This window comes from Tritonibacter horizontis (assembly GCF_001518015.1).
GTDB lineage: Bacteria > Pseudomonadota > Alphaproteobacteria > Rhodobacterales > Rhodobacteraceae > Epibacterium > Epibacterium horizontis.
The window spans coordinates 1-56908 of record NZ_LPUY01000100.1 but is presented as its reverse complement, the minus strand read 5'-3'; the positions used below and the strand labels follow the sequence as shown (position 1 = coordinate 56908).

The 56908-nt window shown below is 62.3% G+C and carries 52 protein-coding genes and 1 tRNA gene (1 of these 53 cut by a window edge); 36 read left to right on the top strand and 17 right to left on the bottom strand.

Annotation, left to right across the window (positions count from 1 at the left end; translation table 11 throughout):
- The 8 genes from TRIHO_RS19305 to TRIHO_RS19270 form a co-directional block, all read left to right on the top strand.
- Window positions 1-1049, top strand: the 3' portion of a protein-coding gene (locus TRIHO_RS19305; protein ID WP_068247718.1) for an ABC transporter substrate-binding protein. The gene continues 328 nt to the left of window position 1, outside the view; only the last 1049 of its 1377 coding nucleotides appear in the window; the start codon falls outside the window, past its left edge; its stop codon occupies window positions 1047-1049.
- A 91-nt stretch (window positions 1050-1140) separates the two neighbouring features.
- Window positions 1141-2022, top strand: a complete 882-nt coding sequence (locus TRIHO_RS19300) for an ABC transporter permease (RefSeq protein WP_082705216.1) — start codon at window positions 1141-1143, stop codon at window positions 2020-2022.
- The gene (locus TRIHO_RS19295; RefSeq protein ID WP_131811228.1) at window positions 2022-2687 is read left to right on the top strand and encodes a hypothetical protein; all 666 of its coding nucleotides are present in this window, start codon (window positions 2022-2024) and stop codon (window positions 2685-2687) included. Before TRIHO_RS19300 ends, TRIHO_RS19295 begins: the two co-directional genes overlap by 1 nt.
- On the top strand, window positions 2680-3522 hold the full coding sequence (locus TRIHO_RS19290) for an ABC transporter ATP-binding protein (RefSeq protein ID WP_082705215.1): 843 nt from the start codon (window positions 2680-2682) through the stop codon (window positions 3520-3522). The genes TRIHO_RS19295 and TRIHO_RS19290 overlap by 8 nt, the downstream gene beginning before the upstream one ends.
- Window positions 3519-4115 carry an SCO family protein gene (locus tag TRIHO_RS19285; protein ID WP_068247631.1) on the top strand — a complete coding sequence of 199 codons (597 nt, stop codon included), beginning with the start codon at window positions 3519-3521 and terminating at the stop codon, window positions 4113-4115. Before TRIHO_RS19290 ends, TRIHO_RS19285 begins: the two co-directional genes overlap by 4 nt.
- Complete coding sequence (locus tag TRIHO_RS19280) at window positions 4112-4543, top strand: copper chaperone PCu(A)C (protein WP_068247627.1); 432 nt, start codon at window positions 4112-4114, stop codon at window positions 4541-4543. Before TRIHO_RS19285 ends, TRIHO_RS19280 begins: the two co-directional genes overlap by 4 nt.
- Window positions 4540-5136 carry a c-type cytochrome gene (locus TRIHO_RS19275; RefSeq protein WP_131811227.1) on the top strand — a complete coding sequence of 199 codons (597 nt, stop codon included), beginning with the start codon at window positions 4540-4542 and terminating at the stop codon, window positions 5134-5136. Before TRIHO_RS19280 ends, TRIHO_RS19275 begins: the two co-directional genes overlap by 4 nt.
- The gene (locus TRIHO_RS19270) at window positions 5133-5858 is read left to right on the top strand and encodes a Crp/Fnr family transcriptional regulator (RefSeq protein WP_068247620.1); all 726 of its coding nucleotides are present in this window, start codon (window positions 5133-5135) and stop codon (window positions 5856-5858) included. The genes TRIHO_RS19275 and TRIHO_RS19270 overlap by 4 nt, the downstream gene beginning before the upstream one ends.
- A gap of 113 nt (window positions 5859-5971) precedes the next feature.
- Here TRIHO_RS19270 and TRIHO_RS19265 read toward each other — a convergent pair whose 3' ends face one another.
- Window positions 5972-8356 (bottom strand): right-handed parallel beta-helix repeat-containing protein, encoded by a 2385-nt coding sequence (locus TRIHO_RS19265; protein WP_068247617.1) that lies wholly within the window; start codon window positions 8354-8356, stop codon window positions 5972-5974.
- A 227-nt stretch (window positions 8357-8583) separates the two neighbouring features.
- Window positions 8584-9345: an SDR family NAD(P)-dependent oxidoreductase gene (locus TRIHO_RS19255; protein WP_068247611.1), complete on the bottom strand. Its 762-nt coding sequence runs from the start codon at window positions 9343-9345 to the stop codon at window positions 8584-8586.
- A gap of 386 nt (window positions 9346-9731) precedes the next feature.
- On the opposite strand from TRIHO_RS19255, the gene TRIHO_RS19250 reads away from it, so the two are divergent.
- The 6 genes from TRIHO_RS19250 (at window position 9732) to TRIHO_RS19225 (ending at window position 16492) form a co-directional block, all read left to right on the top strand.
- Window positions 9732-10757, top strand: coding sequence for a TRAP transporter substrate-binding protein (locus TRIHO_RS19250; RefSeq protein WP_068247608.1), 1026 nt, complete (start codon window positions 9732-9734; stop codon window positions 10755-10757).
- Between the two features lie 81 nt (window positions 10758-10838).
- On the top strand, window positions 10839-11420 hold the full coding sequence (locus tag TRIHO_RS19245; RefSeq protein WP_068247605.1) for a TRAP transporter small permease subunit: 582 nt from the start codon (window positions 10839-10841) through the stop codon (window positions 11418-11420).
- On the top strand, window positions 11417-12733 hold the full coding sequence (locus TRIHO_RS19240) for a TRAP transporter large permease (protein WP_207498750.1): 1317 nt from the start codon (window positions 11417-11419) through the stop codon (window positions 12731-12733). The genes TRIHO_RS19245 and TRIHO_RS19240 overlap by 4 nt, the downstream gene beginning before the upstream one ends.
- A 39-nt stretch (window positions 12734-12772) precedes the next feature.
- Window positions 12773-13492, top strand: a complete 720-nt coding sequence (locus TRIHO_RS19235) for a FadR/GntR family transcriptional regulator (RefSeq protein ID WP_068247601.1) — start codon at window positions 12773-12775, stop codon at window positions 13490-13492.
- A gap of 76 nt (window positions 13493-13568) precedes the next feature.
- On the top strand, window positions 13569-14726 hold the full coding sequence (locus TRIHO_RS19230) for a fumarylacetoacetate hydrolase family protein (protein WP_232367838.1): 1158 nt from the start codon (window positions 13569-13571) through the stop codon (window positions 14724-14726).
- The gene (locus tag TRIHO_RS19225) at window positions 14723-16492 is read left to right on the top strand and encodes an IlvD/Edd family dehydratase (RefSeq protein ID WP_068247598.1); all 1770 of its coding nucleotides are present in this window, start codon (window positions 14723-14725) and stop codon (window positions 16490-16492) included. Before TRIHO_RS19230 ends, TRIHO_RS19225 begins: the two co-directional genes overlap by 4 nt.
- A 250-nt stretch (window positions 16493-16742) precedes the next feature.
- On the opposite strand, the gene TRIHO_RS19220 is transcribed toward TRIHO_RS19225, so the two are convergent.
- From TRIHO_RS19220 to TRIHO_RS19210, 3 genes are all read right to left on the bottom strand, one after another.
- Window positions 16743-16826: transfer RNA gene (locus TRIHO_RS19220), tRNA-Leu, on the bottom strand.
- A gap of 93 nt (window positions 16827-16919) precedes the next feature.
- A complete protein-coding gene (locus TRIHO_RS19215) occupies window positions 16920-17429 on the bottom strand; it encodes a tetratricopeptide repeat protein (protein WP_068247703.1) in 510 nt (169 codons plus the stop codon).
- A gap of 167 nt (window positions 17430-17596) precedes the next feature.
- Window positions 17597-18073, bottom strand: a complete 477-nt coding sequence (locus TRIHO_RS19210; protein WP_068247595.1) for an Lrp/AsnC family transcriptional regulator — start codon at window positions 18071-18073, stop codon at window positions 17597-17599.
- A 113-nt stretch (window positions 18074-18186) separates the two neighbouring features.
- Here TRIHO_RS19210 and putA point away from each other — a divergent pair, with 113 nt between their 5' ends.
- The 3 genes from putA to TRIHO_RS19195 all read left to right on the top strand — a co-directional run bounded on the left by putA (window position 18187) and on the right by TRIHO_RS19195 (window position 22863).
- Window positions 18187-21594: a bifunctional proline dehydrogenase/L-glutamate gamma-semialdehyde dehydrogenase PutA gene (gene putA, locus TRIHO_RS19205; protein WP_068247592.1), complete on the top strand. Its 3408-nt coding sequence runs from the start codon at window positions 18187-18189 to the stop codon at window positions 21592-21594.
- 92 nt (window positions 21595-21686) lie between these two features.
- Window positions 21687-22451 (top strand): rhomboid family intramembrane serine protease, encoded by a 765-nt coding sequence (locus TRIHO_RS19200; protein WP_068247589.1) that lies wholly within the window; start codon window positions 21687-21689, stop codon window positions 22449-22451.
- A 10-nt stretch (window positions 22452-22461) separates the two neighbouring features.
- Complete coding sequence (locus TRIHO_RS19195; protein ID WP_068247586.1) at window positions 22462-22863, top strand: GFA family protein; 402 nt, start codon at window positions 22462-22464, stop codon at window positions 22861-22863.
- A 96-nt stretch (window positions 22864-22959) separates the two neighbouring features.
- Here the strand turns inward: TRIHO_RS19195 and TRIHO_RS19190 are convergent, their stop codons facing one another.
- A complete protein-coding gene (locus TRIHO_RS19190) occupies window positions 22960-23745 on the bottom strand; it encodes an inositol monophosphatase family protein (protein ID WP_068247583.1) in 786 nt (261 codons plus the stop codon).
- Between the two features lie 234 nt (window positions 23746-23979).
- Between TRIHO_RS19190 and TRIHO_RS19185 the strand changes: the two genes are divergently transcribed.
- The gene (locus tag TRIHO_RS19185; RefSeq protein ID WP_068247580.1) at window positions 23980-25005 is read left to right on the top strand and encodes an NADP-dependent oxidoreductase; all 1026 of its coding nucleotides are present in this window, start codon (window positions 23980-23982) and stop codon (window positions 25003-25005) included.
- 66 nt (window positions 25006-25071) lie between these two features.
- Here the strand turns inward: TRIHO_RS19185 and TRIHO_RS19180 are convergent, their stop codons facing one another.
- Complete coding sequence (locus tag TRIHO_RS19180; protein ID WP_068247577.1) at window positions 25072-25977, bottom strand: LysR family transcriptional regulator; 906 nt, start codon at window positions 25975-25977, stop codon at window positions 25072-25074.
- Between the two features lie 166 nt (window positions 25978-26143).
- Between TRIHO_RS19180 and metF the strand changes: the two genes are divergently transcribed.
- Window positions 26144-27013 (top strand): methylenetetrahydrofolate reductase [NAD(P)H], encoded by an 870-nt coding sequence (gene metF / locus TRIHO_RS19175; RefSeq protein WP_068247700.1) that lies wholly within the window; start codon window positions 26144-26146, stop codon window positions 27011-27013.
- A gap of 62 nt (window positions 27014-27075) precedes the next feature.
- Window positions 27076-27558: a PaaI family thioesterase gene (locus TRIHO_RS19170; protein ID WP_068247574.1), complete on the top strand. Its 483-nt coding sequence runs from the start codon at window positions 27076-27078 to the stop codon at window positions 27556-27558.
- A gap of 18 nt (window positions 27559-27576) precedes the next feature.
- On the opposite strand, the gene TRIHO_RS19165 is transcribed toward TRIHO_RS19170, so the two are convergent.
- The 3 genes from TRIHO_RS19165 to TRIHO_RS19155 all read right to left on the bottom strand — a co-directional run bounded on the left by TRIHO_RS19165 (window position 27577) and on the right by TRIHO_RS19155 (window position 32066).
- The gene (locus TRIHO_RS19165; protein ID WP_068247571.1) at window positions 27577-28533 is read right to left on the bottom strand and encodes a homocysteine S-methyltransferase family protein; all 957 of its coding nucleotides are present in this window, start codon (window positions 28531-28533) and stop codon (window positions 27577-27579) included.
- A 160-nt stretch (window positions 28534-28693) separates the two neighbouring features.
- A complete protein-coding gene (locus TRIHO_RS19160; protein ID WP_068247697.1) occupies window positions 28694-29779 on the bottom strand; it encodes a DUF2235 domain-containing protein in 1086 nt (361 codons plus the stop codon).
- Window positions 29757-32066, bottom strand: coding sequence for a xanthine dehydrogenase family protein molybdopterin-binding subunit (locus TRIHO_RS19155; RefSeq protein ID WP_068247568.1), 2310 nt, complete (start codon window positions 32064-32066; stop codon window positions 29757-29759). The genes TRIHO_RS19160 and TRIHO_RS19155 overlap by 23 nt, the downstream gene beginning before the upstream one ends.
- 481 nt (window positions 32067-32547) lie before the next feature.
- Here TRIHO_RS19155 and TRIHO_RS19150 point away from each other — a divergent pair, with 481 nt between their 5' ends.
- From TRIHO_RS19150 to TRIHO_RS19090, 13 genes are all read left to right on the top strand, one after another.
- A complete protein-coding gene (locus TRIHO_RS19150) occupies window positions 32548-35613 on the top strand; it encodes a valine--tRNA ligase (protein WP_068247566.1) in 3066 nt (1021 codons plus the stop codon).
- A gap of 215 nt (window positions 35614-35828) precedes the next feature.
- Window positions 35829-36122 carry a DUF1330 domain-containing protein gene (locus TRIHO_RS19145; RefSeq protein WP_068247563.1) on the top strand — a complete coding sequence of 98 codons (294 nt, stop codon included), beginning with the start codon at window positions 35829-35831 and terminating at the stop codon, window positions 36120-36122.
- Between the two features lie 22 nt (window positions 36123-36144).
- On the top strand, window positions 36145-36615 hold the full coding sequence (locus tag TRIHO_RS19140; RefSeq protein ID WP_068247561.1) for a tellurite resistance TerB family protein: 471 nt from the start codon (window positions 36145-36147) through the stop codon (window positions 36613-36615).
- Window positions 36615-37055, top strand: coding sequence for a tellurite resistance TerB family protein (locus TRIHO_RS19135; RefSeq protein ID WP_068247559.1), 441 nt, complete (start codon window positions 36615-36617; stop codon window positions 37053-37055). The genes TRIHO_RS19140 and TRIHO_RS19135 overlap by 1 nt, the downstream gene beginning before the upstream one ends.
- Window positions 37052-37840, top strand: a complete 789-nt coding sequence (locus tag TRIHO_RS19130) for a phosphate/phosphite/phosphonate ABC transporter substrate-binding protein (protein ID WP_068247556.1) — start codon at window positions 37052-37054, stop codon at window positions 37838-37840. The genes TRIHO_RS19135 and TRIHO_RS19130 overlap by 4 nt, the downstream gene beginning before the upstream one ends.
- A 165-nt stretch (window positions 37841-38005) precedes the next feature.
- Window positions 38006-38785 (top strand): ABC transporter ATP-binding protein, encoded by a 780-nt coding sequence (locus tag TRIHO_RS19125; RefSeq protein WP_068247554.1) that lies wholly within the window; start codon window positions 38006-38008, stop codon window positions 38783-38785.
- A gap of 47 nt (window positions 38786-38832) precedes the next feature.
- Window positions 38833-39543 (top strand): transporter substrate-binding domain-containing protein, encoded by a 711-nt coding sequence (locus tag TRIHO_RS19120; protein WP_068247552.1) that lies wholly within the window; start codon window positions 38833-38835, stop codon window positions 39541-39543.
- A 163-nt stretch (window positions 39544-39706) separates the two neighbouring features.
- Window positions 39707-40612: an ABC transporter permease gene (locus TRIHO_RS19115; protein ID WP_068247694.1), complete on the top strand. Its 906-nt coding sequence runs from the start codon at window positions 39707-39709 to the stop codon at window positions 40610-40612.
- Complete coding sequence (locus tag TRIHO_RS19110) at window positions 40609-41415, top strand: ABC transporter permease (RefSeq protein ID WP_068247549.1); 807 nt, start codon at window positions 40609-40611, stop codon at window positions 41413-41415. The genes TRIHO_RS19115 and TRIHO_RS19110 overlap by 4 nt, the downstream gene beginning before the upstream one ends.
- Window positions 41416-41720: 305 nt before the next feature.
- Entirely contained in the window at window positions 41721-43040 is a 1320-nt protein-coding gene (locus TRIHO_RS19105; protein WP_068247544.1) for a glutamine synthetase family protein, read from the top strand.
- A gap of 55 nt (window positions 43041-43095) precedes the next feature.
- A complete protein-coding gene (locus TRIHO_RS19100) occupies window positions 43096-43776 on the top strand; it encodes a type 1 glutamine amidotransferase (RefSeq protein WP_068247542.1) in 681 nt (226 codons plus the stop codon).
- Window positions 43776-45143, top strand: a complete 1368-nt coding sequence (locus TRIHO_RS19095; RefSeq protein WP_068247539.1) for a glutamine synthetase family protein — start codon at window positions 43776-43778, stop codon at window positions 45141-45143. The genes TRIHO_RS19100 and TRIHO_RS19095 overlap by 1 nt, the downstream gene beginning before the upstream one ends.
- 147 nt (window positions 45144-45290) lie before the next feature.
- The gene (locus TRIHO_RS19090) at window positions 45291-46604 is read left to right on the top strand and encodes an NAD(P)/FAD-dependent oxidoreductase (RefSeq protein ID WP_068247536.1); all 1314 of its coding nucleotides are present in this window, start codon (window positions 45291-45293) and stop codon (window positions 46602-46604) included.
- Between the two features lie 112 nt (window positions 46605-46716).
- On the opposite strand, the gene TRIHO_RS19085 is transcribed toward TRIHO_RS19090, so the two are convergent.
- Window positions 46717-47496 (bottom strand): isocitrate lyase/PEP mutase family protein, encoded by a 780-nt coding sequence (locus tag TRIHO_RS19085; RefSeq protein ID WP_068247530.1) that lies wholly within the window; start codon window positions 47494-47496, stop codon window positions 46717-46719.
- 218 nt (window positions 47497-47714) lie between these two features.
- Between TRIHO_RS19085 and TRIHO_RS19080 the strand changes: the two genes are divergently transcribed.
- Window positions 47715-48938 carry a DegT/DnrJ/EryC1/StrS family aminotransferase gene (locus TRIHO_RS19080; RefSeq protein WP_068247529.1) on the top strand — a complete coding sequence of 408 codons (1224 nt, stop codon included), beginning with the start codon at window positions 47715-47717 and terminating at the stop codon, window positions 48936-48938.
- Between the two features lie 151 nt (window positions 48939-49089).
- Here the strand turns inward: TRIHO_RS19080 and phaR are convergent, their stop codons facing one another.
- The 3 genes from phaR to TRIHO_RS19065 form a co-directional block, all read right to left on the bottom strand.
- The gene (phaR, locus tag TRIHO_RS19075; RefSeq protein WP_068247527.1) at window positions 49090-49641 is read right to left on the bottom strand and encodes a polyhydroxyalkanoate synthesis repressor PhaR; all 552 of its coding nucleotides are present in this window, start codon (window positions 49639-49641) and stop codon (window positions 49090-49092) included.
- A gap of 278 nt (window positions 49642-49919) precedes the next feature.
- Window positions 49920-50366, bottom strand: a complete 447-nt coding sequence (locus TRIHO_RS19070; RefSeq protein WP_068247691.1) for a phasin family protein — start codon at window positions 50364-50366, stop codon at window positions 49920-49922.
- A gap of 220 nt (window positions 50367-50586) precedes the next feature.
- Window positions 50587-52428, bottom strand: a complete 1842-nt coding sequence (locus TRIHO_RS19065) for a PHA/PHB synthase family protein (RefSeq protein ID WP_068247524.1) — start codon at window positions 52426-52428, stop codon at window positions 50587-50589.
- A 148-nt stretch (window positions 52429-52576) separates the two neighbouring features.
- Between TRIHO_RS19065 and phaZ the strand changes: the two genes are divergently transcribed.
- Together phaZ and TRIHO_RS19055 are read left to right on the top strand one after the other, a co-directional pair.
- Window positions 52577-53854, top strand: coding sequence for a polyhydroxyalkanoate depolymerase (phaZ, locus tag TRIHO_RS19060; RefSeq protein ID WP_068247521.1), 1278 nt, complete (start codon window positions 52577-52579; stop codon window positions 53852-53854).
- Window positions 53855-53856: 2 nt separating this feature from the next.
- Entirely contained in the window at window positions 53857-54471 is a 615-nt protein-coding gene (locus TRIHO_RS19055) for a DUF6151 family protein (protein WP_068247518.1), read from the top strand.
- A 193-nt stretch (window positions 54472-54664) separates the two neighbouring features.
- Here the strand turns inward: TRIHO_RS19055 and TRIHO_RS19050 are convergent, their stop codons facing one another.
- From TRIHO_RS19050 to TRIHO_RS19040, 3 genes are all read right to left on the bottom strand, one after another.
- Entirely contained in the window at window positions 54665-55429 is a 765-nt protein-coding gene (locus TRIHO_RS19050; protein WP_068247516.1) for an alpha/beta fold hydrolase, read from the bottom strand.
- Window positions 55430-55546: 117 nt separating this feature from the next.
- A complete protein-coding gene (locus tag TRIHO_RS19045) occupies window positions 55547-55972 on the bottom strand; it encodes a VOC family protein (RefSeq protein ID WP_068247513.1) in 426 nt (141 codons plus the stop codon).
- A gap of 76 nt (window positions 55973-56048) precedes the next feature.
- Window positions 56049-56816 carry an alpha/beta fold hydrolase gene (locus TRIHO_RS19040; RefSeq protein WP_068247510.1) on the bottom strand — a complete coding sequence of 256 codons (768 nt, stop codon included), beginning with the start codon at window positions 56814-56816 and terminating at the stop codon, window positions 56049-56051.
- Window positions 56817-56908 lie beyond the last annotated feature (92 nt).

Below are 56908 nucleotides of genomic sequence, written 5' to 3'. Positions count from 1 at the left end.
AAACCGACAGCCTGCGAACGCTCTATGTGGCGGGCACCGGCTACAACCTCAAAGGGTCCGGCAACGCAATCGTCGTGCCGGTCGAAAGCGACATCTACTCGATCGACCAGCTCAACGGCAAAGAGGTCTCGACCCCGGTTGGTTCCGCCGCCTGGGGCATGTTGCTCAAGGCGATGCAGGACAATGGCATCCCGACCTCTGATTACGTTCTGAAAAACCAGAGCCCAGCGGTCGGCGCGGCCAATATCGCCGCGGGCAAGATCGACGCCCATTCCGATTTCTGCCCCTGGTCCGAAATCATGGAATTCCGCGGCACCGGTCGCAAGATCTATGACGGTGCCGAAACCGGTGTGCCCTACCTGCACGGTGTCGTCGTGCGCCAGGATTTTGCCGAGGAATACCCCGAGGTGGTGCAGGCCTTCATCAAGGCCGTCTACGAGGCCGGCGAATGGATCCGCGAGGACCCGATGCGCGCCGTGTCCGAAATGGAGGGCTGGACCGGGGTCGAGAAGGAAGTGCTCTATCTCTATTTCTCGAAGGGCGGTCACCTGACGCTGGAACCCTCGATCAAAACCGAGTGGATTGACGCGCTCAAGTTCAACCATGGCGTTCTGGTCAAGGAAAAGGCGATTCCGCCGCTCGATTTCGAGGCCTGGATCACCGAGGACTACCTCAAGGCCGCCTATGCGGACATGGGCGTCGACTACGCCGCCGACAAGGCCAAGATGGTGGACCCCGCCGTCGCCAACGAAGGTCTGCCGATGGAAATCTGGCACGCGCGCGACGGCATCAGCAGCTATGCCACCATGCCGGAGTTCCTGACCGCCGTGGCAGAGATGCAGGGCACCGGCGCCAAGCTGAACTCCACCTATGTCTATGACGTGGAAACCGGGCTGAAGCTCTTTGGCAAGACGGCGTTCTGGGTCAAGACCGGTGACGGCTATGCGACCTTCCTGCGCAAGGGCGAAGCCGAGGCCTATGCCGCCGAAAACGCCGGCGCGCTGGTGACCTTTGACGAGGCCGTGGCCGACTTCATCTCGGAAACCTGATGTCCGATTGAGCAGGCTCCGGGCGGCAAGATCGCCCGGAGCCCCCCCGACTTGCGTGACGACCCATCCCCCTGATCTAAGGCAGATACCCATGCAACCCCTTGTAAAAGATGCGGAAAACCCCACAGCCGAACCCAAACCCAGCGCCGAGGTCACCCCGGCCGCGCCGCCACCAGCGCGCAAGGGTGTGCCGCGCCTCTCCGCCGAGCGGCTACAAGGTCTCGCCATGGCGCTCGTCTCGCTCAGTGTCGGGATCGGGCTCTGGCATATCGCGACGGCGATCAATCTGGATTTTTACATCAACTTTTCCAACGTGCCCGCCCCGTGGAAGGTCTTTTCTGCCTTTTTCGCCCATATCCAGACCGAGATTTTCTGGACCCATATCGGGGTGTCGATGCGGCGGATCCTCATCAGCTATTCCATCGCTGTGGTGCTCGGGATCACCATCGGCCTGATGATGGGACGCTCCCGGATCGCGCGGGCCTTTGTGATGCCCTATATTGAGGTCATCCGCCCCATTCCGGCCGTCGCCTGGATTCCGCTGGCCATCCTGATGTGGCCAACGGAAGAAAGCTCGATCATCTATATCACCTTCCTGGGCGCGTTGTTTCCTATTGTTCTCAATACGTTACATGGGGTGGAACAAACGCCCGAGGTGCTGGTGCGCGCGGTCCAATCGCTGGGCGCATCCCGCGTGGCGGTGTTTCTCCATGTTGTGATCCCGGCCGCGTTGCCCTCTATCGCGGCCGGGCTCGCGATTGGCATGGGGGTCAGCTGGTTCTCGCTGCTCGCCGGAGAGATCATCTCCGGGCAATACGGCATCGGGTACTTCACCTGGAATGCTTACAGCCTGATCAACTACCAGGACATTGTCGTGGGTATGCTGGTGATCGGCGGGCTTGGCACCGCCTCCACTGCCGCCGTGAAACTGGCCACCTCGCCGATGCTGAAATGGCAAAAGAGGGCACGGTGATGGCGGTGCTGAGAACCCTACACCACACCATCGCGCAGGACTGGCAGCGGATGCTGCTTTCGGGTCTGCTGTTTGCGGTGCTGTTTCAGGTGCTGATGCTGCTGGCGCTGATGATCCGGTTTCAGGCTCTGCCGAACTACGTGGTGGCCTATGACTGGATCGGCAATGTCATCCATATCGTCAAATCCACACCGTCCTGGCGCGACATCCCGCCGATCATCAACCAGGAATGGCTGCTTGAGGTCGGCAAGATCAACTATGAATACGGCACCGGCATATCGGAATGGAGCCTCAACGTCGTGCCGGTGCGGATGATGGTGCTCTTTGTGCTGGGCCTCCTTGTGGCGCTCTGCACCAGCCTGCAGCGCCGTGACACCTGCACGGCGGGCCCTGCCACAACGCTGCGCGCCGCCACCGGGATCGGGACCATCCTGGTGGCCATGACCAATGCCACCATGAGCTGGGTGGTCTGCTGCGCCGCACCCTCCTGGGTGGTCGGACTGGCCATGCTGGGGCTGGGCGTTGCCACCTCACTGGCGCTGGAGACCATGGGCCCGGCCCTGAACATCGCGGGCTTTGGCCTGCTTTCTTGCACTGTAGTGTTTCTGGCCTGGCGGAAGACCCGTGCAGCCAAATCGCAAATGGGAGCCCCGAGCCATGCTTGACGTATTGAAATTCAAAAAACCCGACACCGCCCTTGCCAATGACGCCGACAAAGGACGGATCCGGATCAGCGATGTGTCGATCAGATTCGGTCAGGGTGCCAGCGCGCATCAGGCCGTTGAAAGCACCTCTATTGATATCGAGGCAGGCGAATTTGTCTGTATCCTCGGCCCCTCTGGTTGCGGAAAATCGACGCTGCTTAACGCCATTGCCGGCTATACAAAGCCGACCACCGGACAGGTGACCGTGGATGACGTCAAGGTCACCGGCCCCGGCCCGGATCGCGGCATGGTGTTTCAGCAGTATTCCCTTCTGCCGTGGAAAACCGTCTATGAAAACGTCGCCTTCGGCCCCAAAATGGCTGGCGCCTCGCGCACCAGTGCCGGTTCCGTCGCCAATACGTTCCTCGGTCTGGTCGGGCTGAAGAAATTCGGCAACCGCTACCCGGCGGAACTGTCGGGCGGGATGCAGCAGCGGGTCGGCATCGCACGGGCGCTGGCCAATTACCCCAGCGTCCTGCTGATGGATGAACCCTTTGGCGCGCTCGACGCCCAGACCCGGCTGATGATGCAGGAAAGCCTGCTGGACATCTGGCGCAAGTTCGGCACCACGGTGGTTTTCATCACCCATGACGTGGACGAGGCGGTGTTTCTCGCGGATCGCGTCCTGATCATGAGCGCCGCCCCCGGCCGCATCATCGAGGACGTCAGGGTGGAGTTGCCGCGCCCCCGCTCGCCCGAAATGGCCAGCACGCCGAAATACCTGGAGGCCCGGCAATTCTGCCTCGACACCATCCGCGCCGAAAGTCGCAAGGCCTTTGCGGCGCAAAACGCATGAGACGCCTGCTGCATCTCCTCGCCCTGCTGTGCTGGCCCGCGCTGGCACAGGCCCAGGTGCAGGGCGTCATGCTCGACGCTCCGGTCGCCCTGCCCGACCTTGCCTTTCACGACGAAACGGGCGCGACCTTTACAAGCGCCGACTTGAAGGGTCAGTGGACCCTTGTGATGATCGGGTTCATGTCCTGCCCCGATGTCTGCCCCTTCACCCTCGGCAATCTTGAGGCGGCCGTGGCCGAGACCGGGATGCGGGTGCGACCGGACAATCTGCCAAAGGTCTGGTTCCTGTCCGTCGACCCGGACCGGGACGGCGCTTTTGTCAGTGAATATGCGCCCTTCTTTCACCCCGATTTTCGCAGCATGACCGGCACCCGCGCCCAGATCGACCGCTTTATCGACGCGACCGACGGTTTCTACCGCCTGCTGCCCGCCGACAAGGACGGCTACTACGAGGTCCAGCACAGCTCGGCCGTGTCCGTCATCGCGCCCGATGGAACCCTGCGGGCCAAGCTGCAGCCCCCATTTGATCCGGGGCTGACGGCAGAATTCCTCGCCCGTTTGCAACTCAGCTATCGCAAGGAGAAAACACAATGATGCGCTCTGTCACGCCGGTCCTGGCGCTGCTTTGGGCCACCTCGGCCTTTGCACAGCAACTCCGGGTTGAGGCGGCCTATGTCCCGCTTGCCCCGCCGGGCGTCATGACCCATGCGGCCTATATGACTCTGGCAAACGCCGGCACCGCCCCGCTTCGGCTCGTCGGGGTGACGGCGGCAGGCTACGCCATGGCCCATCTGCATGCCAGCGCCGAACAGGACGGCGTCGCCACCATGGCGATGCTGCACCAGCTGGAGATCGCACCGGGGCAAACCATTGCGCTGGCGCCGGGTGGGTTGCACATCATGCTGATGCACCCGGACCGGACGCTGCAGGCGGGAGATACGGTCGAACTGGTCCTGAGCTTCGCAGATGGCACGAGCCAATCCGTTACCGCCACCGTAGGGGCCGCTGGCGCCGGATCATGACCCGCCATCCTATGGGCGCAGCCTTCTGTCTGGCCATCGGTCTGACAACCGCTGTGGCCGCGCCGCTTCATGCGGATTTTGATGCCGACAGCTATCCCGCCTATGAAACCTGCGCGCTCTGCCACGGGCTGTCTGGCCAGTCCCGTCTGGACCGGTTTCCCCATCTTGCCGGGCAAAACCCGGCCTATATCCAGGCTCAGCTGGCGGCCTTCCTCTCCGGGATCCGGCGCAACGACGGCGGCCAGATGTCGAGCATCGTGACAGAGCTGGCACCCGAAGACCTGCCGGTCGTGATCGAGTGGTTCGCACAGCAGGATCCGCCCCCGGCCAGCGATCCGCCGGATAGCGATCTGGGCCAGACCCTGACCGCGGCGGCGGGCTGCCTTGGCTGTCACGAGGTGGACAGCGATGGCGCGGTGCCGTATCTTTCGGCCCAGCATGCGGGCTATCTGTCAAAGCAGATGCGCGATTTTCGCGACGGTCGGCGTGACCACGGTGCGTTCGCAGAGATGCACCAGGAGATCTTCAGCGGGATGGACACAGGCATCGACGAGATCGCCGCCTATCTTGCTTCACTGGAAAGACCGGAGTGACCGAGAATATTGACGAGCCCAACGATGGCCCAAGCGCCATCTTCCTGTCGGAGTACCTGTTGGACATCAACAAGGGCGCCGGCTTTCTGTCCTCGCTGACGGATGAAGATCAACGCACCACCCGCCAGCTTGGCACCCGATGCACGGTGACCAAGGGCGAAGGCATCTTCTTTCAGGGCGATCCGCACACTGGCGTCTGGGTCGTCGAAAAAGGGCGCGTGCGGACCTTTTATGCCGGGCCATCGGGCCGTGAAATCACCCTCGCTTACTGGAGCATCGGCCATTTCATCGGCGGGCCCGAGGTCTTTGGCGGCGGGCGGCATGTCTGGTCGGCAGATGCGCTGGAAGACTGCGAATTGCTGTTTTTGTCCGGGGTCAGTTTGCAACGTCTGGTGCGGGACATCCCCGATGTGGCAATCGCGATCATCAACGGTCTGGTCAACAAGGGGAAATGCTATTCGGCCCTGATCCAGATGCTGGGCACCCGCACGGTGGCCGAACGGCTGCGGCAATTGCTGGTAATCCTGGCAGAGACCTATGGCCGCCACGAGGGCAGCCGCATCGTCATTGATCGCACGATCACCTACGACCAGATCGCCACCATTGTCGGCGCAACCCGGCAATGGGTCACCCAGTCTCTGGACCGGATGCAGGCCGAGGGCATCCTCGAAGTCAGCCGCAGGGAGATCGCGATTTCGGATCTTCGGGCGCTCTACGAATAGGGGCCGGAAACCTCTGGCGGTTGATCCCGTCGGCCATTGCGACGCAGTGACGTCGCCGCCCGCGGACCGTTTGCCCCCACCATCAGCCCTGTCCGGCGCTTGCTGGCTGTCGATCACACGGTCACGGCAAAGGCCCCGGCAGCGGTCGGGGCGTCGCGCGCCAGCCCACCCGCATCCAGATTATATCGCCCGGCGACACCGCGCCGGACGGTCTCGGCCGCAGCCGATCCGGGTTGCAGGCGCAAGTCCGGCAAGGACAGCTCCGGCAGGTAATCCCCCGGCCCCACGATCTTTGCCGCCGTCGGAGCGACGAACAGCGGGTCACGCGGGCCGTCGAAATTGAAATTCTCGTTGATCGAAAACGCCGCATGCCCACTGAAGTCATCGGTCACGTCAAAGTTGCCGTCGTCGCGCCAGACAAGATTGCCGGTCATCTCGAAATCACGAACGACACCCGCAGCCCGCCACGCCGGGTCGGCCCAGTCGACAAGGCGAATTTCATCGCGATAGGCCTGCTCCTGCCCACAGTTGAACACCGTATTGAACCGAATGACGATCCCGGCGATGCGACCGGACGGGTGGTCACCGGGATGGGCAAAACACACCAACCCGTCGCGTTCCATGTCGAAGATCACGTTGTTCCAGACCCGGATATCCTCAAGCCGCATGTCGAAATCGGCCAGATCCAGCGTCGGATCGTCAGCGTCGAAATCTGCCTCTCGGGCGAGGACGAGACCATTGCGGCAGCTCCAGATGACATTGTCATGAATTTCCAGATCGTCCACGAAACGACGCGAGGCGTCGATATAGAGCCCATGATTGGTGCAATTCCAGATCCGGTTGTAGCGGATCGTGCCGCCGCGGGTGCCTGACTTTGAATCAATCCCGTATTGCAGGGTGTCATGAACGTGGTTGTGCTCCACCACATAGCCCTGCACCGAGGCGGCAATCGTGATCGCCTCGTTGTTGCCACCGGGCAGCCCGTCGGCATTGGAAAACGCGCTATTGTAGTCGTTTGCGACGTTGGTCTCGGCCACGTCATTGTATGAAATCACCACATCGGACAGGCGAAAGACCTCGGTTGCCGCATTGCCGATCCCGATCCGCTTGCCGGGATAAAACCCGCAGGCCATGATCCCCGAGGACCCGGTCTGGCGCACCTTGTTGCCGTGGATGAGATGCCCACCATAGACCGGGGGCGGGCCAACATCATCTTCGGGTTCCTGCCCCTGAAGGAGCAGGCCTTCTTTCATTGAGCCAAGGATGCTGAGATGGGACACTTCAACATTGTTCACCTCCCGCAGCCGGATGGCGCTGTAGTTGCCGGTACGTCCCGCCGTGAGCAAATCGTGACCGATGACCTGTGGCAATCTCTCCTCGCCCGGCAGCGTGGTGATGCGAAACCGCTCGGCGGCGGAGTGGCCTGAAACGGTGACATCGAAGGCGGCGAAATCGCCGGCCCGCAGATACAGCGTATCGGCGCCGCTGCAAACGGTCATCGCCTGCGCTGGGGTTCGAAACGGTTTTTCCGGCGATCCGGTGCCGCGCAGGTCGTCGCCAGAGCCCGCCACATGCCAGACCTGCGGCAAGGGCGCGACAGTTGTCCCGCCATAGCTTTTGGGGCCGACCGAGATCTCCACCTCGACGCCGCGCCCCTCCCCGTCTTTGCGCAACGACACGAACCCCATCGAAAGTCGCCCGGTCAGCCTGGCCAAAACCGCCCGGTCGCTGATATCCCCATCCGCGACCAGGGGCACCCGGTGCACGCCCGGCGTGCTGGGCAAGGACGTAAAATGGAACGGGCTGCCGACGTCGGGAACAAAGAAATGGCTGACCTCCTCGGCCTCGATGATTTCATAGTCCAGCGTGAAACGCTCGCCCTGGGTGATGCTGCCGCCGGGGGCCAGCGACAACACTGTCGCAGCGTTGCTGCCCGAGAGCCTGCCAGGATCGGTGACGGCGGCCCATTCTCTGGATCCGGCAAGATCGAGCCACCACTCTGCCTTGTAGAAAGAGACTTCGGACAGGGTGATCTCGCCACTGGCCCGGATCAGCTCCACCGCCCCCTGGCCGGAAAAACCGCTCTTGATCTCGACCAGCACCGAATGCGTGCCGATGCCCTGTGGCAATTGCTCGCCGCTGTTCGAACAGGGAGACCCGATTGCGAAAAACGGATAGGATCCGGCGGCCTGATCGGAGATGGTATACTGCAGGTGATACCACGACCCGCCCGACAGGCTGTCGGCCGTGACAAAGGCCAGCACACCGCCCCCCGCCGCCGCGCGCGGAAAGGTCACGTCCGTAACAAGATCCGTCGCCGCCGCAGCCACGACAGAGCCGGTGCGATCAACCCCATCAACCGCCACGCGGGTCAGCGCAACAGCGCCCCGATCCCCGTCATCGGTGTTGACCAGTCGGATCGTGAGCCCTCCGTTCACCGGATCAAAGGCGACCTGCGGCAGCGGCGCGCCTGCCCCGGCTGCGCTCGGGCCGGTCATTGACCCACCTCAGGCCGGGCAGGCTCTGGCCAGGCAGGCACATCCATGTCCATGGCGCGGGTGGCGGCGCCCCAGACACAGGCAGAAAACGGGTCGATCAGGCGCATGTGAATATCCTTTGCAAGCGGCGGTCCGTGGGTCAGGCCGGAGCATGATTGCAAAGCTTTTTTGATTTTGAGTTGGGTGGTCGCACGCCCCATTAACGCCTTGCAGGCGCAACGGCAGACCTAGATCGCCGAGGAAAACCCACCGTCCACCGGCAGGCTGACGCCGGTCACGAAATCGGCGGCCGGCGAACAGAGGAACCGTGCCGCGCCGCCGACGTCTTGCGGTCGTCCCCAGCGGCCAGCGGGCGTCCGCGACATCACATGGTCGTGCAGGCCGGGGATCTGCTGCTTTGCCGTCACCGTCAGCTCCGTCTCGATCCAGCCGGGCAGGATGGCGTTGACCTGAATATTATCGCCTGCCCAGGCCTGAGCGAGCGATTTCGTCAATTGCACCACCCCACCCTTGGCAGCGGCATAGGGTGCGGCCATGGCGGAGCCGAAAATGGACAGCATCGACCCGATATTGACAATCTTGCCACCGCCCCGTGCGACCATCAGCGGATAGGCCGCCTGCGATACCAGGAACGCAGAGGTCAGGTTGCTCTGGATCAGCGCATTCCACTCCGCGAGCGGGTATTCCTGCGGCAATTTGCGGTCGTTGGAGCCTGCGTTGTTGATCAGCAGATCAAGGCCGCCGAACTGGCGCACGATCTCGGTCGTGACCTCGGCCACGCTGTCTTCGTCCGTCATATCGCCTGTCAGCGCCAGTGCCGCCGGCACGCCCGCCCGCCCCAGCGCACCCTGAGCGGCAGCGGTTTTTGCCGCGTCGCGCCCGACCAGGGCAAGTGTTGCGCCCGCATCGGCAAGCGCGGTTGCCATCGCCAGACCAATACCGCCGTTGCCACCGGTCACCATCGCCACCTTGCCTGTCAGCTCGCCCATGGGTGCTCTCCCGCTCTGATTGTTTCGCCTCTTCGAAAAGCCACTGATCGCTTTGCGCATCGCCCATCCTGATGGCGCAAACGTCGCGCCATTGGGTGATAATACAAGATGACGCAGCGGCAATACGTCAGGCTCTCTCGACTCATTTTGTAGGACCAAGATAGTTTTCCGTCCAGAAAATCTGCACTGCGGACCAAGTATTTCACGCCAGAACCTGAAATATATCCTATTGGTCAGATGAAATTGCCAAGATCGGGCAGAATCCTGGGACATGTTGTTGATCTGAATCACGATCCATGTCTAATTTGTCCAACCACCGGGTCAGAGGATGCCCCTCCCGGTTCGTTGGAGGAGATCAGTTGGGCATCAACCAAAGGGAGAGAGACATGCGCTTTACGAAAAAGCTTGCCGGACTGGCCGCTGTGGCGGTTTCGGTAATGGGACTGGGCGGAGCTGCGCTGGCCGCGGACTACGAATGGACATTCCAGACATCGGAAACCGCCGGCGAACCAGGGTTCGTGAACAAGCAGAAATGGGCCGACGACGTGGCCACGCTGTCGGGCGGGCGGATCGCTATCGAAATCCTGCCGATCGGATCGGTTGTCCCGCATACCGATACGCTTGACGCGGTTGGCGCCGGCATCCTGCAAGGGCATCTGACCGATCCGAGCTATTTCTCGGGCAAGGATCCGGCCTTTGCGATGATGGGCAACCTGGTTGGCGCCTGGAGCGACCCGTTTGAACTGCTTGGCTTCATGCAGAGCGGTGGCGGCAACGAACTTTATTCCGAACTCGTCGAGCCTTACGGCGTGAAGTTCATCGGCGCAGCAGCGACCGAGCCAGAGGCGTTTGTCTCCCGCCTGCCGATCCGCACGGTCGAGGACCTGAAAGGTGTCAAACTGCGCGCGCCTGAAGGTATGGTCTACGAGATCTTCTCCAAGGCCGGTGCGGCTCCGGTGTCGCTGCCCGGTTCGGAGATCTTCTCGGCGCTGGACAAGGGGGTTGTCGACGCGGCTGACAATACCGTCTTTGCCACCAACCAGGCGCTTGGCATGAACGACATTGCCAATTTCCCGCTTTATCCCGGCTTTCACTCGCTGCCGATGATCGACGTGTCGATGAACAAACAGATCTGGGACGGGCTGCCAGAGGATCTGCAGGAAATCCTGCTCACCTCGGTCAAGCAATTCAGCTTCAACCACATCTATTCGGTGCGCCAACTGGACGCCAGCGCCGTCGAGCAGGCCAAAGCCAACCCCGAGATCGAGATCATCAACTGGTCGGGTGACGAGCGGGCCAAGTTCCGCCGCATTGCCCAGCAGGAATGGCAGAACTGGGCGCCCAAGACCGCGATGACGCAGCGCTACTACGATGCGGTCACCGCCTATCTCAAGGGTCGCAACCTGCTTTGATCTAGCAGGCCACCAAAACAGAACTGCGCCCGGCTCACCAACCGCCGGGCGCAAATGCGACAGGACGGGGGAGAGCCGCAAATGGCCAAAGTAGCCGAGATCATTCACCAGGTCGAAGACCATGACGCAGAGGTCCGCACCGGGCTGGACCATGCGTTGACACAGGCGGCAAAATTCTTTGCCTGGGCGATTTTCGTCGCCTTTCTCATTTCAGTGGTCGAGGTCGTGTCGCGATATGTGTTCAACAGCCCGACTTTCTGGGCGCATGAAACCACGTCGTTTCTGATCGCCGCGGTTTTCCTGATCGGCGGACCGGTCGCGCTGGCGCGGGACAAACATATTCGCGTGCGGATGTTCTATGATGCCGTCGGACCAAAGCGGAAGCGGGTCCTGGATATCGTCAACTCCCTGATCGCGCTGGTGTTTTTTGGCGGCCTTGCCTTTGCCAGCTGGATCATGGTCAGCAAATCCTGGTTCACCCCCACAGGCGCCTTTCATCTCGAAGGCACCGGCACATCCTGGAATCCGCCCACTCCGGCGTTGCTGAAATTGCTGGTTCTGATCTGCGTGGTTGTCATGTTTGTGCAAACGCTGTTGCATCTGATCGCGGCCATCCGGCGCCCTGCCGACCCCGCTGCCCCTGTTGAGACCGGAGCAGAATGACCATGGATCTTAGCGCACTTGGCATCGAATACGGCTCTTACCTGCTTGTGGCGGCGATTTTCCTGCTGCTGCTGACCGGTCAGCCGCTGGCCTGGGTCACCGGGTTGGTCGCCCTTGTTTTCACCTTCGGTTGGTTCGGCCCCATGGCCCTGCCGCTGGTCACCTCGCGGATCTTTGGCTTTATCACCGAGTATTCGCTGGTCGCCATTCCGATGTTCATCCTGATGGCTGCCTTGCTGGATCGGTCCGGCATTGCCAAATCCCTGTTCAACGGGATGCGTATTCTGGCCGGCCGCCTGCCGGGCGGGGTCGCCGTGCAGACCCTGATCGTGGCCATCCTGATGGCTGCCATGTCGGGGGTGATTGGCGGCGAAATCGTCCTGCTCGGCATCCTTGCCCTGCCCCAGATGCTGCGGCTTGGCTATGATCGCAACCTGTCGATTGGTGTGGTCTGTGCGGGCGGGTCGCTGGGCACCATGATGCCACCCTCCATCGTGTTGATCATCTTTGGCCTGGTCGCCAATGTCTCGATTGCGGATCTGTTTGTCGCGGCCATCACCCCGGCGCTGCTGCTGTTGGCCTTCTATGTGGCCTATGTGCTGTTCATGTGCTGGCGCAATCCCGAGCTTGGCCCGCCCATGTCCGAGGAAGAAGCCGCGCAGGAATCCCTTGCCAGCGCCCTGCGCTCGCTTGCCGCGCCGCTGTTCATCGTGTTCGTGGTGCTCGGGTCGATCTATGGCGGTGTCGCCTCCATCACCGAGGCCGCCGCCATGGGGGTCTCTGCGGTGATGATCATCTCGCTGTTTCGCCGCGAACTGACGGTAAAACTGATCCAGGACAGCCTGGTCCATACGCTGGAAACCTGCGGCATGATCATCTGGATCGGCATTGCCGCTGCGGTTCTGGTCGGGGTCTACAACCTGATGGGCGGCAACCGGTTTGTTGCCCAATCCATCCTGGCCATCGACGCGCCACCGGTGGTGATCATCATGGTGATGATGGTGATCCTGCTGGTCTTGGGCATGTTCCTCGACTGGATCGGGATCGCGCTGCTGACCCTGCCGATTTTCGTGCCCATCGTGATCCAGCTTGGCTATGATCCGATCTGGTTCGGCATTCTCTTTGCGGTCAATATGCAGGTGTCCTATCTCACACCGCCCTTCGGACCGGCCGCCTTCTACCTCAAGAGCGTGGCACCGCGGGAAATCACGTTGAAACATATCTATGTCGCCCTGCTTCCGTTCATCGCGTTGCAGCTGGTGGTTCTGGGGATCATTCTGTTCTTTCCACCGATTGCGACCTGGGCGATATGAGGCGGCATTCTCTGATCCAAACAGCAAGGAGCACCGACCTTGGACGATGTCTTCGATGAGGCCGCAGCCGGATCCGCCGTCGATCAGGTCGTGGCCCAGATCCGCGAACTGATCGACAGCGACGGGCTGTCGGTCGGTGACAAGCTGCCGACAGAGCGGGAGCTGTGCGAACGCTTTGCCACAAGCCGCAACACGGTGCGCGAAGCGATGCGGATGCTCAAGGCCTATGGCATTGTCGATGTCCGCCCCAAGGTTGGCGCGACGCTGGTCGACAACCGCATGAACCGTGCGCTGGATATCTTTTCCTTCAACGTCGCCGAAATCTCACGCGAGACCTTTGACGACATCCAGGGGTTTCGCGAACTGATCGAAACCGGCTCTGCGCTGCATATCTTCGAGGCGGTCACGCCGCAGGATCTGATCACCCTGCGCGAGACCAACCAGCAAATGGTTCAGGCGCGCAGCATCGTCGAGGCGTCGCAGTACGATTTCAAATTCCATACCGGGCTGATCGCTCTGACCGGCAACAAATCCATTCTGGACATCTACGGCATCATGAAACCGGTGATCCTGCGGATCATGCAGCGCGGCAAAACCCGCCGGATCATCGAAGGCGAGACGTTCCAGGAACACGAAGGCATCCTGCGCGCGATCGAAACAGCGGACGATCTCGCCTATCAGTATCTGATGCGCACCCATCTTCGGGCTGGACTGGCGACGTTCCCGTTTCCACCCAAATCCACCGAAAGCGAGGCGTGATGCCTGTCATCGCACCGGTCCCGCAACCGGCCAGCATGCGCACAGCAAGACATTCAAATTGAGGAGAAACGGTATCGTGAAACTGACAGCAGCGGAAATCCTGCCCGAAACGCCCGGCGGCGTCCTGGTGGGGCGGGTCTGGTCAAACGCCATTGGCGGCCCCTGCCCGGTGGTGGTGCATGACAACGCGCTTCTGGATCTGAGCCATGCCTGCGCGACCATGTCAGGCCTGCTGGAGCGGCCGGACCTGCTGGACGTGGCGCGCGCGGGCGGTGACTCGCTCGGGCCGCTGGACGGCTACCTCGATGCAGGCAATGGCACCGGACGGCTCGGCAGGCTGTTGGCGCCCTGCGACCTGCAGGCGGTCAAGGCGGCCGGGGTCACCTTTGCCGGGTCGATGATCGAACGGGTCATCGAAGAACGCGCCAAGGGCGATCCCGGTCGGGCTGCGGCGATCCGCGCCGAGCTTTCGGACATCCTGGGCGGCAATCTGCGGGGGCTCGTTCCCGGATCGCAACAGGCCGCCGCCGTCAAGGCGCACCTGCAAGAGGCCGGTCTCTGGTCGCAATATCTGGAGGTCGGGATTGGCCCCGACGCCGAGATTTTCACCAAGGCGCAGCCCATGTCCGCGGTCGGCTGCGGCGCCCAGATCGGTGTCCACAGCGGCTCCCATTGGAACAATCCGGAACCAGAGGTGGTACTGGCGATCAACTCACAGGGCGTCCTGCGCGGCGCCACGCTGGGCAATGACGTCAACCTGCGCGATTTCGAAGGGCGCTCTGCCCTGTTGCTGGGCAAGGCCAAGGACAATAACGCCGCCGCCGCGCTCGGCCCCTTTATCCGGCTGTTCGACGACACGTTTACCCTGCAGGATGTCGGCACCCTGCGTGTCGGGCTGGAGATCGTCGGAGAAGACGGCTTCGAACTGCAGGACCATTCCGACATGGCGCAGATTTCGCGCCAGCCTGCCGATCTTGCGGCGCAGTTGCTGAACCCAAGCCATCAATATCCAGATGGCGCCATGCTCTACCTCGGGACAATGTTCGCGCCCACCAAAGACCGCGATGGCGAAGGGGCCGGCTTTACCCACAAGACCGGGGACCGGGTGACCGTGACCTCGCCCCTGCTGGGCCGTTTGGTGAACCAGGTGCACCCCTGTGACCAGGTCGAGCCCTGGACCTTTGGCACCCGCGCCTTGATGGAAAACCTATTTGCAAGAGGAATGGTAGCATGACGAAACGCCGCCTGCGAAGCCAGGACTGGTTCGACAACCCCGACCACGCCGACCTGACCGCGCTCTATCTGGAGCGCTTCATGAACTATGGGCTGACCCCCGAAGAGCTGTCCGAAGGCCGCCCCATCATCGGGATTGCCCAATCCGGCAGCGACCTGTCGCCGTGCAACCGGCATCACATCGATCTGGCCACGCGGGTGCGCGACGGCATTCGCGATGCGGGCGGTATTCCGATGGAATTCCCGACCCATCCGATCTTTGAAAACTGTCGCCGCCCGACCGCCGCGCTGGACCGCAACCTGGCGTACCTCGGGCTGGTCGAGCTGTTGCACGGCTATCCGCTCGACGGTGTGGTGCTGACCACCGGGTGCGACAAGACCACGCCAGCGGCGATCATGGCCGCAGCGACCGTGGATATTCCGGCGATTGTTCTGTCCGGGGGCGCGATGCTCGATTCCGTACATGAAGGGCGCTTGGCCGGTTCCGGCACCGTCATCTGGCAATCCCGTCGCCGCTATGCCGCCGGTGAAATCAACCGCGAAGAGTTTCTGGAGGCGGCGATGACCTCTGCCCCCTCCATCGGCCATTGCAACACGATGGGCACCGCCTCCACCCTGAACGCCCTGGCCGAGGCCATGGGCATGTCCCTGCCCGGCTGCGCGGCGATCCCGGCCGCCTACCGCGAACGGGGCCAGATGGCTTATCGGACCGGCAAACGTGTGGTGGATATGGTGCATGAGGACCTGCGTCCATCGCAGATCCTGACCCGAGATGCGCTTCTGAACGCGCTGCGGGTCAATGCAGCGATTGGCGGCTCAACCAATGCCCAGCCGCATCTGACCGCCATCGCCGAAACCGCCGGTGTCGCCCTCAGCAAGGACGACTGGCAGCTGCATGGCTATGACATCCCGCTGCTGGCCGATGTGCAGCCGGCGGGGCGGTTTCTGTCGGAACGGTTTCACCGGGCCGGCGGGGTCCCCGCCATCATGTGGGAACTGGCCGAAGCCGGTGTTCTGGACACCACCTGCCTGACCGTAAGCGGCCAAAGCCTGGCCGAGAACCTCAAGGGGAGCGAAGCACGGGATCGCGAAGTCATCCGCCCCTTTGCCCAACCGCTGATGGAACGCGCTGGGTTTCGCGTGCTCAAGGGCAATCTCTTTGATTTCGCGATCATGAAAACCTGTGTGATCTCAGAGGACTTCCGCCGCCGTTTTCTGGCCGAACCGGGCAAGGAAAACTGTTTCGAAGGCCGCGCCGTGGTGTTTGATGGCTCGGAAGACTACCACACCCGGATCAATGATCCCGAGCTGGACATCGACGAACGATCAATCCTGGTCATTCGCGGCTCCGGTCCGATCGGCTGGCCCGGCTCTGCCGAGGTGGTGAACATGCAGCCGCCGGACCGGCTCATTCGTGCCGGGATCACCAGCCTGCCGACCATCGGCGACGGCCGGCAATCGGGCACCGCCGACAGCCCTTCGATTGTTCATGCTTCCCCCGAGAGCGCGGCCGGCGGCGGCCTCGCCTGGCTGCGCAGCGGTGACAAAATCCGCATCGACCTGAATGAGGGACGGTGCGACATGCTGGTTCCAGAGGCCGAAATCGAAGCCCGGCGCCAGCAGGGTACCCCCGCCATCCCGCCCGCACAGACGCCCTGGCAAAAGATCTACCGCGAAGAAACCAACCAACTGAGCGATGGCGCGGTGATGCGCTCGGCCGAAGGCTTCCAGCGGATTGCCCGCAAATTGCCCCGCCACAACCACTAGCGCGGTGATCCGCGGATAAAGGACGCATCGCTACGCCCCGGGCTGGCCGCCGCAATCCGGCGTCCAGACCGGGCCGTATATAGGCCACGCAGCAGCTGCCGCATGGCCGCTTCATGCGCAAAAAAGCGGTAAGAACACCTGCGGACACCAGGTGCACCAGAACAGCCAAAGAGCATAGCGATGTAAGTGCTGGAAAATCGCCCCCAGGCAACGTGACCGGATGGCAAGGTAAACCCCTTTAAAATCAAACTGGTACGGGCGGCGGGACTCGAACCCGCACGGCTAAAGCCTGGGGATTTTAAGTCCCCTGTGTCTACCATTCCACCACGCCCGCGCGCCTGGACTTCGGCGTCCAGATCTATCCGCGCATGGTGCGGGGTTCAATCGGAAATTCGGCATCGGCACAGACCGTGATCCGCGCGCGGCGCTAGAGTTCGACATCCTCCATATCCAGCGGGCCTCCGGGCGCGAGCAGGTAGCGCTCCGTCAGCCATGGATTATACGCCAGTGCGGATTCCAATGCGATGCGCGCCTCTTCGAGCCGCCCCAGCCCATAAAGCGACAGGGCGCGGCCGCTCATCGCGGCCACATGCCGGGGCGACAGCGCCAGCGCCCGCTCCAGATCCACCAGCGCGCGCGCAAAATCCCGGCGCAGATAGTTGACAAAGGCCCGCTGATTGTAGCCTTCGGCATAGTTCGGACAATAGGCGATGAGCAGGTCAAAATCCGCAAGCGCACCGAGAAAATCATAGGCAGAGCGCCGGGTCATGCCCCGATCCAGGATCGCCTGCGCCTCTGCATCCGGTGCATCGGCCCAATAGGTCCAAAGCTCATTGCCGATCAGCCTGGCCTCGTGTTCGGTCTCAGCCGACTGGATTTCGCCCAAAAGGGCGCTGATCTGACTGGAATGATCCGGTGGCGCCGGACAGACCGCCATGGCGCCCCCCGCGCCACAGACAAACGCGACAAGGCAAACAAACCGGGGGATCACAGGGCACAACATGACCCAATCATGCCCACCCTGACGCGGTGAACAAATCACAACTTCGCGCGCGGCGTCCAGAAACCGCGCCGCCCCGCATCTGGTGACAGCTTTGCCCTGCCCTACATCGGGCCCAGCCCACCGTCGTCCTTGACCGTCTGCATCGACATATAGGTCGAGGTCGAGGACACATAAGGCAGGGAGGAAACCTTCTCTCCCAGCACCGCGCGAAAATCAGACATGGACCGGCAGCGCACCTTGAGTAGATAGTCGAAATGGGACGCAAGCATATGAACTTCTTCGATTTCCGGCACCTGCACCACGGCGGCGTTGAACGCCGCCAACGCCATCTCCCGGGTGTCGGTCAGCTTGACCTCGACAAAGGCGACATGATCCAGCCCCAACCGGATCGGATCGATCAAGGCCCGGTAGCCCTGAATGAACCCTTCCGCCTCCAACCGTTTCAGCCGCGTTTGGGTGGGCGATTTGGACAGGCCGATCCCGCGCGCCAGATCAGAAACCGACACCCGGCCATTGTGACTGAGCTCACGTAGAATCGCCTGGTCAAACCGGTCCAGCCCGGGAAAGCGCGATTGCATCAAGACACCTCCGTAAATAGACGCATATGGACTGTGTTATCCCCAGTTACGGGACAAATGACCAGATAAAACGCGGTATATTAGGTCATATCTCTGACGATGGGGACATCCTGATGACACATGACCTGAAACTGCGCGACCAGATTGATGCCGGGACCTATGTTGACCAAACCCATATGCGCGATGCGCTGGTAGCACAGGCAGCCCTGTCGCAGGCGGAACGACAGGCCATCTGCGCCGACGCCACGCAGCTGGTAAAAGACATCCGCGGCCATTCCGCGCCGGGTTTGATGGAGGTCTTTCTGGCCGAATACGGCCTGTCGACCGAGGAAGGCGTCGCCCTGATGTGCCTTGCCGAGGCGCTGCTCCGGGTGCCGGATGCGGATACCATCGACGCGCTGATCGAGGACAAGATCGCGCCCTCTGACTGGGGCAAGCATCTTGGCAAATCCACCTCGTCGCTGGTCAATGCCTCCACCTGGGCGCTGATGTTGACGGGGCGTGTTCTGGACGAAGACCGCAGCCCGATTGGCGCGCTGCGGGGGGCGGTGAAACGCCTCGGAGAGCCGGTGATCCGCACCGCGGTGGCCCGCGCAATGAAGGAAATGGGCCGCCAGTTCGTCCTCGGAGAGACCATAGAAAGCGCGATGAAACGTGCCGCCAATATGGAGGCGAAGGGCTATACCTATTCCTACGATATGCTGGGAGAAGCCGCCCGTACCGAAGCGGATGCCGCGCGCTATCACCTGTCGTATTCGCGCGCGATTTCCGCCATTGCCGCCGCCTGCACCAAGAATGACATCCGCGAAAACCCCGGCATTTCTGTCAAACTGTCGGCGCTGCACCCGCGCTACGAGATCGCCAAGACCGCATCGGTCCGCCAACAGCTTGTTCCCCGGCTAAAGGCGCTGGCGATCCTGGCCAAGGCGGCCCGCATGGGGCTGAATGTGGACGCCGAGGAGGCCGACCGGCTGTCGCTGTCCCTTGAGGTGATCGAAGAGGTGATCTGCGATCCGGCGCTCAAGGGCTGGGACGGGTTCGGCGTCGTGGTTCAGGCCTTCGGGCCGCGCACCGGTCTGGCCATCGACGCCCTGTATGAAATGGCAGAAAGACACGATCGCCGCATTATGGTGCGGCTGGTCAAGGGCGCCTATTGGGACACCGAGATCAAGCGCGCGCAGGTAGAGGGGATGGGCGGCTTTCCGGTCTATACCTCCAAGGCGCTGACGGATGTCTCCTATATTGCCAACGCCCGCAAACTGCTGGCGCGCACAGATCGGATCTATCCGCAGTTTGCCACCCATAACGCCCATACGGTCAGCGCCATCCTGCATCTGGCGCAAGAGGGGCAAGCCTTTGAATTCCAGCGCCTGCATGGCATGGGCGAAACCCTGCACCAGAAGGTGATGGACAAGAACGCCACCCGCTGCCGTGTCTATGCCCCGGTTGGCGCCCATCGCGACCTGCTGGCCTATCTGGTGCGGCGCCTGTTGGAAAACGGCGCCAACTCTTCCTTTGTCAACCAGATCGTCGACGAGGACGTCCCGCCAGAGGTGGTCGCCGCCGATCCGTTCCTGGACATCGACGACCTTGCCAGCGACATTCCAACCGGTGTCGAGCTCTTTCAGCCCGAACGCAAAAATGCCATGGGGTTCGATCTGCGCCACGCGCCAACCCTTGCCGCCATCGAGGCAACCCGTGCGCCGTTCCGGGATCATCACTGGCAGGCAAAGCCGCTGCTGTCCGGCAAGGCCGCCCCGGAGAGTCCGACAGCGGTAACCAACCCAAGCGACCTCAGCGAGATCGGCACAGTCGCGCAATCCAGCGCCGAGGATATCGAACTGGCCCTGGCCTCGGCCACCATCTGGGATGTGCCCGCCAGCACCCGCGCCCAGGCGCTGAACAAGGCGGCCGATCTCTACGAGACGCATTTTGGCGAACTGTTTGCCTTGTTGGCGCGCGAGGCCGGCAAGACGCAGATGGACGCGGTGGCAGAACTGCGCGAGGCAGTGGATTTCCTGCGCTACTACGCGGCGCGCATTCCCGATGCCCCGCCTGCGGGCATCTTCAGCTGCATTTCGCCCTGGAACTTTCCGCTCGCGATTTTCACGGGGCAGGTTTCGGCGGCGCTGGCGGCGGGCAATGCCGTGCTGGCGAAACCGGCAGATCAGACACCATTGGTGGCCTATCGTGCCGTCGAACTGCTGCATGAGGCCGGCGTCCCCCGTGAGGTTTTGCAATTTCTGCCCGGTCGCGGCAGCACCGTAGGCGCCGCGATCACCGGCGACGCGCGCGTGGGCGGCGTTGCCTTTACCGGCTCGACCGCCACCGCCCTGCGCATTCGTGCCGCGATGGCCGAACACTGCGCCCCCGGCACGCCCCTCATTGCGGAAACAGGCGGGCTGAACGCCATGATCGTGGATTCCACCGCCCTGCCCGAACAGGCCGTGCAGGCCATTGTCGAAAGTGCGTTCCAATCTGCCGGTCAGCGCTGCTCTGCTCTGCGCTGTCTCTACCTGCAGGAAGATGTGGCCGAGGACGTGCTGACCATGTTGCAGGGCGCGATGGAGGTGCTGGATCTCGATGACCCCTGGCATCTGGCCACCGACAGCGGTCCGGTGATCGACGAGGCCGCCCGTGCCAAGATCCTCGCCCATATCGAACAGGCCCGCAGCGAAGGTCGGGTGCTGAAAGAGATGCAGGCGCCGCAAGGCGGAACCTTTGTTGGCCCGACGCTGATCCGGGTCAACGGCATCGGCGATCTGGAAGAAGAGATCTTTGGCCCTGTCCTGCATGTGGCGACCTTCAAATCGCGCCAGCTGGATACGGTCATCGATGCAATCAACGCCACCGGATACGGACTTACCTTCGGGCTGCACACACGGATCGACGACCGGGTTCAGCACGTCTGCGACCGTGTGCATGCTGGCAATCTCTATGTGAACCGCAATCAGATCGGCGCTATCGTCGGCAGCCAGCCCTTTGGCGGCGAAGGTCTGTCGGGCACGGGTCCCAAGGCCGGCGGCCCCCACTACCTGGCGCGGTTCTGCGCCCCCGACCGCCAGGTCAGCAAGGACAGCTGGTCCAACACAATGGCGGACCTGCCGTCGGCAACGGGTTCGGCTGCCGCGCCGGTAACCACCTCCCTGCCCGGCCCCACAGGCGAATCCAACCGGCTGACGGTTTCAGCCCGACCGCCGCTTTTGTGCCTGGGACCGGGCAGCGCCGCTGCCGCGGACCAGGCCGATATCGTCCAGGCGCTCGGTGGCACCGCCCTGATCGCGGATGGCATGATGGACCTGCACAGGCTGCAACATATTGAGGGCCTGTCCGGCGTGCTGTGGTGGGGCGACGCCGCGACCGGGCGCGAGATCGAGCAGGCGCTGTCCAGACGGGCGGGCCCGATCCTGCCGCTGATCCCCGGGCGCCCCGACCGGGCGCGGGTGCTGGCGGAACGCCATGTCTGCGTCGACACCACGGCGGCCGGGGGCAATGCGGCCCTGCTGGGCGGCAACGCCTGACCCGCCCCGGTTTTCGGCAACCACGGGTCGGTGGTAGGCGAAACCGGATCTAACCTCTTGACGCTGGGCCGGGAACGGCCCAGCTTCTGCGGATGTTTCCCTTACGCGACCATAATCCGTCCGGCAGCACGCCTTATGTTGTCTATCTGCTGATGGCGGCCAATATCCTCGGCTACCTGTGGTATTCGACCAGCTTTGCCACCGACCGCAGCCTGATGATGTTCTATGACAGTTTTGCCGCCATCCCGCGCGAGATCATGGCAGGCGAGGCGCCGCTGACCTTGCTCACCTCAATGTTCATCCACGGCGGCTTGATGCATCTGGCCGGCAACATGCTGTTTCTGTGGATCTTTGGCGACAACATGGAAGACGAGATGGGCCATCTGCCATTTCTTTTGTTCTATGTGGTCTGCGGTGTCGGGGCGACGCTTGCCCATGTGGTGTCTGCACCGTCGTCCAATGTGCCCCTGGTCGGAGCTTCCGGGGCCATTGCGGGCGTCATGGGGGGCTATCTGTTGATGTTCCCCAAGGCGCAGGTGGACATCCTGATCATCCTTGTCGTCTTCTTTCGTATCGTGCCGGTTCCGGCCTTTGTGATGCTGGGTCTCTGGCTCGGCATGCAATTCATCGGCGGCGTCGGCGCGGATCCGTCGCTGGGCGGTGTCGCCTATTGGGCCCATGCCGGTGGGTTCCTCATCGGGCTGGCGCTGACGCTGCCCCTGTGGATCGCACGCGGCGGGCCAAGGTTCTGGCGCCGAACAGACGGCCATCCACCGCATCCCGAAACCCACCTCAGCAGCTCTCGCATCCCGCGGGTACGTCGAATCCCTCGCCAGCCTGGCCCCTGGGGAAAGTAGGAGACATCACATGGGCACAAAGGACGAAACCTGTCGCGCAACCTGCCATTGCGGTGCCGTCACCATTTCGGCGCTGCTGCCAGACGGGCTTGCCTCAGCAAGCCGCTGTGATTGTTCGTTCTGTTTACGGCGCGGTGCAGCCGCCGTAACCGCGCGCACCGACAGTTTGCGCATACTTCAGGGCGAGGAGAACCTGACACTCTACACCTGGGGAAGCCACACCGCGCAGCATTATTTCTGCAAAACCTGCGGGATCTATATGTACCATCAGCGGCGCTCCGACCCGCGCCAATGCGGCATAAACCTCGCCTGTATCGACGGCGGCAACCCACGCCACCATGCGCGGACCCATGGTGAGATCCCCTGGAGCGACGGCGTCAATCACCCGTCGGATCGCACCACCGCCACCTGAGGCCGGGCAGCCTTCTCCCCCAACATGGCGCAAAGAAAAAGCGCGCGCCCGGATCATCGGGCACGCGCTTGTCTCACCGCAATGATTGAAACGCGCTTAGGTGCGGATGACCTTGGCGAAATTTTCAAAGATGGGTTCGTTTGAACAGATCACTTCACCGCTTTCGACAATCGAAGCCGCAGGATCAAGCGCCTCGCACAGACCGCCGGCTTCCTTGACGATGATGATGCCCGCCGCCAGATCCCAGGCGTTCAGGCGACGTTCCCAGAACCCTTCGTAGCGACCAGCGGCCACATAGGCCATATCCAGCGCGGCAGCGCCCCAGCGGCGCACGCCAGCACAGGCCGGCATCAGACGGGCAAGATCCTGCAGGGTTTCCGGCAGGTCCGAGCGGCCGGCAAAGGGCAGCCCGGTGGCAAAAATAGACTCGATCATCCGATGGCGCGACGAGACACGAATACGGGTTTCGTTCATCCAGGCTCCGGTACCCTTTTCGGCAAAGAACATCTCGTCCTTGGCCGCATCAAAAACCACACCGGCAACGATCTTGCCCTTGTGTTCCAGCGCGATGGAGATCGCCCAATGGGGCAGACCATGCAGGAAATTGGTGGTGCCATCGAGCGGATCGACGATCCAGCGGCGCGTCGGATCCTCGCCCGGCTCCTCGCCGCCCTCTTCCGCCAGCCAGCCATAGGTCGGGCGGGCGCCCATCAGCTCCTCCTTGAGGATCTGTTCGGCGGCAATATCGGCGCGGCTGACAAAATCTCCGGCCCCCTTGGTGGAAACCTGAAGGTTTTCCACTTCGCGGAAATCCTTCACGAGGGAACGGCCGGCCTTGCGGGCGGCCTTGATCATCACATTGAGATTTGCGCTACCAATCATTGTACGAGCTGTCCTTGCGGGGGAGATGCGGTCAAAGGGTGCCCATACACCCCCGCGCCGCCCTTGCCAAGGGAGAAACCGGGCCCAGTTGGGGATATGGTAAACCAAGCCCGGCGTCAAAACCGCCCTGACGTCGCGCCGGGGCTTGCATCAGCCGATCTGAACTGTTTGGTTCACATCCTGACTCCGCCGCCGCACATGGCAGCGGCCCAAACTCAAAGGAGCATCCGTCTTATGACATCCAAGATGCAGCGTATCGTCCTCAACAGCCGTCCCGAGGGCGCCCCGACAGCAGAGAATTTCCGGCTGGAGACCACAGACTTGCCGACCCCCGGTCCGGGCGAGGTCCTGGTGAAGGCCCAGTACATGTCCCTCGACCCCTACATGCGCGGCCGCATGAGCGACGTGGCCTCCTATGCCGATCCGGTGCCGGTGGGCGGCGCGATGGAGGGCGGCGCGGTGGGCGAGGTTGTCACCTCGAACCATCCCGACCTTGCGCCGGGCGATACGGTTCTGGGCATGTTCGGCTGGGCCAGCCATGGCTGCCTGCCCGGCGCCCAATTGCAAAAGCTGGATCCCGCGTTGCAGCCCATTTCTGCCGCGCTCGGCGTGCTGGGAATGCCGGGGTTCACCGGCTGGCACGGGTTGAACGAAATCGGCCGCCCCAAAGCGGGCGAGACCCTCGTGGTCGCTGCCGCAACCGGGCCGGTCGGATCCATGGTGGGCCAGCTGGCGCGGGCGCGCGGGCTCAAGGTTGTCGGCATCGCGGGAGGTGCCGACAAATGCAAACTCGCCACCGATACCTTTGGGTTTGATGCCTGTCTCGACCACCGGTCCTATGCCACGGCCAAGGACCTGCGCGCCGCCCTGGCCGAGGCCTGCCCCGATGGCATCGACATCTATTTTGAAAACGTTGGCGGCAAGGTCCTGGAAGCGGTGCTGCCGCTGATGAACCGTTTCGGGCGCATTCCCCTCTGCGGCATGATCGCCTGGTATGATGGCGAAACCAGCGACACCCGGCTGACCGCGCCCGGCCTGTGGCGCACGGTGCTGGTCAAGCATCTCACCATCAGCGGTTTCATCATCGCCAATCACTATGACCGCTACCCGGCCTTCCTCAAAGAGGTCTCGCCACTGGTCGCCGGTGGTCAGGTGCGCTTTGTCGAGGATGTGGCGACCGGTCTGGAGAATGCACCTGAGGCGTTCATAAAGATGCTCAAGGGCGGCAACACCGGCAAACAGGTGGTGAAACTGGACTGATACGGTCTTCTGGTGCCGCGACGCGCACCGCTGGCGCATGCTGCGTCCGTGGGGCGCGTCGCGACACTATTTCTGTTGCAGTTTGCGCGCTTCGACCCGTGCCAGGCGGATCAGCTCCTGCATGTAGGGCTTGCCCTCATCATCGCTGCGGATCGCCGCATAAAGCCGACGGGTAATCCCGGCCTCGGTCAGGGGGCGGGTCACATAATCGGACGAATACTTCACCTCGCGGACCACCCAGTCCGGCAGCACCGACACCCCCCGGTTCGAGGCAACAAGCAACAGGATCACCGCCGTCAGTTCCACCTTTCGGATGCTCGCAGGCTCGACCCCCGCCGGAATCAGAAGCTGGCTGAACACATCCAGCCGGGTCCGGTCCACCGGATAGGTGATCAGGGTCTGCCCCCGGAAATCCTCGGCCTCGACATAGGGTTTCGCCGCCAGCGGATGCTGCGCCGACGCCACAAAAACCGGGTTATAATCGAAGAGTTCGATGAAGGTCACCCCCGGCAGCTCTTCCGGGTCGGAAGACACCACCAGATCCACTTCTTCGCGTTTCAGCGCCGGCATCGCCTCGAACGCCAGGCCCGGACGGATGTCCACATCGACGTCGCCCCAGCTTTTGCGGAACCCTTCCAGCACTGGAAACAGCCATTCGAAACAGGCGTGGCATTCGATCGCGATATGCAACCGCCCCGCCTCGCCATCACGCAAAGCGGCAAATTCTGCCTGAGCCGCCTCGACCTGGGGCAGAATCTGATCCGCCAGTCGCAACAACCGCATGCCGGCCGCCGACAGTTTCATCGGCTTGGAGCGGCGCAGGAAAAGCTCCACCCCGGTTTGCTCCTCCAACCCCTTGATCTGATGGCTCAGCGCGCTTTGGGTGATGTTCAACTGATCCGCCGCGCGGGCCAGTCCCCCCTCCTCGTGAATCGCCTTGATCGTGCGCAGATGACGGAACTCGATGTGCATTCTACGGTGCGCCTCATGTTGTTCTTGAGAAATATGAATTTGCTTCACTCTTAGTTCTCGTGACACAAGGGGTCAAATGACTTGCGACCCTTGCGCCGTCAAAAGCGACACAGCGCCGCAGATCGCCCCCATTCCGGTCCCGGTGGACCTTGAGGAGACAGAGACAGTGAGCACGCCTGAAATTTCCTTTGAATTTTTCCCGCCCAAGAACCTCGAAGCCTCCTTCCGTCTTTGGGATACCGTGCAGTCGTTGTCGCCGCTGGGGCCGCGGTTTGTCTCCGTGACCTATGGCGCGGGCGGCACCACCCGCGAGTTGACCCGCGATGCGGTCACCACCCTGCACAAGAATTCCGGCCTGAAGGTTGCAGCGCATCTGACCTGTGTGTCCGCCACCCGCGCCGAAACCCTCGCCATTGCCGATCAATATGCCGAGGCCGGGATCACCGATATTGTCGCCCTGCGCGGCGACCCGCCAAAGGATCAGGGCAGCTTTGCCCCAACAGAGGATGGTTTTGCCTCCTCTGTCGAGCTGATCGAGGCGCTGGCCGCCAAGGGGAAATTCAACCTCTGCGTCGGCGCCTATCCTGAAAGCCACCCGGAAGCCGCCAGCCAGCAGGCCAATGTCGACTGGCTGAAACGCAAGCTGGACGCCGGTGCCACCGAGGCGCTTACACAGTTCTTCTTCGAAGCAGAAAGCTTTTTCCGCTTCCGCGACGCCTGCGCCAAGGCCGGGATCGACACCGACCGCATCACCCCCGGCATCCTGCCGATCGAGAATTGGAAAGGCGTGCGCCGCTTTGCCGAGGCCTGTGGCACCACGATCCCGGCCTGGCTGGACGAAGCCTTTGACAAGGCCCAGCGCGACGACCGCTGCGACCTGCTGGCGACGGCGCTGTGTTCGGAACTGTGCACAGAGCTGCTCGAAGGCGGCGTGAAGAAACTGCATTTCTATACGCTCAACCGCCCCGAGCTGACCCGCGATGTCTGCCATGCGCTTGGGGTCAAATCCAAGATCCGCCTGGAGAACGTGGCGTAAGCCTTGTTGACGGCTCTGCGTCCTCCTAGCTTCTGCGCAACAGCAAAAGCCCGGAGGACGCCATGGCCATTGCAACTTCAGCCCAGGACCTGATGCCAATGGCCGAGATCGCGACGATCTCCGGCCTTGAATTCATGACCGGCATCCTGGAGGGCCGCCTGCCCGGCCCGCCCATCGGCACCACCATGGGCTATACCCTGCACAGCGTTGCCCCCGGACGCGTGGTGTTTCGCGGCACCCCGGAGTTTGCAGTCACAAACCCGATGGGCACCGTGCACGGCGGCTGGTACGGCACCCTTCTGGACAGCGCCATGGCCTGCGCGGTGATGACCCGGGTGCCAAAAGGCTCCGTCTACACAACGCTGGAATACAAGATCAACATCCTGCGCCCGATCCCGCTTGGCATGACCGTCGATTGCTGGGGCGAGATTGACCACGTCGGCCGCTCCACCGGGATTGCGCATGGCGAAATCCGTGGCGTCGAGGATGGCAAGCTTTATGCCACGGGCTCCACCACATGTATCGTGATGAAACTGGCACCCTGACGACCGGCATCGCCCGCCTCAGCCGGGGGGTGTCACGGCCCGGTCTTTCGGGGCCTGCTTTGCAATCTCGGCCAGGTGGCGCATATCGGTGCCGCAGCACCCGCCAAGAACGCTGATCTGTGCAAAACGTCGGGCGATGGCCGACAGGTCCTGTGCCAGCGCCACCGGATCGCCCGCGTCCAGCTCTTGCGCGTCGTCCAGCTCTGCGTGGCTGCACCGCGAGGCATTGGCCACGACCCCACGCAGCCGCTGCATCCAGGGCGCGTCTTCCAGCGTTTCGGCAAAATGGTCGGGGTGGGCGCAATTGATCATGAAATAGGCCGCATACCCGCCTGTGGCCGCATCCACCGTTTGGATCGCATCCTGCAGCGTTTCTCCCGTTGGCAGGCGTCCGTCTGTCTCGACCGTAAAAGCGATCACAACCGGCAGGTCACGCTGTTTGGCCGCTCTTACGATGCCGCTCGCTTCGTTGCTGCAGGCCAGCGTATAGCCGCTGAGCAGATCAACCTGCGTCTGCGCCAGAACCGCTATCTGTTCGCTGTGATAGTCGTCTGCCTCGGCCACGCTCATCCGGCCTTGCGGCGCATAGGCATCAAAACGCGGCCCGATATTGGCGCTGATGAGGGTCGGAAGATCACCATAGAGCGTTCGCGCCGCGCACATCTGGTCGATGGCCTGCCGATTCAACGCAGCCAGCGCCTCGGCCCCATAGCCCAGCGCGGCCGCCCGGTCCCGGTGGGCAACCCAGGTCGGGCTTTCCAGGATCACCCCAAGCCCGTATTGCGCCCCGATCGCAATCAGGTCCCGGTAATAGGTCTGAATCCTCTCCCGTCCCTCTGGCGTTTCAAGCAATGCAAAGGCCGCGAACCCCGGCAGCGCGACCCCTTGGGTAAATATCAGATCGGTTTCCATCCCGGTATAGGTCAGAAACATCGCCTGCCGATCCGTTGGGTCCGCTCGTCCGTCCTCTGCCATCTGTCCCGCCTGTGTTCATACCCATGCCCTGTTGGCCTGGATACATTTGTAGGCGCGACAGGGCCACGGGCCAAGGGCCTTGCCCCAGACACTGACACGGGCACCGAAGCGAGGCGCGTTCGCTCGCCCGAAAGCCCCCTGGTTCAATGTCACAATCGGTTCAATGTGGGGTCCGGCGCAGAAAAAACGCACGCCAATGCGCCGATTTGCGGGCCTCATGGGAGGATCGGGCACTCGGGTGGATCTTTTCGCTGATGTCCCGTCCCACCTTGCGGCGACTGCGCAAGAGAAAGATCTTGCCCCAGCCAGACCAGGTTCCGACCGTCGGCGCATCTGCATCCACCGGAAACCGCATGCGCCAGTCACGTGGCAGCGGCAGGCCGGACATCTCCGCCCGTTCCAGCATCCAGATCAACGGAATATTGGCCAAGGGGCGCGCAGCCTCGAAGCCGCCAAGCTGGCCGCCAATATCCCCATGCGAGCCACGGAACCAGACCTGTTCGATCTGCCCGCCGGATCCTTCGTTACTGTCCCACAGCACGGGTGTGTAGACATCCCGGGTTTCGTCCAGTGCCAGCGCCTGAAAGCCTGCCTTTACATGTGCGCCCAGCCGATGGTCGTGAAAGGCATGTCGGGTCTCCGCCCAGCGCCACAGGATCGGAAACCGCAGCCCCAGCGCCTTGACCGTGTCCCAGACCCCGACCATCTCGACCTCAGTTGTCTCGTGACAATGGGCGCGTGCAAAAGCTGCGCGAACCTCGGCGCCGCTGCTCAGCTGGTAGTGGCGGTAAGCGGTGCGGATATTGCGAACGGTCGCGTGCTGCTGTTTCAACAGCCCGACCGCCCCCAGCACCCCCGCCAGCGAGCGCACGGCATAGGCCCCGCGCGAATACCCCAGCAAAAAGATCTTGTCGCCGGGGCGGTAGCGCGAGGCAAGATACCCGTAGGCGCGGCGAATTTTGCGATTTATGCCGCGCCCGACCATCACATCGGCCGTCTTATTCCAGGCCGACCATTGCACGCCCGCCTCGTAGTAGACCGACACGCCCGGCCCCATTTCCTTGCACAGCCTGTAGGCCATGCCGGCATGGGTTTCATGCCCCGGCTCCAGCGACGACATGGTCCCATCGAGGATGATCACGTGGCATTGCGGCCCACGAGCAACGGACTCCGAGGATTGCGCGGACAGCAGCCGTGGCCGCCCGAGCCATCCCAGAACACCTTTACTCAGCCGCTTGAGGAACATCCTGCAACAACTCCCATAGTTTGACTGGCGTGAACGGCATGTCCACCTGACGCACGCCCCGATCCCACAGCGCGTCCTGCATGGCATTGGCGACCGCGGCCAGCGCCCCGACGGTACCTGCCTCGCCGCAGCCCTTCATACCCATCGGGTTCTGCGTTGACGGCACCGGTTCCGAGGTGAACCCGACCCAGGGCATATCTTCGGCACGCGGCATGGCGTAGTCCATGAACGTTGCCGTGAGCAATTGCCCCTCCGTGTCATAGACAACATGTTCCAGCATCGCCTGACCCAGCCCCTGCGCGACACCACCATGCACCTGACCTTCGGCCAGCATCGGATTGATCAGGTTGCCGAAATCGTCGACGACCGTATAGCGATCGACAACCGACTGACCGGTTTCCGGATCAACCACGATCTCTGCCAGATGCGCCCCGTTCGGAAAGGATCGCCCATCCAGAACCGCCGTTGCCTGATGGCGCAGCAAGTCCTCGCGCCCCCGCTCCCGCGCCAGTTCGGCCGCTTCCAGAACGGTCGGCGTAAGGTTGGATCCCGGCGCGCGGAAGGTTTCGCCGTCGAATTCGACAGCTTCCGCCGCAACTCCCAGTTCATCGGCGATGAACGGTGCAAAAGCGGTGACCATCTTGTCGACCGTAGCCAGGGTCGCATTCGCCTGTGTGGTCACAGACCGGGACCCCCCGGTGCCGCCGCCCTTGGCGATACGGTCGCTGTCGCCCTGAATGACAGTGATGGCGCTAAACGGAATTCCGGTCTGGTCAGCAAGGAACTTGGCATAAACGGTTTCATGCCCCTGTCCGTTGCTTTGCGTGCCGACATAGATGTTCACACGACCGTCCTCCAGAAATTCCACATCTGCGGACTCGGAAGGATCACCCAGAATACTTTCGATATAGTAACAAAGCCCTGCGCCCCGGTAACGACCTTCAGCCTCGTCCTTGGCACGACGGGCTGCGAATCCGGCAAGGTCGGCTTCTTTTTCCAATCGCGAAAGCACCAGGTTGAAATCCCCTACGTCATAGGTCTCGTCCGAGACCGAACGGTATGGAAACTTCTGCGGCGCGATAAAGTTCCGCCGCCGCAGCTCCAGCGGATCGACCCCGAGATCCCGCGCCGCGCGGTCCATCACCCGCTCCAGCACATAGATCGCCTCGGGTCGGCCAGCGCCGCGATAGGCATCGACCTGAGTGGTGTTGGTATAGATCCCATCGACCTCGAGCCAGGCGGTCTGGATGTCGTAGACCCCTGCCAAGACACGCGAAAACAGTTGTGTCTGGATCGGCTGCCCGAAATGCGAATTATAGGCCCCAAGGTTACAATGCGTATGCACGCGGTAGGCGGTGATCTTCAGATCCGCATCAAACGCCAGCTCCGCAAGCGAGGTCAGATCCCGACCGCTGTTGTCGCTCAGCATGGCTTCGGTACGGTCCGACATCCAGCCCACCGGGCGGTCCAGGACCCGTGCCGCCTGCGCCACGACAAAGTACTCCGGATAGGGCATCCCCTTCATGCCAAAGCCGCCGCCAACGTCCGGCGTCACCACGTGCACATCCTCTGGCGACAGGTTAAATTTCTGCACCATTTGATCTTTCATGGCCCAGACGCCCTGACCGCCATAGGTGAAATGCAGGCGTCCCTGCGACCAGACGGCATGACAGCCACGCGGTTCCATCGAATTCACGATGATCCGGTTGTCCACCACTTGCAGGCGCACGGTGTGGGCGGCCTTGTCAAAGGCCGCGTCGGTCGCCGCCTTGTCGCCCAGCCCCCAGTTGAAGGCCCGGTTGCCGGGCGCTTCGGGGTGGATCTCCGGGCCGCCGACCGCCAGGTCGAGTTTCACGTCAAGATCGTCATAGTCGAACTCGATCAACTCTGCCGCGTCGCGGGCCTGATCCAGGGTATCGGCGATGACCACCGCCACCGGCTCTCCGACATAGCGCACCCGGTCGCCCGCCAGCACCGGGCGCACGGGGGCTGCGCCGGAACTGCCGTCAATGTTCTTGACCAGCGCCCCGTCAAGACGTGCCTCGATGCCCGCCGCCACCAGATCAGCCTGCGTCAACACCAGATGCACGCCGTCTGCCGCGCGGGCGTCCTCGACATTCAGCGTGGTGATCTCCGCATGCGCCACGGGGCTGCGAAACACATAAGCGGTCAGCGCGCCCTCAGGCATGGTGTCTTCCAGATACCGCCCCTGCCCGGTCAGAAACCGCTGATCCTCAACCCGCGTCAGGGGTTGGCTTTTTCCGAACTTCTCGACCTGCTTGTTCATGTGACCGCTCCCTCGCATGTGCCTTTGTCGCGGCGGAGCCTAATGCCCCCGACGCGGTTGTCCAGTCATAGCCCTGAACAGGTGAAGGAAATTTGTCGGGAAGGGGGACGCGATTGCGCGATAAAACGACATTCGCCTTCGCCCGGCGCCCATGCGCCCCGTCAGATCCGCGTGAGACGCGTCAGCCCTGACCGGGCACACGCGCACCGGGGAAGGAAAAATGTCAGGCTGCAGTGGGAGTGGGTGGGTGGGGTGGGTCCTGCAACCTTCATCCATGTTTGTCTCAAATCAGATTTAATATTTGGTTATCAGACACCCCGAAACGGCCACTCCCGCAAAAAAATCACAAACCGGCTCCAAGAGGAGACCGAACCGTTGATGGTTCCAGACTTTCCCTTTGTCGCCTCATTCGATATGGGATGGCGCAACGCGCGCAGATCGCCGCATAAACAGACGCAGGACGACGGACGGGGCAACGGATATGGCACTGGAAAAGACATTCAACGCAGCCGAGGCGGAAGGCCGCCTTTTTGACGCCTGGGAAAAAGCCGGCTGTTTCACCGCCGGCGCCAACGCGCGTCCCGGCGCGTCAACCTATTGCATCATGATCCCGCCGCCGAATGTCACCGGCGTGCTGCACATGGGCCATGCCTTCAACAACACCCTGCAGGACATCCTGATCCGCTGGAAACGCATGCAGGGTTATGACACGCTCTGGCAACCGGGCACCGACCACGCCGGCATCGCGACCCAGATGGTGGTCGAACGCCAACTGGCTGCCGAGGGCAAGAAACGCACCGATTTCTCCCGCCCGGACTTTCTGGCAAAGATCTGGGAGTGGAAAGAGCAGTCCGGCGGCACCATCATCAACCAGCTGAAACGTCTGGGTGCTTCCTGTGATTACTCTCGCACCGCCTTTACCATGGCGGGCGCTGCGGGCGACACCCGCACCGGCCACGAGAACTCGCCTGATTTCCACGATGCGGTGATCAAGGTCTTTGTCGAGATGTACAACAAGGGCCTCATCTACCGCGGCAAGCGGCTGGTGAACTGGGACCCGCATTTCGAAACGGCGATTTCTGACCTTGAGGTCGAGAATATCGAGGTCGCCGGCCATATGTGGCACTTCAAATACCCGCTCGCCGACGGCGCGACCTACACCTATGTGGAAAAGGACGCGGAGGGCAACGTAACCCTCAGCGAGGAGCGCGATTACATTTCTATCGCCACCACCCGGCCCGAAACCATGCTGGGTGACGGTGCGGTTGCGGTGCACCCCTCGGACGAACGTTACGCGCCCATCGTTGGCAAACTGGTCGAAATTCCGGTCGGCCCCAAGGAACACCGCCGCCTGATCCCGATCATCACCGATGAGTACCCGGACAAGGATTTCGGCTCCGGCGCGGTGAAGATCACCGGCGCGCATGACTTCAACGACTATCAGGTCGCCAAACGCGGTGGCATCCCGATGTACCGGCTGATGGACACCAAGGGCGCCATGCGCGCCGATGGTGCCCCCTACGCCGAAGAGGCCACCAAGGCGCAGGCCCATGCGCAAGCCTATTTGTCGGGGGGGGCGACCTTCACCGAGAATGAGGTGGACGCCATCAACCTCGTGCCCGATCACCTACGCGGTCTCGACCGGTTCGAGGCACGCAAGCTCGTTGTGCAGGAAATCACCGACGAGGGCCTCGCGGTGATGACCACCGAGGTTCAGAAGGATGACGAAGGCAACGAGATCGAGGTGCTTGTTCCGCTGGTCGAGAACAAGCCGATCATGCAGCCCTTTGGCGACCGCTCCAAGGTCGTGATCGAGCCGATGCTGACCGATCAGTGGTTTGTCGAGACCGACAAGATCGTCACCCCCGCGCTGGATGCCGTGCGCAATGGCGACGTCAAAATCCTGCCGGAGTCGGGCGAGAAGACCTATTTCCACTGGCTGGAAAACATCGAACCCTGGTGTATCTCCCGTCAGCTTTGGTGGGGTCATCAGATCCCGGTCTGGTACATCCCCGGCGAAGAGGATTGGTACCCGATCTGTGCCGCTACGGAAGAAGAAGCGCTGAAAAAGGCCCGTCTGCAATCTGCCGAAGGTACCGAATTCCGCATCGTCCAGGACCAGCACGAAGCCGTCGACATTCTGGTCGAACAGCGCAAGCTGATGGATGTGCGCACCGAAGGTACCATCCAAAATTTTGAAGGCCCGATGCAGGTTCCGATGTGGCGCGACCCCGACGTCCTCGACACCTGGTTCTCTTCCGGCCTCTGGCCGATTGGCACGCTGGGCTGGCCGGAGTGGAGTGAGGAGAGCGCGAAGTATTTCCCGACCTCCACCCTTGTGACCGGTCAGGACATCCTGTTCTTCTGGGTCGCCCGGATGATGATGATGCAGTTGGCCGTTGTGGATCAGATCCCGTTTGACACCGTCTACCTGCATGGCCTTGTGCGCGATGCCAAGGGCAAGAAGATGTCGAAATCCACCGGCAACGTCATCGACCCCCTGGAGATCATCGACGAATACGGCGCCGACGCGCTGCGGTTCACCAATGCGGCGATGGCCTCGCTGGGCGGCGTGCTGAAGCTCGATATGCAGCGGATCGCGGGCTATCGCAACTTCGGCACCAAGCTCTGGAACGCCGTGCGCTTTGCCGAGATGAACGAGGTCTTCACCCCCGCCGTGCCGCAGCGAACCGTTGATCAGCTCGCCCCCAAGGCCGCCGTCAACGCCTGGATCGTGGGCGAGACCGCCCGCGTGCGCGAAGCGGTGGACGAGGCGATGGAGGCGTTCCGGTTTAATGATGCGGCACAGGCGCTTTATGGGTTTGTCTGGGGCAAGGTCTGCGACTGGTATGTGGAGCTGTCCAAACCGCTGCTGCAGGGGGACGATGCGGTGGCGCAGGCCGAAACGCGCGAGACCATGCGCTGGGTGATGGATCAGTGCATGATCCTGCTGCACCCGATCATGCCCTTCATCACCGAAGAGCTGTGGGGCGCGACCGGCCCCCGCGACACCCTGCTGGTGCATGCGGACTGGCCCGTCTACAAAGCCGCCGATCTGGTCAAACCCGAGGCGGATGCGGAAATGAACTGGGTGATCTCGGTGATTGAGAACACCCGCTCTGCCCGCGCCCAGATGCATGTGCCCGCCGGGCTTTATGTGGAGATGCTGGTCAGCGACATCGACGCCGCCGGTCAGGCCGCCTGGGATGCCAACGAGACGCTGATCAAGCGCCTGGCCCGGATCGAAAACCTGACAGCGGTCGAAACCGCCCCCAAGGGCTGCGTGTCGATCTCGGCCCCCGGTGCGTCCTTCCTGCTGCCGCTTGCGGATATCATCGACATCGGCGGCGAAAAGGCGCGTCTGGAAAAAACCCTCGGCAAACTTGCCAAGGAACTGGGCGGCCTGCGGGGGCGGCTCAACAACCCGAAATTCGTCGCCAGTGCCCCGGATGAGGTCGTCGAGGAAGCCAAGGAAAACCTGCGTCAGCGCGAAGAGGAAGAAAGCCGGATCAAGGACGCCCTTGCGCGATTGTCCGAAATCGGCTGAACCATCGCAAAAAATGAATAATAAACGCCCGCGTCCCGCACGCGGGCGTTTTTTGTTGTGCAAGAGCGGCTTAAAGGATGCACAAAGGCGGTCTTTCCCCGTGAAATTATCGACAATCGCCTATAGGTGGTGATTGCCAAGCCGTCCGTTCTGGTTCAGCTTGGTGCGGAATATGAAAGAGACCGGTCACCGGTCCGATTGCAGGTGGGGGACACATGGCAAAAGGATATTGGGTCGCACATGTCGATATTGACGACATGGAGCGCTACAAGGATTACATCGCAGCGAATGCCGCCCCCTTTTCAGACTACGGCGCCCGGTTTCTGGTGCGCGGTGGCGCAAAGGAAATCCGCGAGGGCCAGTTGCGGTCGCGCACCGTGGTGATCGAGTTCAAGGATTTCGCAACCGCCAAGGCCTGCTACGACAGTGTCGCCTATCAGACCGCAAAGGTCTTGCGCGATCCGGTCTCCACCGGTGATATGGAAATTGTCGAAGGCTACGACGGCTGAGTCCGCGCAAGAGGAGTTTTTGATGCTGAGGAAGCTGTTTCAGGCTTTTCGCCCACCGCAGAATGCCAGCCTCCCGGATCCGGATGCTGAGCTGGCGCTTGGTGCGTTGCTGGTCCGGATCGCCCAGTCGGATCGTGACTATCAACTGGAAGAAATCAGTCTGATCGACCGCATTTTGGCCCGTCTTTATGGTCACAACGCGATTGAGGCCGCCAAGGTGCGCGCCACCTGTGAAAAGCTGCACGCCGCAGCGCCGCAGACCGACACTTTCGCCCGGCTGATCCGTGAGACCACCGGCCTGGAGGAACGTCTGGCCGCGCTGGATGCGCTCTGGGAAGTGGTTCTGGCGGACAATCTCGAACACGAGGGCGAGATCCGCATCGTCGCCGATGCCTGCAAAGCAATGGGGCTGTCGGGCAAGGACAATGACCGTGCCCGTGATAAAGCCCGGCAAAAGTTGACAGATCAGCTTGCCGCGCAGGAGAATGGGTAATGTTTAAAGAATTTCTAGATAAGTTATTGGCCCCTGCCCCGGCTATTCTGCCGGATGAGGATGCCCGCCTTGCGCTGACGGCGCTGCTGGTGCGGCTTGCGCGATCCGACAATGCCTATGCCGATGTGGAACGCGACCGGATTGACCGTATTTTGCGCGCCCGGTTCGATCTTGATCCCGGTGCGGCGCAGATCCTGCGCGAACAGGGCGAGGGCCTGGAGGCCGCCGCCCCCGACACCGTCCGCTTTACCCGCGCGATCAAGGATGCGGTGCCTTATCAGGATCGCATCGGCGTGGTCGAAGCGCTGTGGCAGGTCGCCCTGGCCGACGGCGAGCGGGATGATGACGAGGATGCGCTGATTCGACTCGCGGCCAATCTCCTCGGTGTGAATGATGTAGACAGCGCCATGGCGCGCCAACGGGCGGAGACACGATCATGATAGCGCTGCTGCCAATGTATGACCGGCCGGAAACGGCTGCCGCCAATGACGCCCTCTGGCAGGCGATCCGTACCGAACTGGGGCGCGGCCCCGAAAACCTGACACGGGATATGGATCTTTGGCAGGCCTGGCGGTCGCCCGATCTGCTGCTGGCCCAGACCTGCGGCCTGCCGTTTCGCGCGCGCCTTTATGGCGATGTGCAGCTGGTCGCCACGCCGGACTATGGCCTGCCTGGCTGCCCCGAGGGCCACTACAACAGCGTTCTGATTGCCCGCGCCGACCAGAAAGGCACCCGGTTCACCAGCTTTGCCGGCAGCCGGTTCGCCTATAACGACCCGCTGTCGCAATCGGGCTGGGCCGCCGCCATGATGCGGATGCGCGCAGATGACTTTCTGCCGGGTGCGTTGATCGAGACCGGAGGCCATCGCGCCTCTGCCGAGGCTGTCGCCGAGGGACGTGCGGATTTTGCCACCATCGACGCGCTGACCTATCAGATGTTGCAGGATTACGAACCCGACCTGACCGCACAGCTGTGCGAACTGGAACGCACCGAGCCGACCCCGGCTCTGCCCTTTATCACGGCGTTGGGCGAAGATGTTCCGGCCATTTACAACGCGCTGGAAGCCGCCGTAGAGAGCCTGTCGCAAGCGCATCGCGATGTGTTGCACCTGAAAAAGATCGTGCACCTGCCGCCCAGCGACTATCTCGCGGTGCCGACACCGCCGGGGCCGACGCTGGTGCTGGACCGGCTGGCCCGCGAAAAGGCCATGGCCGAACGCACGTGACCCGGCACCGGGATTGCAGGGGCAACGCTCAAGAGTTGTTCCTTCCGGCAGTTTCCGCAGCGGAATTGACGTTTTGCTCCCGTTCCTGCCCCCTTTGCACATTGCATTCGACCGGAAAGTTGTTCCAATAGGGGCGACTTTGAATAACAGCCGGGCGAAAATACCTTGACCGACGACACCCCCGTTCTCGAAATCCGCGGATTGCACAAATCCTACGGCGACCTTGAAGTGATCAAAGGGGTGGACATCACCGCCAAACGGGGGGATGTGGTCTCGCTCATCGGCTCTTCCGGCTCCGGCAAATCGACCTTGCTGCGGTGTTGCAACCTGCTGGAGGACAGCCAGGAAGGCGACATCCTGTTCAAGGGCGAACCGATCAGCTGGCGCGGCACCGGGCTTGGCCGTCATCCGGCAGATGCAAAACAGGTGCTGCGGATCAGAACCAACCTGTCGATGGTCTTCCAGCAGTTCAACCTCTGGTCCCATATGACCATCCTGCAAAACGTGATGGAAGCACCGCTGACGGTGCTGAAACGCGACCGCGCCGAGGTCGAGGCCTCCGCCCGCAAATATCTCGACAAGGTTGGCATCGGTGACAAATGCGATGCCTATCCGGCCCAGCTTTCCGGTGGCCAGCAACAGCGCGCCGCCATCGCGCGGGCCCTGTGCATGGAACCGCAGGCGTTGCTTTTTGACGAACCCACCTCTGCGCTTGACCCTGAACTGGAACAGGAAGTGGTCCAGGTCATCAAGGGGCTCGCCGCCGAAGGCCGCACCATGCTGATCGTCACCCACGACATGCGCATGGCCGCCGATGTGTCCGACCATATCGTGTTCCTGCACAAGGGGCTGGTCGAAGAAGAAGGCTGCCCTGACGAGATTTTCGGAAACACCCGCAGCGAACGGTTGCGGGCGTTCCTGTCGTCCACGCGACAGGCTCAATAGCTAAAAACCAAACGACCAAAACCAACAAACTTAACGGGAGTAACACCATGAAATCTCTGCTTCTTGGCTCTGCCGCACTGGCTCTGACCGCCAGCATTTCGCTGGCCGATACCGTGCGCCTCGGCACCGAGGGCGCCTACCCTCCGTATAACTTCATCAACGATGCCGGTGAAGTGGACGGGTTCGAGCGCGAGCTGGGCGACGAGCTGTGCAAACGCGCCGAGCTGACCTGCGAGTGGGTCACCAACGATTGGGATTCGATCATTCCCAACCTGCTGTCGGGCAACTACGACACCATCATCGCCGGCATGTCGATCACCGACGAGCGTGAGGAAGTCGTAGACTTCACCCAGGGCTACACCCCGCCGTCGCCCTCCGCTTATGCAGCGATGTCGGCCGATGTCGATCTCGAAGGCGGCATCGTGGCGGCCCAGACCGCCACCATCCAGGCCAACCACGTCGTGTCCACCGGCGCGACCATCGTTGAATACCCGACACCGGATGAAACCGTTGCCGCCGTCAACGCAGGTGAAGCCGACGCCGTGCTCGCCGACAAGGACTTCCTGGAGCCGATCGTCTCCTCCACCGACCTGATGTTCGTGGGCGAAGACGTGCTGCTGGGCAACGGAATCGGCATGGCCTTCCGCGAGAGCGATGACGAGCTGCGCGGCAAATTCGACGCGGCCATCGCCACCATGAAGGAAGACGGCACCCTGAACACGCTGATCGAAAAATGGGAAGTCGGCGGCACCTGGTGATCCGCCCCCGTTTCAGCTGAACTGACCGGAAAGGGGGGCTTGCGTCCCCCTTTCCCCTTCCATCGGCCCCCGCGCCACCTGCGCCCCGTTGCCATCCGCCCGCGCGACCGACAAGATAGTGACGCGTTCCCGTCCCGGTCCGCCCCAGAAGATGAGGCCCGCCATTTTTTCCTTTTGCTCCGATCCGGCAAGCCTGGACACCTTTCACTGGCTGAGCTGCTATCTGACCACAGGTAAGCACATGGGGTTCTATGTGTCCTTTGGCACCGTATTGCTGCTGCTGGCCATCACGGCGCCGCTGGCGCTGGTCTTTGGCTTTGGTGGCGCCATGGCTGCACGGGCCCATTTCGCGCCATTGTCCTGGTTCGGCAAAGGCTACATCGCCATCGTGCGCGGCGTGCCGGACATTGCCTTTTTCCTGTTTTTTGTCATCGCGCTGGATCAGGGGATCGAATGGCTCCGCCACCAGGTCAAATGTCCCGATTGGGACGCCCCTATTCGTCAGGGCAATGACTTTCTCGTCTGCTCCATTGCCAAGATGCCCTTGAACTCGGCACCGCAATGGATGCACGAGATCTATGGCTTCTCCCTTGCCGTGCTGACCTTTGCCATCGTCTTTGGCGCATTTGCGGCCAATGTGCTGTTTGGTGCCATGCGGGCCGTTCCGCGGGCCCAGATCGAAACTGCAGAGGCCTATGGCATGAGCCGCGGTCAAGCCTTCTGGCGAGTATTGGTGCCGCAAATGTGGGTCTTTGCCCTGCCCGGCCTGTCCAACCTGTGGATGGTCCTGATCAAGGCGACACCTTTGCTGTTCCTGCTCGGCGTCGAGGATATCGTCTATTGGGCGCGCGAGCTTGGCGGCTCCAAGGCGCCGCAATTCACCGATTACCCGCACCCGGATTGGCGCATGTGGTATTTCCTCGGCCTGCTGATCTTCTATCTTGCCTTTACCAAAGTGTCGGAAATCGCGCTTTCCCGCATCACCCGCCGTCTGTCCCGTGGCCAGGCCACCCTCGCTGGCGAAGCGATGCGCAAGGACCAAGCAAACTCAGAAGGGACGCCGGCATGAGCTGCCTTGAGACCCTGCAGGCCTATGCCTTCCGCTCCCTCGGATATGGCGAACGCCTGCTGCCCCGTAGCGACTTCACGCTGTGCGATCAGTTTGTCCTGATCGGGTCCGGCATGTTGTGGAACATCTATTTTGGCGTGCTGGCCATTGTCACGGGCTTTGTCTTTGCCAATGCGCTGGCCGTGGCCAAGAACTCTTCCCGCGGCTGGCTGCGCCGACCGGCCAATGGGTTCATTTTCGTGTTCCGGGGCTCGCCGCTGTTCATCCAGTTCTTCTTTGCCTATTTCCTGTTCCTGTCGCTCAAGAGTGTTTCGCCGGTGTTCAACCTGCTGTCCTCGGCCTGGATGGGGGCGCTGATCGTGCTGTTCCTGAACACTTCTGCCTACTCGGCCGAGATTTTCTATGGCGCGCTGCGGTCGATTCCCAAGGGCGACATCGAAGCGGCCGATGCCTATGGCCTGTCAGGCTGGGCGCGCTTTCGCCGCGTGATCTGGCCCACCACGATGCGCCTCGCCTGGCCGGCTTACACCAATGAAGCGATCTTTTTGTTTCACGCGACAACGCTGGTCTTCTTTTCCGGTTTTCCGGCCTGGCGACAGCAAGGGGACGCGCTCTATTACGCGAACTACTTCGCGGACAAGACCTTCAACCCGTTTGTGCCCTATCCGATCCTGGCCTTCTATTTCATCCTGCTGACGCTGGTCATCATCACCGTCTTCGGGGCCGTCAACAGCTATCTGAACCGGCATCTGCCGCAGGAGCGACGGCAGAAGATCCGGTTCAAACCACAAGTGATCCGCTGATTGTGAAAGGCTCCCGTTGGGGGCCTTTCTTTTTAGGCGCCCCAAAGGTGCCGCCAGTCTGACCACCTGTGACCACGCTTCAGCTGACGTTTCAGATCACGCAGGTCACGCCGGTCGCTTCGGGCATTGCCCGAAGCGAAACCACTCCCGCCCCGCATCTCAGCAGGATCCGCTGGCAGATTTACGCCTGCTTTCTCGTCGCCACCTGCTATGGCAGCCCGGCTAGATCCAATTTTTGATCAAATTCTCTTGCCAGCCTCCTCGGGTCACGCCAAAGTGTCCGCGACAAGACAAGGAGCCCGCGCATGGACCTCTCTGCGCTCAGAACGATCCGTATCGCCGCCTGTGACCTCAACGGTCAGATGCGCGGCAAACGCCTGCCCGTTGGACAGGCAGACAAACTTGGGGAAGGTGCCGCGCGCATGCCTCTCTCCGTCCTCAACGTCGACATCTGGGGACGTGACATCGAAGACAGCCCGCTGGTGTTTGAAACCGGCGACGCCGATGGCATCCTGATGCCAACGGACCGCGGTGCTGTGCCGATGCCCTGGCTGTCGACCGCCTCGGCACTGGTGCCGATGACAATGACGCTGGAAGATGGCCGCCCCTTCCTCGGCGACCCGCGGCAGGTGCTGGCCCATGTCATGCAGCGCTACAGCGACCGCGGCTGGACTGTCAGCGCCGCAACCGAGCTGGAGTTCATCCTGATCGACGATGGCGGCACCGAGCCGCTGCCGCCGATTGACCCGCTCACCGGCCGGGCGCTGGACCAGCAGTCGGTGCTTTCGATCGCGGAGCTGGACGCCTATGACGACTTTTTCACCGACCTCTATGACGGTGCCGAGGCGATGGGCATTCCCGCGCAGGACGCCATCTCCGAAGCCGGGCTTGGACAGTTCGAAATCAACCTGATCCATCAGGACGCCATGCGTGCAGCCGACGATACATGGCTGTTCAAGGCGCTGGTCAAGGGGATCGCCCGCAAGCACGGCTTTGCCGCCACCTTCATGGCGAAACCCTATGGCGAAGAAGCCGGCAACGGCATGCATGTGCATTTCTCGATCACCGACGAAACGGGCGCGAATATTTTTGACAACGGCGGCCCCGAAGGCACTCCTGCCCTGCATGCTGCCGTCGCAGGCTGTCTCGCGGCGATGCGCGACAGCACGCTGGTCTTTGCCCCCCACGGCAACTCCTACGAGCGGCTGGTGCCGGGAGCCCATGCGCCGACCTCTGCGGCCTGGGCCTACGAGAACCGCACCGCCGCGATCCGCATTCCAGGTGGCAACCACAAGGCGCGCCGGATTGAACACCGGGTCTCGGGCGGGGACATCAACCCCTATCTGATGCTGGCAACGGTGCTGGGCGCAGCGCTGGTCGGGATCGAGGATTCGCTCACGCCGCCGCCACCGTCTGACGGCAATATCTACGAAATCGAAGGCCTGCCACAGCTCGCCTCCGACTGGGCCGAGGCCATCAACCTGTTTGAAAACAGCCCGCTCATCGCCCGGATCCTGCCGCCGCTGGCAATCCGAAATCTCGTCATGACCAAGCGACAGGAACTGGCCGGTTTCGCTGAAAAGCCGCAAGACAGCCATTGGCTCTCCTGGCTCGAGGCCGTATGAATCGGCGGAGGGCTGTGCCCGCCTCGCCTTGGTTTTTGATCATATGTGGTGACAAATGAAGATCGGAATCCTGCAAACAGGCCACGCGCCTGACGACCTGATCGCGGACAGCGGCAACTACGACGATATGTTTCGTGTGCTGCTGGAGGGTCATGGCTTAGAATTTGTGACCTATGCAGTGGTCGATGGCGTCTTTCCCGACGCCGCCACGGCAGCGGATGGCTGGCTGATCACCGGCTCCAAACACGGTGCCTACGAAGATCACCCCTGGATCCCGCCGCTGGAGGATCTGATCCGCGACATCCACGCCCGCAAGATGCCGCTGGTCGGCGTCTGCTTTGGCCACCAGATCATCGCGCAGGCGCTTGGCGGTCGGGTCGAGAAATTCGACGGCGGCTGGAGCGTCGGACGTACCGCCTACGAACGCGACGGCGAGACCATCCATGTCCATGCCTGGCATCAGGATCAGGTCGTCGCCCTGCCGGCCGAGGCCCGCGTCATCGGCCAGAGCGATTTTTGCCGCAACGCCTTTCTCGCCTATGGCGACCATATCTGGACCTCGCAGCCGCACCCCGAGTTTGCCGAAGATTTTGTCGAGGGTCTGATCGACAAGCGGGGCAAGGGCGTGGTGCCCGACACCCACCTTGCTGCGGCCAAGGAAACCCTGGACCAACCAATAGATTCCCATCACATCGCCACAGAAATCGCCGACTTCTTCAAGAAAGTGAGGACCTGATGCCCACCGAGCCGCGCTGGCAGGACAAGCTCCCCGAAGCCGCCAAGACCTATCTGGAGGGCCGTCGTCTCGACGAGGTTGAATGCGTTATCTCGGATCTGCCGGGCATCGCCCGTGGCAAGGCGGTGCCGGCGTCCAAATTCGTCAAGCAGGACTATTTCCACCTGCCCGACAGCATCTTCTACCAGACCATCACCGGCGATTGGGCCGATGCCGCGGACGAGGACGGCTGGATCGAGAAGGACATGATCCTGAAGCCGGACATGTCCACCGCGACCGCCGCGCCCTGGACCGGCGACTGGACCCTGCAGGTGATCCACGACGCCTATGACCGGGACCACGAGCCGGTGCCCTACAGCCCGCGCAATGTGTTGAAACGCGTCGTTGCGCTCTACGAGGCCCAGGGGTGGCGTCCGGTCGTCGCACCGGAAATGGAATTCTTCCTGGTGGCACGCAACATCGACCCGGCCCGTGACATTCAACCAATGATGGGCCGCTCCGGTCGCCCTGCCGCCGCCCGCCAGGCCTATTCGATGACGGCAGTGGACGAATTCGGCCCGGTGATCGACGACATCTATGACTTTGCAGAGGCACAGGGGTTCGAGATCGACGGCATCACCCAGGAAGGCGGCGCCGGCCAGTTGGAAATCAACCTCCTGCACGGCGATCCGGTCAAGCTGGCGGATGAGGTGTTTTACTTCAAACGGCTGATCCGCGAGGCCGCCCTGCGCCACGATTGCTTTGCCACCTTCATGGCGAAACCGATTGCGGACGAACCCGGCTCGGCCATGCATATTCACCACTCGATCATCGACATCGAGACGGGCGAGAATATCTTTTCCGGCCCGCAGGGGGGCGAAACCGATGCCTTTTACCATTTCATCGGCGGCCTTCAGAACCACCTGCCGGCTGGGCTTGCGGTGCTGGCGCCCTATGTGAATTCCTATCGCCGCTATGTGAAAAATCATGCCGCGCCGATCAATCTGGAATGGGCGCGCGACAACCGGACCACCGGCATCCGCGTGCCTCTGTCCAGCGCGAAATCGCGCCGGGTGGAAAACCGCATCGCCGGCATGGACTGCAACCCCTACCTCGGGATCGCCGTGTCGCTGGCCAGCGGCTATCTCGGCCTGATGGAAGAACGCCGCCCCAGCCGCCAGTTCAAGGGCGACGCCTACGAAGGCGACGGAGACTTCCCGCAGGTCATGGGTCAGGCGCTGGATCTCTTTGACGAAGCCAAAGCCCTGCACGAGGTACTGGGCCCGGAATTTGCCCGCGTTTACAGCTGCGTCAAACGCGCCGAATACGAAGAGTTCCTGCAGGTGATTTCCCCTTGGGAACGCGAGCATCTGTTGCTGAACGTGTGATCCTGCGCACCACGCTGGCAGACACCGACTGACCCCGACTGCCTCCGACACAACAGCCCCACCCGCAGGCCTGTGTCGGGGCCCAGATCACGGCCCGACCCCGCTCTGGCGCGTGGCGCGGGAGACGAAAGACTTCGGAGAGACCCCATGGCCCTCAACCTCCTGCATGCCAATGACCGCCCCGGCAGCTACCCCAAAAGCTGGTATGCCGCGACCGCCACGCCCGGCGTCCACTACCCGTCACTTTCTGGAGGAGTGCGGGCGGATGTCTGCATCGTCGGCGCCGGCTACACCGGGCTTTCGGCGGCATTGCACCTGGCCGAGACAGGCCGCTCTGTGGTGCTTCTGGATGCCCAGCGGGTCGGGTTTGGCGCCTCCGGGCGCAACGGTGGCCAGCTGGGCTCCGGCCAACGCCAGGATCAGGAGGTGCTGGAGCGCATGTTGGGCGCCGAAGACGCCGCCAAGCTCTGGTCGCTTGGCGAGGAGGCAAAGGATCTGGTCAAGGATCTGATTGCCAGACACGACATTGATTGCCATCTCAAACCCGGCGTCGCCTGGACCGCAGAGTCCAGACGCGATGTGCGGCATCTGCATGACTATGGGCACCACCTGAAAGACCGCTACGGTTATGACCAGATCGAGATCCTGGATCAGGACGCCTGCCATGCCATGTGCCCGTCGCCGGCTTACAAGGGCGGGATCCTCGACCATGGCGCGGGCCACCTGCATCCGCTGAACTTTGCGTTGGGGCTGGCCCGTGCGGCCACCGCAGCAGGCGTGCAGATTTTTGAACGCAGCGAAGTCTTTGCCATCGACGACGACGGCCCGCAGGTCGAGGTGCGCACCGGCGAGGGCACCGTGCGCGCCGACCACCTGATCCTTGCCTGCAACGGATACCTCGGCGGGCTGAATGCCCAGGTCGCCGCGCGGGTGATGCCGATCAACAATTTCGTGGCCGCCACCGAACCTCTTGGGCCGGAAACCGCGCAGGTGCTCACCCGCGATGTGGCGGTGGCCGACAGCAAATTCGTGGTGAACTATTTCCGCCTCAGCCACGATGGCCGCCTGCTGTTCGGTGGAGGCGAAAGCTATGGCTATCGCTTTCCCACCGATATCGCTGCCAAGGTGCGCGGCCCGATGACCGAGATTTTCCCGCATCTGGCCCATGTCGGCATCGACTACGCCTGGGGCGGCACGCTTGGAATCACCATGAAACGGCTGCCCTACCTCGCCCGGATCAACCCGCGGGTCCTGACGGCCTCCGGCTATTCCGGCCATGGGGTCGGCACCGCCACCCATGCCGGCCGCCTGATGGCGCAGGCGATCGCCGGGGAAAGCGACGGTTTCAACACCATGGCGCGCATCCCGACCACGCCGTTTCCCGGCGGCCCCAACATGCGCACGCCGCTGCTGGTGCTTGCCATGACCTGGTTTTCCCTGCGGGACAGGCTGGGATTGTAAACGGAACCGGGGGGACGGTCGCTCTCTGCCGTCGGCCACCTGCGCCCCCAATCCGCGTCCTTGTTCCGGTCCGCGTTCACACCTGTGTCAGCGTCCGCGTCACTGTCCCGGCTTAGCGTGGCGTGAACTGCCCGCACCGCATCGCGAGATCGGCCAGCATCGCGCGATAGCTGCCTGGCCCGGTCGAGATACGCCGCACACCGGCCGCGGCAAGCTCTCGCAAGCGATCAGGCAGCGCCTCTTGCGCCACATCAGACACCATTGCATTCACCGGCAACGGGGTCGCGGCTGCGATCTCGGCCAGCTGTGCGGGCGCCGTCACGCCGGGCACAAAGATGCCGTTTGCCCCGGCCTCGCCATAGGCTGCGGCGCGGCGGGTTGTCTCCGGCAGCCGCGTTTCCTCCGGCAGGGCCGCCCCGGCAAAGAACCACACATCGGTGCGCGCATTGATAAAGAGATCAACCCCCGCGCGCTCTGCCGCCGCCCGGATGATCTCGATCCGCCGGGCCTGTTCCGCACAGGGCCGCAGCGTCGCCGCTCCGATCTTCTGATCCTCCAGATTGATGCCGATCACCCCCTGGTCGATCAGGCGCGCAATGATTTCTGCCAGCCCTGTCGGCGTCTCGCTATAGCCGGTTTCAAGATCGACCGACAGCGGCAGGTCAGAGACCTGACGGATCTCCCCGACCTGCTGCAAGACCGCATCGATGGTCATCGCCTCGCCGTCTTTCAGACCCATCGCATGCGCCATCGCCCAACTGCTGGTCGCCAGCGCCTCCGCCCCCTGCTCCGCGATCACGCGGGCGCTGACGGCATCCCAGACATTGAACAGCACCAAAGGCGTCTCGCCCCGGTGCAGCGCGTGAAACACCGCCGCCTGATCCTGTGACATATGTTGATCTCCTTTACTCGTTCGGATGTGCCCTCGGCCCTAGCACGGTGCCAGATGGCAAACCGCCGCAGATCGGGCGCCGACACCACAAAGGACACCGCCCGCAGGCAACAGTTTCGTGAAATTTCGCCTTCTCCGGGGCAGATCCGACAGGAATCCTTGGCATCTTGGCGCCATTGTTTTATATTTATGAAAAGGTAACTTCAGGATTTTGAAATATGAGCCAAGAGCAGCCTGTCCAAGTTCCAAATGTCCATCAGGGTGAGCCGATCCCCGAGGCGGCGCGCGCGGCGATTGATGCACTGATGCAATCTGGCGACCTGTTTCGATACACCGCGCCGCAAGACGCCCCCGTCGCCCTGCTGGAGACGGAATTCGCGGAACTGCTGGGCACCAAATATGCGCTTGCGGTGTCTTCCTGTTCGGCGGCGCTGTTCCTGTCGCTCAAGGCGCTCGACCTGCCGCACGATGCCCGTGTGCTGATCCCCGCCTTTACCTTTGCCGCCGTGCCGTCCTCTGTCGTGCACGCGGATTGTATCCCGGTCCTGTGCGAAGTCGGCGCCAACTACCGGGTCGATCTGGCCGATTTCGAGGCCAAGCTCGAAGATGACATTGCCGCCGTCATCATCTCGCACATGCGGGGTCATACCTCTGACATGGACGCGATCCTGGCGCTCTGTTCGGCACGCAACATCCCCGTTGTCGAGGACGCGGCCCATTCGCTCGGCACCACCTGGCATGGCCGCAACATCGGCACCCTGGGTCAGGTCGGCTGCTTTTCCTTCCAGTCCTACAAGATGCTGAACGCCGGCGAAGGTGGTATTCTGGTCACCAACGACGCCGACCTCGTGGCCCGCGCGGTGATCATGTCCGGCGCCTATGAACATAACTGGCAGAAACACAAACCCGCCCGCGGCGACAATGGCACCGCCCTGGCCGACGCCTTTGCCCGCTGGCAGAACCAGCTCCCGCTCTACAACCTGCGTATGAGCAATCTGTCAGCGGCAGTGGTGCGGCCACAACTGCCCGAACTGGCGCGCCGGGTCGAAAACGGTCTGAAAAATCACGACTATGTCGCGGCAAAGCTCAATGCGCATGCCAACTTTGACGTCCCGGCCCCGCTCGCGCCAGAACGTCGCGCCCCGGATTCGATCCAGTTCAACCTGGTCGGGCTGGACGACGTGCAGATCGAAACCTTTGCCGCAGCCACCGCGGCGCGGGGCGTCAAGGTGCAAATCTTCGGCCGTTCCAGCGACAACGCGCGCGCCTTCTGGAACTGGCAATTCCTCAAGGATCTGCCAGAGCTGCCACAGACCCGCGCCATGTTGATGACCGCCTGCGACGTGCGGCTGCCGGTGCGGCTGACCCAGGCTGAGCTCGACATCATCGCCGGGATCTTGTTGTCTTCCATCGAAGAAAGCCTGGCCCGCGCCGCAGCCTGATCTCCGCCCATGCCCCAGTCTGTCGCCGGTTTGATCGCTGGCGTCAGCCTGTGATCGTGGGCGTCGGCCTGTGCGGGCAACAATCCACAAGGCGTAAGATACAAAAAAGCCCCGGCCAAACCGGGGCTTTGTTCCACGTTTCAGGCGGCACTCAGCTCATCTTGGAGAGTTTTTCCTGAAGCTCTGCCAATTGCCGTTTGATAGAGCCGAGATCCTCTTCGCCGTCGTTCGCATCCCCCTCTTCGCCGCCCCCGGTCCAGCCACCGCTGAAACCGCCGGTCATCGCCTTGAGGAACGCTTCCTGCTGCGCCTTCATCGCCTCAAAGCCGGGCATCTGCGCAATCGGGTTCATGGCGCTCATGTTTTCCATCATCTTCGACTGGCTCTCGCGCAGCATATCAAACGAGGTCTGCAGGAACTGCGGCATCACACCGCCGCCGGGCACCATATAGCTGCGCACCAGATCGTTCAGCACCGTCACCGGCAGCACGTTTTCGCCCCGGCTCTCGTGTTCGGCGATGATCTGCAACAGGTACTGGCGGGTCAGGTCGTCGCCGGATTTCAGGTCGATGATCTGAACTTCGCGTCCGTCCCGGATGAACCCCGCAATATCCTCCAGCGTCACGTAATCGCTGGTTTCGGTATTATAGAGCCTACGGCTGGCATAGCGCTTTATGAGCAGAGGTTTATCCTTGTCCGCCATTGTCGCTCCTCCGGAATTTTGCGTGTTTCAAAAACCCTAGGCGAGGCGGTTTAAAAAAGAAAGCATAGAAAACAAAAGGGGATGCCCCCTGCCCCCGCAGCATCGGTGCGGCGCGGCGGCCCAAAGGGCTGCAGGTGCGGCAAAAGCCGGACAATTGCTTGGCCAGCAGCCGCATCGGCCGTGAAAAAGGGCAGACCATTGGTCTGCCCTTTTCTTCGAGGTCCCCGGTACAAAGGGAGGAGAGCTGCGCGTGGACCCCGGACGTATCGGCCTTCGCGTTACTTCGCGGCGGCGGCTTTCTTGGTTGCGCTGGTCACCTCTTCGGTGGCTTTCTTCATCGCAGCCGTTGCTTCTTCGGACATGTCCTTGCCAGCGGACATCAGAAGCTCGACGGTGTCCATCTGGACCTTTTTCGCGACTTCAGCAAAGGCGGCCATGTTTTCGGCTGCGACTTCGGCAGAAGAAGACGCGAAATCGGTTGCCGCCTTGGCATAGTCGGCCGGCTCGGTCTTCGCTTTGGACATTTCACCGATCTTGCTCAGGGTGTCCTTGGTCCATTTGGAGGAAATCTCGGCAGATTTGCCAGCCGCGTCCAGCGCAACGGAAGACAGCTTCTCGTTCAGCGCGGCGGTATTTTTGAACATGTCTTCCATCGCGGAAGTGTCCATTGGGAAGGACGCCATCATGTCTTTCATCATAGCGGAAAAATCTTGGGTCTTGGCCATGGTACTCATTCCTTGTTCACGTTGCGAGCGGGCCTGTCCCGCTGTTGAGATCAATATGCATGCTGCGGCGCAGCATTTCAAGTGAATTTTCTGCGACGCAGCAAATTTCACCGTACATTTACGCAAGTGCCGGTTTTCCCGGCTTCATGCAGGCGCGCCTCTGACAATCGCCGCCGCCCTGTTGGGGCGCTGCGCGATCCGGTCCTCGCCCCTGCCCGACTTAAAGGCGTGCCTTTACGCGGACATACTGACCAGGCGCGGCGTCAATGGCAGGAAACGCCTCTGTACCAGGGACGCGCGCAGGCACCTGCTTGCCCGCCCGTTTCTTCAGCCAACGTTCCCATCTGGGCCACCAGGATCCCTCGTGGAATTCAGCCCCCTGCATCCAGGTCTCCGAATCAAGCGCGAGATCGTCATTGACGTAATGGCCGTATTTGTTGCGGCTGACCGGGTTCACAATGCCTGCGATATGGCCGGACTGGCTGACCACAAATGTCTTGGACCGCGACCCCATCTGCTGCACGCCGTTATAGCAGTCCTTCCAGCGCGCGATGTGGTCCGTTTCGCAGGTGATCGCCATCAGGGGCACGTCGACCTCACTCAGATGTAGGGTGTGGCCGAACATTTCAAACCCCTCGCGGGCGAATTGGTTCTGCTGGCACAGGCGACGCAGATACTGCACGGCCATCTTGGCCGGCAGGTTGGCCCCGTCGCCGTTCCAATAGAGCAGATCAAAGGCTGGCGGCGTCTCCCCCATCATGTAGCTGCGGATCGCCGGGCCATAGACCAGGTCATTGGCCCGAAGGAACGAAAAGGTCCGCGCCATGATATAATGCGGCATCACACCGTCATCACCGACCTCTTCCTCGATCGCATCGACAAAGTCGTTCTGCAGGAAGGGGGTGAAATCGCCCTGATCGGAAAAATCCGTCAGCGCGGTAAAGAAGGTCGCTGATTTGACGGAGGTATCGCCCCGCTGTTTCATCAGCGACAGCGTCAGGCTCAGCGTGGTGCCGGCAATGCAATAGCCAACCGCATTGACCTGATCGACGCCGCAAATCTGCTTGCTGACCTCAATTGCCTTCAGGAACCCCTCCTCGACGTAATCCTCCAGCGTGGTATCGGCATAAGATTGGTCCGGGTTGACCCAGGAGACCACGAACAGCGTATAGCCCTGATCGGTGATCCACTTGATCAGGCTGTTCTTTTCCTTGAGGTCGAGGATATAGAACTTGTTGATCCAGGGCGGAAACAGCACGATGGGCGTCTCATGCACCGTTTCGGTGGTCGGGCGGTACTGGATCAGCTCCATCATCCGGTTGCGAAACACCACATCGCCGGGCGTGGTGGCAATATTGGTCCCGATCTCGAACGCGGTTTCATCGGCCAGCCGCACGATCAGCTCGCCGTCGTTGGCCTCCAGATCGGCGACCAGATTCTCCAGCCCGTCAATCAGCGACTGGCCGTCCGTCTCCAGTGCCTTTTCCAGCGCATCCGGATTGGTCGCCAGGAAATTTGTCGGCGCCATCATGTTGATGATCTGGTCGGCAAAATAGCTCAGGCGCTGCTTGTCGATCCGGTCCAGATCTTCCACCTTTTCCACGGCAATCCGGATCGCCTCGGCATTGGTCAGATACTGGTCTCGGATGAATTTGAAATATGGGATCTTGTCCCACATCGGATTGGCAAAGCGGCGGTCCGGCGGGCCGGAGGGCTGCGGCGGCGCCTCTGCTTCTGCCTCCGCCGCGTCCTTTGGCTCGGCGCTCAGCGCGTTCGCCATCATCTGCTGGGCCTCGGCGTAATTCAGCACCGATTTGCCCCAGAACGACACCTGTTGTTCCAGCAGCCTGGTCGGGTTCTGCGCCATCGCCGCCCAATAGCTCGATGCTGCACGTGCAAAGAGCTCCTGATTCGGAGCGTCCAATCCTGGGTTATGGGGCTTCTTCTGAGCCAGGACATCCACCAGGCGCTTGGACAACAGCTCCACACGTTCAAGATTTTCCTTAAGCCGGTCAATCTGTTCCGTCGAAGTCGCGTCAATCGCCTTGTCGGTTGTTGTCATCTTAATAAAACCCTCTTAATCTTTCTGCTGTGCAGAATACTTGCCTCGCCAGTGTACGGCAAAGCGGCCTCGGGTTCGAATCCGCCGGTATCCTCCGGCAACATACGGCCAAGACCGCGGCACGCAAAGCACCGCCAAGGAGACGCACATGCGCTACATGATGTCCTACGATCTGATGGAGACGGTTCGCAACGCGAACCAATGGCTCGGCGCCACCGCCCTGTCCATGGCTTCCTACCCTGCCTATGCTGCCGTGCCCAACCCAATGCTCAGCTGGGTTGCTGCTTGGGGACAGGTCACCGAGCGCAGTTTTGAGCGCATGGTGGCAAAGCCCGACTGGGGCATTCACGACACCACCCTCGCCGACGGCAGGGACCACCTGGTCGAGATCGACACCGTGGTCGAAAAACCCTTTGGCGATCTGATCCACTTCCGGGTCACCGATCGCCCGGAACAGCCCCGCAAGGTTCTGGTTGTTGCGCCGATGTCCGGCCACTACGCGACCCTCCTGCGCTCCACCGTCAAAAGCCTCATCGAAAACTGCGAAGTCTATGTGACAGACTGGCACAACGCTCGCGACATTCCGGTCTCGGCCGGCAAATTCGATGTCGAGGATTATACGCTCTACCTCGTTGATTTCATGCGCGAGCTGGGCCCCGAATGCCACGTGGTCGCCGTCTGCCAACCGGCCCCGCTGACCCTGGCCGCCACCGCCTACCTCGCCGCAGAGGAACCCAAGGCGCAGCCCTCGTCGCTGACCCTGATCGGGGGGCCGGTCGACCCGGATGCGACCCCGACCGACGTCACCGACTTTGGCCACCGCGTCACCATGGGACAGCTGGAACAGACCATGATCCAGCGCGTCGGCTTCAAATACAAAGGCGTCGGCCGCGCGGTCTATCCCGGCCTCCTGCAGCTGTCGTCCTTCATGTCGATGAACATGGAGCGCCATTCCAAAGCCTTCTCCGATCAAATCATGCGGGTCTGTCGCGGCGAAGCGACCGACCACGACGCCCACAACCGCTTTTACGACGAATATCTCGCGGTGATGGACATGCCTGCGGAATTCTACCTCTCAACGGTGGAACGTGTCTTCAAGAATCGCGAGATCGCGAAGAACGAATTCACCGTCGAAGGCAAACATGTGGACATCGGGAAAATCACCGATGTTGCGGTCAAAACGGTCGAAGGCGCCAAGGATGACATCTCGGCCCCCGGCCAGTGCATCGCGGCGCTTGATCTGTGCACCGGCCTGCCCGACAGCAAGAAAGCCAGCCATGTGGAACCCGACGCCGGCCATTACGGCATTTTTGCCGGCCGCGCCTGGCGCAACAACATCCGCCCGCTGGTGATCGAATTCATGGATGCCAACGCCCGTGACAAACCGACCCGAGGGACCAAGCCTGTCCGAACTGCGGCGAAATAACCATGGCCGCAAAGACCGCCTCCGGGCCCGGTGACGCGCTGACTTTCGCCTGCCAGTGCGGATCCCTCGCCGGGCATATTTCGCGCGGGGCAGAACGTCATTGCAGCCGTATCCTGTGCCACTGCGCGGATTGCCGCGCGGTGGAGCTTTACCACAGCTGCCCCGACCCCGCTGGCAGCGGCGTCGACTTGCTTCAGCTCAGCCCGGATATGCTGCATATCGACCAGGGTGCAGAGCATTTACGGCTGCTGCAACTGTCGCCGCGCGGAATGTTTCGGTGGTTTGCGGGCTGTTGCGGGACACCGTTGTTCAACACGCCGCGCAGCCCCAAGCTGCCCTTTGTCGCGGTGCGTAGCGCGCTCTTTGCCACGCCGGACCGGCTGGGGCGGATCATCGCCCAGGCCTTCATTCCCAGACGCGGCAAACCACCGGCTCACAAAGGCGCCGCCCGGATGACCTATCGGCTGATGACCCGCATGGTGCCCGCGCGCCTCTCCGGTCGCTGGCGGCAAACGCCGCTGTTCGATATTGCCACCGGAGCGCCGGTGGTGGCGCCACAGGTGCTGTCCAAGGCGGAGCGCAACGCGCTGACAAGCGACAAACCGTGCAAGCCCTAGTTTAGGCCCCCCTCCTGCCGATCCTGCCGATGCCCCCGCTGGTCCGGCCTTCGGCCTGTCCGGTGCTGTTCGTTCTCTTTGTTCTGCTCCCCGCTCCGCGGGGTCCGAACCACCCCAAAGGGCACGCCTGTCTGATTGCGCGGGGTGTCCGCCACTTGCCTGGCCGCGTTGGCGACCCTGACCTCGCCCGCCCTCAGCCCGTCTGGCGCAGCTCTTCCACCTCGACCCGGGGCAACAACCAGTCGCACAGGATCTGAGAGACCCGCTCCGGCTGTTCCATCAGCGGCAAATGTCCCGCATCTTCAAGGATCTCGATTCGCGCATGCCGCATCAGCTCCGCCGTAAAGAGCTGCCGACGCGCCGGGATGATCTTGTCATGCACGCCGCAAATCACCAGCCCGGGCTGGTCCGCCCGACGCAGCGTTGCCTGCTGGTCGCTCCGCCGCTGCAGCATCCGACTTTGTTCGACAAACAGCTCTGTCCCCAGATCGTCCGCCATATCCGCAATCTCCGCCATGATCTGGCCACGGCGCGGTCCCGGCGCCAGCGTCGCGCTTGGGAACACCTCCTGCATCACCCCTCGCAACCGCCCGGTGCGGGCCCGGATGATCCAGGGTTCGCGCTCAGCCGCCTTGGCCGGCGTTTCAGCAAGCGGACTGGTGGCGATCAGCCCGATCCCCGCGATCCGCTCCGGCGCGCGCTGCAACATCGCCATGGCAATGGCGCCGCCCAATCCTGTTCCGATCACGGTAAAGCAGCGTGGCAAATCATCGAGCAGCGCAAGCGCCACATCCTCGACCCGCCCGCCGCCGGTAACAGGGGCGACGGTCACCGGCAGGTACCGCGACAAAAGCCGCACCTGCGTTTCCCATACCCGGCTGTCACTCATGAAGCCCGGCACCACCACAAGCGGTCGCCGGGACAAGTCAGCCGGGTCAATCCGTGCTGTTTTCGTCATATTGTCTGCCCGTTCCACGCGCCTATGGTGGCGCTTGGGGTTACTACACGTCCCTAAGTGAGGGGCAGCAAGGACTTTTTTACTATGCCGGGGATTGGTTAAAGATGTGTGTCCTCATCAATACCCCTCCCAGCGAAACCTTCCGTCAGGGGCCAGCGGCGAAAACGGATTATGCGCAATCTCCCAGATATGCCCATCCGGTGCGCGGAAATACCCGATGGTGCCGCCCCAGAAAATCGGCCCCGCCGGGCGCAGGATCTCCGCCCCCGCCGCCTCGGCACGGGCCATCAGCGGCGCGACCTCCGCGGCCGTTCTGACGTTGTGGCTCAGCGTCATCGCCCCGGTTCCCAGCGCCTCCACCGGCAGGCCAAGGTCCTCCGCCAGCTTCTCCAGCGGATAAAGCCCGATCGTCTGCGACAGCAGATCAAAGGCGATGACGCCATCCGGGCTCTGGGCACGCTGCCAGCCAAGCGCCTCATAGAACGCCGCCGCCCGCGCAGGATCGCGCACACCCAAGGTAATCAGGCTTACTCTTTGTTCCATCACATTCCTCCCGCAGGCCACAGATTTGCGCCTGATATTGTCCTGCCACAAAGCATAGAACAAACCAGAAACAAAATCAATCCGCCGACCCCAGACCCGCCCCAGCCTGACACAGCTCTTCCACCGCCGCCCGGATCAGGTCCAGACAGGCCGGGTCAGAGAACCGGTGATCGGCATCCTTGACCAGCGTCAACCGCATGTCCGCGCAGCGCGCATGGTCCAGCAGGGCCAGCGCGGTCTGGGTCGACACGGCGGAATCATCGGTGCCTTGCAGACAGCGCACCGCAAAGGGCAACACCAGCTCCGAACGCAGCACCAGATGGCGCCTGCCATCGTCAATCATCCGTTGCGTCACCACATAGGGTTCCATGTAATCGCTTGGCAGCTCAACCTGTCCGCGCGCCGCCAATTCCGCCTTCTGTGCATCGGTGAAATTGGCCCAATAGCCATCCTCAGTGAAATCCGGCGCCGCCGCGATCGTGACCAGCCCCGCAATCCGCGCCGCCCGCGCCTTGGCCAGCAACAGCGCCTGCCAGCCCCCCATCGACGATCCGACCGCCACGACCGGGCCTTCCGTCAACCGGTCCACCACCGCCAGCGTATCTTCATGCCAGTCGGCAATTGATCCGCCCTCAAACCGCCCCGAACTCATCCCATGGCCGGAATAGTCAAACCGCAGGAACGCCTGCCCCCGCGCCTGCGCCCAGGCCTCAAGGAACAACGCCTTGGTGCCCTCCATATCGGACTTCAACCCGCCCAGAAACACGACCGTCGGCCCTTGGCCTTCACTCTTGTGATAGGCAATGCGTCGCCCTTCGGCGGTGTCCAGATACTGCGGCGCCATGTCGGCCCTCCCCTTGAATGACGTTGGCCCTCCAGATGCCACGCCACCGGAGATTCGCCAAACCCTTCATCTTTTTGAAAATACCTCGGGGG

What these genes read in the sequence shown, in the direction of transcription:
- TRIHO_RS19040 (WP_068247510.1), bottom strand. Translation starts at nt 56,816, where the DNA reads ATGGCGCCGCAGTATCTGGACACCGCCGAAGGGCGACGCATTGCCTAT.
- TRIHO_RS19090 (WP_068247536.1), top strand. Translation starts at nt 45,291, where the DNA reads ATGGCCCTCAACCTCCTGCATGCCAATGACCGCCCCGGCAGCTACCCC.
- TRIHO_RS19245 (WP_068247605.1), top strand. Translation starts at nt 10,839, where the DNA reads ATGGCCAAAGTAGCCGAGATCATTCACCAGGTCGAAGACCATGACGCA.
- TRIHO_RS19160 (WP_068247697.1), bottom strand. Translation starts at nt 29,779, where the DNA reads ATGTTCCTCAAGCGGCTGAGTAAAGGTGTTCTGGGATGGCTCGGGCGG.
- TRIHO_RS19120 (WP_068247552.1), top strand. Translation starts at nt 38,833, where the DNA reads ATGAAATCTCTGCTTCTTGGCTCTGCCGCACTGGCTCTGACCGCCAGC.
- TRIHO_RS19105 (WP_068247544.1), top strand. Translation starts at nt 41,721, where the DNA reads ATGGACCTCTCTGCGCTCAGAACGATCCGTATCGCCGCCTGTGACCTC.
- TRIHO_RS19290 (WP_082705215.1), top strand. Translation starts at nt 2,680, where the DNA reads ATGCTTGACGTATTGAAATTCAAAAAACCCGACACCGCCCTTGCCAAT.
- TRIHO_RS19110 (WP_068247549.1), top strand. Translation starts at nt 40,609, where the DNA reads ATGAGCTGCCTTGAGACCCTGCAGGCCTATGCCTTCCGCTCCCTCGGA.
- TRIHO_RS19225 (WP_068247598.1), top strand. Translation starts at nt 14,723, where the DNA reads ATGACGAAACGCCGCCTGCGAAGCCAGGACTGGTTCGACAACCCCGAC.
- TRIHO_RS19285 (WP_068247631.1), top strand. Translation starts at nt 3,519, where the DNA reads ATGAGACGCCTGCTGCATCTCCTCGCCCTGCTGTGCTGGCCCGCGCTG.
- TRIHO_RS19140 (WP_068247561.1), top strand. Translation starts at nt 36,145, where the DNA reads ATGCTGAGGAAGCTGTTTCAGGCTTTTCGCCCACCGCAGAATGCCAGC.
- TRIHO_RS19200 (WP_068247589.1), top strand. Translation starts at nt 21,687, where the DNA reads ATGTTTCCCTTACGCGACCATAATCCGTCCGGCAGCACGCCTTATGTT.
- phaR (WP_068247527.1), bottom strand. Translation starts at nt 49,641, where the DNA reads ATGGCGGACAAGGATAAACCTCTGCTCATAAAGCGCTATGCCAGCCGT.
- TRIHO_RS19055 (WP_068247518.1), top strand. Translation starts at nt 53,857, where the DNA reads ATGGCCGCAAAGACCGCCTCCGGGCCCGGTGACGCGCTGACTTTCGCC.
- TRIHO_RS19065 (WP_068247524.1), bottom strand. Translation starts at nt 52,428, where the DNA reads ATGACAACAACCGACAAGGCGATTGACGCGACTTCGACGGAACAGATT.
- putA (WP_068247592.1), top strand. Translation starts at nt 18,187, where the DNA reads ATGACACATGACCTGAAACTGCGCGACCAGATTGATGCCGGGACCTAT.
- TRIHO_RS19085 (WP_068247530.1), bottom strand. Translation starts at nt 47,496, where the DNA reads ATGTCACAGGATCAGGCGGCGGTGTTTCACGCGCTGCACCGGGGCGAG.
- phaZ (WP_068247521.1), top strand. Translation starts at nt 52,577, where the DNA reads ATGCGCTACATGATGTCCTACGATCTGATGGAGACGGTTCGCAACGCG.
- TRIHO_RS19300 (WP_082705216.1), top strand. Translation starts at nt 1,141, where the DNA reads ATGCAACCCCTTGTAAAAGATGCGGAAAACCCCACAGCCGAACCCAAA.
- TRIHO_RS19180 (WP_068247577.1), bottom strand. Translation starts at nt 25,977, where the DNA reads ATGCACATCGAGTTCCGTCATCTGCGCACGATCAAGGCGATTCACGAG.
- TRIHO_RS19210 (WP_068247595.1), bottom strand. Translation starts at nt 18,073, where the DNA reads ATGCAATCGCGCTTTCCCGGGCTGGACCGGTTTGACCAGGCGATTCTA.
- TRIHO_RS19275 (WP_131811227.1), top strand. Translation starts at nt 4,540, where the DNA reads ATGACCCGCCATCCTATGGGCGCAGCCTTCTGTCTGGCCATCGGTCTG.
- TRIHO_RS19070 (WP_068247691.1), bottom strand. Translation starts at nt 50,366, where the DNA reads ATGGCCAAGACCCAAGATTTTTCCGCTATGATGAAAGACATGATGGCG.
- TRIHO_RS19050 (WP_068247516.1), bottom strand. Translation starts at nt 55,429, where the DNA reads ATGACGAAAACAGCACGGATTGACCCGGCTGACTTGTCCCGGCGACCG.
- TRIHO_RS19215 (WP_068247703.1), bottom strand. Translation starts at nt 17,429, where the DNA reads ATGGCGGTCTGTCCGGCGCCACCGGATCATTCCAGTCAGATCAGCGCC.
- TRIHO_RS19295 (WP_131811228.1), top strand. Translation starts at nt 2,022, where the DNA reads ATGGCGGTGCTGAGAACCCTACACCACACCATCGCGCAGGACTGGCAG.
- TRIHO_RS19240 (WP_207498750.1), top strand. Translation starts at nt 11,417, where the DNA reads ATGACCATGGATCTTAGCGCACTTGGCATCGAATACGGCTCTTACCTG.
- TRIHO_RS19080 (WP_068247529.1), top strand. Translation starts at nt 47,715, where the DNA reads ATGAGCCAAGAGCAGCCTGTCCAAGTTCCAAATGTCCATCAGGGTGAG.
- TRIHO_RS19185 (WP_068247580.1), top strand. Translation starts at nt 23,980, where the DNA reads ATGACATCCAAGATGCAGCGTATCGTCCTCAACAGCCGTCCCGAGGGC.
- TRIHO_RS19265 (WP_068247617.1), bottom strand. Translation starts at nt 8,356, where the DNA reads ATGACCGGCCCGAGCGCAGCCGGGGCAGGCGCGCCGCTGCCGCAGGTC.
- TRIHO_RS19165 (WP_068247571.1), bottom strand. Translation starts at nt 28,533, where the DNA reads ATGGCAGAGGACGGACGAGCGGACCCAACGGATCGGCAGGCGATGTTT.
- TRIHO_RS19190 (WP_068247583.1), bottom strand. Translation starts at nt 23,745, where the DNA reads ATGATTGGTAGCGCAAATCTCAATGTGATGATCAAGGCCGCCCGCAAG.
- TRIHO_RS19195 (WP_068247586.1), top strand. Translation starts at nt 22,462, where the DNA reads ATGGGCACAAAGGACGAAACCTGTCGCGCAACCTGCCATTGCGGTGCC.
- TRIHO_RS19095 (WP_068247539.1), top strand. Translation starts at nt 43,776, where the DNA reads ATGCCCACCGAGCCGCGCTGGCAGGACAAGCTCCCCGAAGCCGCCAAG.
- TRIHO_RS19155 (WP_068247568.1), bottom strand. Translation starts at nt 32,066, where the DNA reads ATGAACAAGCAGGTCGAGAAGTTCGGAAAAAGCCAACCCCTGACGCGG.
- TRIHO_RS19100 (WP_068247542.1), top strand. Translation starts at nt 43,096, where the DNA reads ATGAAGATCGGAATCCTGCAAACAGGCCACGCGCCTGACGACCTGATC.
- TRIHO_RS19255 (WP_068247611.1), bottom strand. Translation starts at nt 9,345, where the DNA reads ATGGGCGAGCTGACAGGCAAGGTGGCGATGGTGACCGGTGGCAACGGC.
- TRIHO_RS19145 (WP_068247563.1), top strand. Translation starts at nt 35,829, where the DNA reads ATGGCAAAAGGATATTGGGTCGCACATGTCGATATTGACGACATGGAG.
- TRIHO_RS19150 (WP_068247566.1), top strand. Translation starts at nt 32,548, where the DNA reads ATGGCACTGGAAAAGACATTCAACGCAGCCGAGGCGGAAGGCCGCCTT.
- TRIHO_RS19250 (WP_068247608.1), top strand. Translation starts at nt 9,732, where the DNA reads ATGCGCTTTACGAAAAAGCTTGCCGGACTGGCCGCTGTGGCGGTTTCG.
- TRIHO_RS19280 (WP_068247627.1), top strand. Translation starts at nt 4,112, where the DNA reads ATGATGCGCTCTGTCACGCCGGTCCTGGCGCTGCTTTGGGCCACCTCG.
- TRIHO_RS19170 (WP_068247574.1), top strand. Translation starts at nt 27,076, where the DNA reads ATGGCCATTGCAACTTCAGCCCAGGACCTGATGCCAATGGCCGAGATC.
- TRIHO_RS19130 (WP_068247556.1), top strand. Translation starts at nt 37,052, where the DNA reads ATGATAGCGCTGCTGCCAATGTATGACCGGCCGGAAACGGCTGCCGCC.
- TRIHO_RS19135 (WP_068247559.1), top strand. Translation starts at nt 36,615, where the DNA reads ATGTTTAAAGAATTTCTAGATAAGTTATTGGCCCCTGCCCCGGCTATT.
- TRIHO_RS19045 (WP_068247513.1), bottom strand. Translation starts at nt 55,972, where the DNA reads ATGGAACAAAGAGTAAGCCTGATTACCTTGGGTGTGCGCGATCCTGCG.